This window comes from Chitinophaga barathri (genome assembly GCF_003807585.1).
GTDB classification, from domain to species: domain Bacteria; phylum Bacteroidota; class Bacteroidia; order Chitinophagales; family Chitinophagaceae; genus Chitinophaga; species Chitinophaga barathri.
Map to the genome: position 1 here is coordinate 173015 of NZ_RMBX01000001.1, position 57671 is coordinate 230685.

Below are 57671 nucleotides of genomic sequence, written 5' to 3' on the forward strand. Positions count from 1 at the left end.
CAGCACGATGTTCAGGATGCCGCTCATACCTTCCGCATCGTATTTGGCGGAGGGATTGGTCACCACTTCCACGTTCGCGATAGCGTCCGCGGGGATCTGGTCCAGCGTGAGGGTGCTGGGCCGGCCGTCTATAAAGATGGTGGGGCTGCCGTTGCGTACGGATACGTTGCCGTCTATGTCCACGTTCACGGAGGGCACCTGGCGCAGTACGTCGGTGGCGGTGCCGCCTATGCTGGCGAGGTTTTTTTCTACGTTAAACACGCGTTTGTCTATCGCCATGGTAAAAGCCGGCTTCTCTCCCACTACTTCCACTCCTTTGAGGGCGGTGGCGGTGGTTTTGAGGCGGATATTCCCCACGTCGGACCGGCCTTTTACGCTCACGGAGCGGAAAATGGTCTGATAACCGATAAAATATATTTTCAGGATATAAGTGCCGGGAGCAATGCTCTTAAAATCGAAATCACCGTTGCCTTTGGAGAGCATACCGGTGATGACGGTGCTGTCTTTTGCTTTCAGGAGAGCCACTGAAGCATATTCCACGGGTTTTCCGCTCTGATCGTCCAATAATTTACCAAGGATCTCCGCCTGTGCGCCATTGTCCTGCGCCATTGTCTGTGTGTTCATACACAGAAATGTTGCCAATAAGAATAATAAACTTTTCCTCATGCTATGTTTGACGTCAAAAAATGACATATCATTTGTGGCCAAATTACATATTCCACCAGGAAGGATGGAATTAAATGGATGGATGGCAAACGATTACACATCAGCAATGACGGCCATTCCGGCCGAAATAGTGTTATAACGCGTTTTAGCGGGGATTAGCATAAGGACCGGGCTGCCGCTGATGAATACCTGAGCGGCAGAATAAATTGTTGAATGGACAGTTATTACCGGAATTCCGGTTGTTTGGTTTTTAGAAATACGGCGGAGATCAGCCGGCATTATTCACCGGTAAAGAAACTCTTAAACGGTTCGCCTTTATAGCGCAGATCCGTCACTTCTACGGTAAGTCCCTCACCTTTAGGCGATTGCGCATAAAATCCGATGCGAAGGCTGTCCGGGTTTGAAAGGGAGAACGTGCGGAGGAGGTTCCAGGTTTTACCGTCGGCAGAGCTGTAAAAACAATAGATCTTGCCGGAACGTACGGCTTTGAGGTATATTTCGCCGGTGGGCGCGCTGCGGTGGTAGTTGTCGTCCGTGACGCGGTTGCGCACTACGGAGGAGCCGATGCTCACGCTGCCGTCATCCATTTTTTCGAGGAGCAGTTTGGCCCAGTTGGAGGAATCGTTGTACAGGAGGATGGCGGCGCCGTCGTACAGTGCTTTGAACTGCGGTTTGATGCGGGCGGAGAAGATAAAAGCCGTATCCGGTTTGAAGAGCAGCATAGGCACCTGGTGGACGTAAAAACTGCCGTCCACGAAAGAATAGAGGTCGGTGCCTTTGGCGGCTTTCATGCTGAATGCGTTGGCTGAGCGGATGCTGACGCCTGCGGGTTGGGCATTCCAGCTGAGGGGATGCGGGATGGCTTTGAGGCGGAGGGAATCGGAGGCCTTGGTGATGAGGGTGGCGGTGAGGCAGAGTGCGAGTAAGGCTGCTGTCTTTTGGAACATGGTAGATTAGGTTAGATGATTTGAAGGAGACGTGTAAAGGTGGAAGAAGTACCATTCAGCTTACGTATTCTTTTTAGAGCTCGGCCAGAACAAGTGCTCCTTATCTAAAAAAACCACATAAAAAACATCGTCTTCAATATAACCAACTACTACTTCTTTACTATTGGACGTGATATGCATCACCGTCCACACTACACCGAAAATATGTTTAGGGCAGACAAACTCAGAATCAGGCGGGAAATCAACTTTGGTATATTGTTTTATATGTTTGTACTGAAGGGCCTGTTGTACAGTAAATTGACTGACAAATTGTTTCCTTTTCAGGAACATCCCTAACAATCCCTCCTTTTCCCATTCATCAATGGTTTGCCCTTGGGTCGTTACTAACTTTATAAGACTAAAGCTTATTTTCCTGGTTTTCCTTCCTCTTGCTTCTCTCTCACCTTGTTCCCTTACATAAGACGGATCTCTCCTTTCATTTTTTTTCGGGGCCATACAATAGATCAATAAGATTGTCTGTAATTTCCATGGTTTCGGCTGCGCCAAATTCGTTATTCAGATATTTCTTATCTATAGCTGAATTACCTCTTACTGTTTTAGAGCTAAATTCAGACAATGAAAACAATTCGGATGCGCCGAACTGATCTTTTTCAACAAACCATATCTGGTCTCTTCTCCAAAGATCTTTATCCAATAAATTTACGTCATTCCCTGTAAAAATGATCTGTGCATTGCGTTTATTAAACTTCTGAAAAAAGTCTATCAATTTTTTTGACAGATTAGGATGAAGTTTGCAATCAAATTCATCTATCAATAATACTCTTGAATTTCTTAATGTATCGTAGATCGGCCCGAGAATATTAATCAACTTCTTCGTTCCTTCCGATTCTTCCCAAGCGGTAAAAGGAACAGCCTCAATCAACAAATTATTTTCATCGTATTTATTATGATAGGTAATGACCTCTCCGTCTTTCTCTCCTGCTTCAATATTTGTAATCTCAAGATACTTAAGTGCCAGCGCCGCCCAATTCTTAAATCCTGGCTCATTTTTTAATATTTTGGCAGTTACTTTATCATGTTTCCATTCATGCAGGCCGCTAATTACGTTTAAATTAGAAAACCATGAGAAGATCAATTTAGAAACAGGTTGATTATTTTGTGCAAGATGACTTAATAAAAGAACATTGGCATTTACATCATCCATATATTTTTCCCCTTCAGAAAAAGATTCATGATTGATTTCAAACTCCTGGCGCTCTCTTGAAAATAGCAGAATTTCTCTTTCTACTTTTCGATACAACCATTCTCTCACAATTTCTTCAGCATTGAACTCATAACCATACCGGTAGATTGCCCCTCCGATCAGAAACGACAATTCAAATGTAGTGCTCGCATTTTCGGTTATGGTATTTAACTTAAATTGATTATCCCAGTACTCCTTATCCTCTTCTTTTTTTAGCGAATCACTGAATGAATAATGAACATAATATTTCATCCAGTCAAAAGCTGTAATGAAATTGCTTTTGCCGCTGCCATTAGATCCGTACACCGCTGCTGCTTTCAGAATGTCAAACCCCCGCTCCGTCTTAATAACATTGGTATCGATATGCTCTTTGAATGACTTTACATTTGTCATCAGGAACACTAATTCCTCCTTAAAGGATCGGTAATTTTTGGCACGAAACTCTATTAACATGCTACAAATGTACAGCTTATCCGGCTAAATTGCAGATTATTTGCAATTTTAATAAACAACGTCCCTACAACACCTTCTGCAAATGATAATAAAACCCTCCCGAAAAAGGCACCGTTTTCACCACCCCAAAGCCCAGCCGCTCATACAACCGCTGCGCACCGGGGTTCTCCGTGCTCACCAGCAGACCTGCAAAGTCCAGTCCCAGCTGTTTGCCCCTTTCCGCCGCGGCCAGTATCAACTGTTTCCCGATGCCTTTGCCCTGGCTGGCGGGAGATACGGCGATACTGTCCAGGTAATATTCTCCGGGGCCGGTTTCATCTTCCGGCTGAAAGCGGTAAGACAATGATTGTTCTATAAAATCCAGCACCGGTTTGCGCAGTTCGTCCAGCCGGCCGCCGTCGTAGGCGATGATGAGGCCACCGATACCCTCCGCATCCTCGTACAGCAGGGTATTTTCATAGCTGTACTGGTTGCCGGGGCGCCTGAAAAGCGCTTCGAATATGGGCATGGAAAGCCGCGGATTGTCAAGCCCGGTAAGCTTTACGGCCACTTCCCGCATGGCCAGGAACAATAAAGGAATACTTGCGGCTGCATCCCCGGGAACGGCGGGTCTTATCATAGTTTCAAAGATACCCCAAAAAATAAATTTGGAATTACTGAACACTGTTCAGTATATTTGTGTCGTAAACATTTTATCCTAAATGGGTATATCAGATAGAAAAGAAAGAGAGAAGCAGGAAATGAAGCGGCTGATCATCGATGCGGCCCTGCGTATGTTCGTGGAAGACGGGTATGAAAAGACCTCCATCCGGAACATCGCGGACAAGATCGAATACAGCCCGGGCACGATCTATCTTTATTATAAAGACAAGGACGAGCTGCTGTACGCCGTGCAGAAAGAAGCGTTTTCCAAAATGCTGGAAACCTTCCAGGCCGAGGCCACCAGCCGCAGCCCCTGGAAAAGACTGGAGCAGATCGCGTATTCGTATGTGAACTTCGGCATCAATCACCCGGACCTGTACGACCTGATGTTTATCATCCGTGCCCCCATGAACACCGCGGAGAAAAAGGGCGACTGGGAAAATGGTGACGACTGTTTTAAATACCTGACAGACACCATCGGGGACTGTATGGAAAAAGGACTGCTGCGGTACACAGACCCAAGGGTGGCGGCGCTCTCCATCTGGTCCATGGGCCATGGCCTCGTATCCCTCCAGGTACGCTGCCGCTTCAAAGTGATGCAGCTGGCGGATGAACAGATGAGCCAGATGATCAATCTTACGATCAGGGAGTTTTTGAGGACGATCAAAGCATAAGAAACCAGGGCTTAAAGACCCAATCATCAACATAAACAAACGCAATCCACGGATTGCTTTTTTTAAGGCACACTACTAAACACCGTTCATTATGTTACCAAAGGTCATAAACCTTATCGTGTTTACCGGCTTGTTGAGTACCAGCGTTTTAGCGCAGGATACAAAGCTGGATGCATACATCCGCGAGGGGTTCAACCGCAACCAGGCCATCGCCCGGCAGAATTTCCAGCTGGAACGCAGCATGATGGCCCTCCAGGAAGCCCGGGCCTATTTTATGCCCACCGCAAGCATGATGGGGATGTATACCAAAACCAGCGGCGGCCGCACCATAGACATTCCCATCGGGGACATGCTGAACCCTGTGTACTCCACGCTCAACCAGCTCACCCAGAGCCAGAAGTTCCCCCAGCTGGAAAACCAGTCCATCCAGCTGAACCCGGACAACTTCTACGACGCCAAAGTACGCGCCTCCCTCCCGCTCGTCAATACCGAGATATGGTACGCCAAAAAGATCCGGCAGGAAGACATTACCCGCCAGCAGGCTACCGTGAACGTGTACAAACGCCAGCTGGTAAAAGATATCAAAACGGCCTATTACCAGTACTTCCAGGCCACCCGCGCCGTAGACATTTACCGCAATGCCCTCCAACTGGTCATGGAAAACATCCGGGTGAATAAAAGCATGCTGGACAACGGCATCCGCAACAACACCGCCCTTACCCGCGCGCAGACCGAACAGCAGCGCGTGGAAGCTTCCATCGTACAGGCGCAGAACAACCAGCAGAATGCCAAAGCGTACTTTAATTTCCTGCTGAACCGCAGCCTGGAAGATTCCATCCTGCTGGACAGCACCATCATAGATATCAGCGCCCGGCTGCCCGCCGGCGCCCCGCAACAGCGGGAAGAACTCATCCAGCTGGAATCCGCCCATAAAATGGCGCTGCTCGTGGAAAAGAAAGAACGCTCCGGCTTCACGCCCAAGGTGAACACCTTCCTGGACCTCGGCTCACAGGGTTTTAACTTCGCTTTCAACAAAGACACCCGTTATTATCTCTGGGGCGTAAACCTCCAGTGGGACCTCTTTACCGGCGGCCAGCGCAAATACCGCATCAAACAGGCCAGCGCGGACGCCGCCATTGCGCAGACCGCCTACAACGAAACCCAACAGGGCATCCAGCTGGAGATGGACCGCTCCGCGAACAACCACCGCAGCGCCGCGGCCAACTTCGGCAGCGCACGTACCCAGCTCCAACTGGCGGAAAAATATTACCGGGACCAGTTTAAGGTCTACAAAGAAGGCCAGCTGCTCTACATAGAACTGCTGGACGCGCAGAACCAGCTCACCAATGCACGCCTCCAGCTGTTGCAGGCCTGGGCCCAGGTGCAGATCTCGCAGGCGGACATCGAGCGCGCGCAGGCGACTTATCCTTTGCAGCACAACTAAACCTAAACATCGCCACCAGGCACTGACTATATCAAAACGCACACAATCCGAACTCAAACGCACTTTATATGAAATCTTATCTCCTTCTCCTGTTAGCGGCCCCTGCCCTGTTCAGCGCTTGCGGCGGCCAATCCACCGCCTCCGGCATTCCCGCGCAGGACGCCGTGCCCGTGAAGCTGCTGACGCTTTCCGCACAGCCCGTGGCAGGCAACATCCCCGTATCCGGCACGTTCACCACGGACGATGAAGTATTGCTGTCTTTCAAAACGGGCGGCATCATCCAGCGCATCCTTATAAAAGAAGGCGATGCCATCCGCCAGGGACAGACCATCGCCACGCTGAACAGCACCGAGATAGACGCCGCCGTGCAACAGGCCCAGCTTGGCTTCGAAAAAGCCAGCCGTGACCATCAGCGCGCCACGAACCTGTACAACGACAGCGTGGCCACGCTGGAGCAATTACAAAACGCACAGACCGCCAAAGAAATAGCCGCGCAGCAATTGCGCACCGCACAGTTCAACCGCAGCCACAGCGTGATCACCGCCCCGAGGAACGGTTTTGTGCTCCGCAAGCTCGCCTCCGAAGGCCAGTTGGTACAGCCCGGCACGCCGGTAGTACAGACAAACGGCGCGGCTTCCGGCGCATGGCTGCTGCGCACCGGCGTCAGCAACCGCGAATGGGCGGCTATACAGCTGAATGATAAAGCTACCGTGGAAGTGGAATCCGTGCCTGGTAAAACCTTCAGCGGCGTGATAGCGCGCCGCAGCGAAGGCATAGACCCTTCCACCGGTTCCTTCCTGGTAGATATCCGGCTCACTGGTGAAAGACCGTCCAATATCGCATTCGGGATGTTTGGCAAAGCCAGCATCGCCACCAGCGGTAAAGGCGAAAGCAGCCCGTCCGGCTGGTCCATCCCCTACGACGCCCTGCTGGACGGCGACGGCAGCAACGGTTTTGTGTTCATCACCAACGATGGTAAAACCGCGCATAAAGTACCGGTGACCGTAGCGGCCATCGAAAAGGACCATGTGCTGATCAGCGCCGGTCTTGAAAACGCAAAACAACTCATCATCTCCGGCAGCGCATACCTGACGAACAGCAGCATCATCCGCATCATCCCATAAACCGCCGTCATGAAAATATCAGATTACGCCGTAAAGAACTACCAGTTCACCCTGGTGATCTTTATCATGATCATAGCACTGGGCATCACCACGATCCTGAACATGCCCCGCTCCGAAGACCCGGAGATGCACGCCCCCACGTATTCCGTGGTGGTGGTATACCCCGGCACCAGTCCTAAAGACATGGAAGAGCTGATCGTGGACCCGCTGGAAAAAGAACTCAGCGCCATGGAAAACGTACTGCGCATCCGCACCACCATGCGCGACGGCCTTGCCGTGTTCCGCATCGAATACAAATACAGCAGCAACGTAGAAGACAAATACCAGGAAGTAGTGCGCGTGGTGAACAACAAACGCCGCGACCTCCCGCAGGACAACCTGTTTATAGAAGTGGAAAAGTTCCAGCCCTCGGACGTAAACGTGATGCAGCTGGCCCTCATCTCTGAAAACGCGCCCCGCGACAGGCTTAAATTCTACGCGGATAAACTACAGGAGCAACTGGAAAGGATCACGCAGTTAAAAAACGTGGAGATCTTCGGCCTGCCCGAACAGCAGGTGCGCGCCGAACTCGACCTGGAGAAAATGGCGCAGATGAACCTGCCGGTGAACAATGTGATCTCCAGCCTGCAAAACGAAACGCTCAGCATCCCCGGCGGCGCCATTGAAGCCGGCAATAGAACATTCAACATCAAGACCAGCGGCAACTTCCACAGCCTGGACGAGATCAAAAACACCATCGTATACGCTTCCGCAGGCAGGAACATTTTCCTGAAAGACATTGCGAAAGTATACTACGGTTATGCAGACGAAAACTACCAGACCCGCCTGAACGGCTACCGCTGTGTGTTTGTAGCCGCCGCGCAGAAAGAAGGTGAAAACATCACTAAAACGCAGGAGCTCTACAAACCAGTGCTGGACCAGTTCAAAAAAACACTGCCCGCGAACATAGACATGATCCAGCACTTTGACCAGGCGGACAACGTGAACCGCAGGCTGGGCAGCCTGGGCATGGACTTTATCTTCGCCATCGGGCTGGTGGCCATCACGCTGCTGCCGCTGGGTTACCGGCAGGCCTTCATCGTGATGATCTCCATCCCACTGAGCCTTTCCATCGGTATTATCCTCCTGCAATTATTCGGCTACAACCTGAACCAGCTCAGCATCGTGGGCCTGGTGGTGGCGCTCGGCCTGCTGGTAGACGATAGCATTGTAGTAGTGGAAAACATCGAGCGCTGGATGCTGGAAGGCCACAGCGCCATGGAAGCCACGCTGAAAGCCACCAAACAGATCGGCATGGCGGTAGTGGGTTGCACCGTGACATTGATCATTGCATTTATGCCGCTGGTATTTATGCCTGAAGGCGCGGGGGATTTTATCCGCAGCCTGCCGCTGGCCGTGATCTTCTGCGTGCTGGCGAGCATGGTGGTATCGCTGACTATCATTCCCTTTATGACCAGCAAAATACTGAAACACCATACCGGCCACCCGGACGGAAATATCTTTATGCGCGCGCTGAAAAAGCTGATCCATGGCAGTTATTCCCGCCTGCTGGACAAAGCGCTGCAACGCCCGGTGCTCACCATTGTATTGACCGTGATCATATTCGGGGCGTCCATTGTCGTGTTCCAGATGATCGGGTTCAGCCTGTTCCCGAATTCCGAGAAACCGCAATTCCTGGTGAACGTGGAAGCGCCGCCACAGTCGAAGGTCGGGTACACGAATGGCATCGTCAGGGAAATAGAAAAAAGGCTGAAGCAGGAAAAGGACGTGAAATATTTCTCCAGCAACGTAGGCAAGGGTAACCCGCGGATCTATTACAACGTGATCCCGAGGAATGAACAAAGCGAGTTCGCCCAGGTGTTTGTACAGCTGGATGAACATACGAACCCGAAAAGGAAAGGCGAGATCATGGAAAGCCTCCGCAAAGCCTGGACGCCTTTCCCCGGCGCCAAGGTGGAAGTAAAAGACTTCGAACAGGGCCCACCGGTAGCCGCTCCCGTGGAAGTACGCCTCTTCGGCGACGACCTGGACACTCTCCGCCAGCTGGCTGCAAACGTGGAATCCATGCTGCGCAAAACCGGCGGCACCATGTACGTGGACAACCCGGTGGACCTGAACAAAAGCGACATCCGCGTAAACATCATCCCGGAGAAAGCGCAGCAGCTGGGCATCCCCTTCGTGCAGATAGACCGCACGGTACGCCTGGCCGTAGCCGGTCTTACGTTGGGCAAATACACCGACAAAAACAGCAATGAATACAATATCCTGCTAACCCGCGCGCGTGAAGGGAGGCCTACGCTGGACGTATTTCGCAACCTCTACATCAACAACCTCCAGGGCAAGGCCATTCCTCTTTCACAAGTGGCGGAACTGAAGATGGAAACCTCCCCGGTGAACATCAACCACCAGGAGAAACGCCGCGTAGTGGCTGTAAAGGCTTTCGTACAGCAGGGTTTCCTGGCGGACAGGGTGATCAATGACGTAATCGGCAAAATGGACGCGATGAAGCTCCCATTGGGTTACAATTACGAGATGGGTGGCGAGGTAGAGTCCAGGAAACAATCGTTCGGCGGCTTCCAGAATATCATCATCGTGACGGTATTCCTATTCATTGCCGTGCTGATCCTGGAGTTTAAGACCTTCAAAAGCACGCTGATCATTCTCTCCGTGATCCCGCTGGGTATCGTGGGCGCGGCGCTGGCACTGTGGTTTACGGGCAATTCATTGTCGTTCGTGGCTATTATCGGCCTGATAGCATTGGCCGGGATAGAGGTGAAAAATACCATCCTGCTGGTGGACTTTACGAACCAGTTGCGGGAGCAGGGGCGTACGTTGGATGAGGCGATACGGGAAGCTGGTGAGGTACGGTTCCTGCCCATCGTACTGACTTCTCTGACAGCCATTGGGGGGTTGACGCCGATTGCGATTTCGAATAATCCCTTGATTGCGCCGCTGGCGATTGTGTTGATCGGGGGGTTGATCAGTTCGACTTTGTTGTCGAGGATTGTGACGCCGGTGGTGTATAAGTTGATGCCGCCGAAGGTGGTGGGGAGGTAATTAGCAGGACAATAAGTGTGCTTCAAAACAAAACAGCCCACGCGATCTGCATGGGCTGTTTGTTTTTAGTCAGCTTTTATTTAATTGTTAGATTTAACTAAAGCGGATAATCACATTTCCAAGGATAAGTAAACTTTCCCAAGTCAATATTTAACGATTCCAAAAGGCTAAAAAGCCCTTCTTCTGTTTTTGCATAATATCTCCTTTCATTAATCAAATCCTCACCTGAAAAATAATCATCCATTTTAGTTTTCTCTATCTCAAAATCAAGAACACTATAAACATGCGCGGGAACGCAATCTCTTATGGGTTCATGCTTAGGTTGATAAATCGCCAACCATCTTCTATATCCATCTAATGTCGGCTCCAATTCAGTGGCAATAATATCTCCATTCTTAAACCTATTGTAAATAGCGGTATCTAATTTATTGCGCCTCAGACCTGCGCCAGCTGGGCAGCTCTTTATATGGCTTTGTCTATCAACAAAATATGGGAATCACCTTAATTATCCTCTATTCCCCATCCCCAAACACTTACTTCGTATTTAGAATACTCAATATCACCCTCATATTCTTTAAAGAAATCAATATAAATGCCTTTTTCTTTGTCAAGAGAAGTAATGCACAAAGAATCTCCATCTAGTTCAATCAGCGCAATATATTTTCTTAACGCAGTCTGTATATTAATTAAACATACGCCGCAAATTTCGCTCTTACTCGTAATAAGATATCCATCATTATCAACTATTTGTTCGCCAATAATATTTACATCTCTTTCAAGATCAGACTTACATTCTTCTTTGTATTTTTTTACAATTATATTTTCATGTGTTCTATATGCATTAAAGAAATTTGAGATAATCATATCCGAATCTTCCAAATCAAGGAAATCGGCGTCCTCAAAACTTTTACCAAAAATCAACGATAAGTCTTGTTTATACTTAACAATTTCCTGCTTTCGGCGATTTTTTCTTATTAAATATTCCATCTTATTCATTGTAAAATGATTTTGATTTGCCGTTTTTCAACCTGTTTCGTCCTAATGGATCTACTTGGCCTCCAGGTTTAGGGGTACCTGCTTCCCAATGTGGCCCATGATTTCTATCGGATAATTGTTGCTGGACCTCCTTGTGTTGCGAACCTCCTCCCGGTTTGGGTAAAACATAGTCAAATACTGTTCCTGCCGGAGTCTTTTTTTGAGAAGAAGGTTGCTGGCTTGTAGGTATTCCTTCCTGCCTCATCGCATCTTTCCTGGCGGCACTAGATGTTGAATGTGGATTATTTTCGCTACCAGCCTTATTAGCCGCATTGTTACTATTACCACCTTCAACATTCACTCTGCCATTCTGTGAAACTAAATTAGCTGCCCCATTATTCATTACAAAAACTCCATGGACTGCCATTCCTGCTCCAACTAAACCAGTCACCACTGTTACAGGGGCAGTTGTTCCACCGGATCCTGCCAACACTACAACAGAACCTGCCGCTGCTCCCCTTCCTGCATTAGATTCAATTGCACCTCCTACCATGCTTCCCGCGTCTGCAACGTCCAATCCTATATTCCATCCTGCAGCTATCGCATCATCCCCCGCGCTGCTGATGACAGGGGCTGCCGTTCCTCTGATATTCGTCCCAAAAAAATTATCTGCAGCACCTATTGCAGTTCCAGCTACCCCGGCTCCCATCACTTTAGCGGCTCTTTTTACATCACTCCATGATGGCCAATCCGGCCACATACCATCCGGATCAATAAACCGGATCGGATTATCAAAAGCATAAACATACGGTGACCATCTTCTGCCTTTTTCACCAAGCGGATCCGCTGCATGCCATTTTCCAATCTGCTGATCATACATCCTTGCCCCATAGTCATACCATTCCAATCCACTTCCGCCATTACCCGCAAACTCCTTGTTCTGCAACTCCTTGCCGTTATACTGGAACTTATTCTCTCCACGATACAACGCCTTATAACTGATCTGGTCCATGGTGAGCCCAAATGGATAATAATTACCGCCTTCCCCGCACTGTTAGCAACTTTTTCAAAGAACCGGTTTTAAAGATATAGGTTTTTATTTTCAATTGAAAAAAACAAAAGGGAGGGGCAAAAAACACATCCATAGCGGGTGAAGGCGGCATTGGAGGCGTTGAACAGGAAGCGCCTTGCGCCGCCTTCGCCCGCTATGGATGCGCCAAGACTGCACTGCCGCCGATCAGGGAACTACCGCCCCCGTTCGCGGCAGGTCGTGTTCTTCCGCTCGTCCCTGATCTACCGCCCCTCCGCTGCATTTTCATCCGCTCTGATCCATCCGCTTCCGCCACCACCACCGCCATGCGGCGCAGGGTCCGGGGGCGGGAGTGTGAGCGAAGCGAATACGGAGCCACCGGTCACCCTGCGCCGCCGGCAGGTGGCGGACAGATATGAGGCAGAGGAGGGATTTGCGCGCTTCGCGCAAAGACCGGGAGCTGCCCGAACGAAGGGCATGGGAAGGGCGGCCACAAGGGAACGCAGCCGGTAACAGGGAACCTTCGCTCCAGTACACCCGCGCCCTTCCCATGCCCGCAGTGAGACCGCTTTTCCTGGCCTTGTGATGAGGGAACCTTGCGGGTTAACAGGGATTTTTGCCCATGCTCTTTGTGCCGGGAGAACGTGGTGAGTTATAGGGATTTGACAGCTTGCTGTGATGTCGTGGGATCGTCGCCGTGAGTGCGAGGCCGATCTCAATAGGATGATGCTGTTCCAGCTGCGCCTGAAGATCTTCGAGGCCGGTGAGCTGGTACCGCTGCGTGCTGCTGGCGTATTTATGACCAGCCATGTACTGCACCTGCCGCACGTTGTAGCAATGCAACCATTCCGTAATCACGCTGCCCCTGATCTGCTGCACGCTTTTGATGGCAGGATGTAGTTTTTTAAGCGCCCGCAACAACTTGCTGACTTCCCCGCTCAGGTAATGCCCGTTCAGCAGCCGCATGCCCCGCATCGCTGGTTTGGATAACTCTCCGTGCGCCCGCACACAACGCTCCAGCTGCCGCATCTGCACCGCTTCCAGCTTCAGCCGCCGCCCATTGTAAGCGCGCCCGCTCCGCACCTGCAGCATCCCTTCCCGTAACTGTACGTCCGTGATCTCCAGCCGCCGTATCTCCCGAACGGTCAAGCCCTGGAACACCAGCAGCCCGAGTATCACCCGTCCGCACAGCGTAGAGCCGTACTGCTCACAATAATCACGGTACAGCGCCTGCAAGGTGTCCATTTCCAGCATGCCCGCCGGCAACCGTCGCGGGATGCCCTTGATGTACACGCCGGCCGCAGGATTATGGCCGCCAACGCCAGCCGCGATCCGCCAGTCAAAAAAATGCCGCAGCACACCTAATACCGCCTTCACCGTTGCCCGGCTACAACCTTTGGCTTGCAGCCACCGCATACAATCCAGCAGCTCCGTATAGGTCACCGCATCCGGGTGCAGAAGTTCCTGCCCCAGCCAGTCTATAAAAACCTGTAGATATTTCTCGTACGTGCAGATCGTGGCTGCACTATAACCATTTCGTTGTAAGTAATCCTTAAAACTCATAACGATGTATTTACAAGGTGCGTGTATAATTGTGTACTATCGAGGCTTTCATGACCCAGGAACAGTTGTATCTTTTCCAGCGGCACGCCGTTCTGCAAAAGATGCGTAGCGATCGAGTGCCGCAGCGTATGCGTACCGATATTTTTGATAATACCGGCCGTTTTTGCCAGTTGCTTGACCCGGACATACAAAGATTGCCCCGTAAGCCCTTTACCCGTATTTGCGCCTAAAAACAGGCTTTCCGTGGAACGCTGCAATAACTGCGGGCGGCTTTCGGTAAGATAGGTTTGCAGGTGATAAAGATTCTGCTGCGTCAGTGGTACATATCGTTCCTTGTAACCCTTGCCCTTTCTAACGTACAGCAGGCGGCGGTCGGTGATAATGTCCGATACGGCTAGACTTGCGCCTTCGCTGAGCCGCAACCCGCAGCCATAGAACACCGCCAGCATGGCACGGTCACGTAGGCCTAAGATCGTTTGCCCGGTAACATGGTAGAGCTGCCGAACCTGCGCCACCGTCAGCCACACCGGCAGCCGCTGACCACCGGCCAGCCGCGGCAAACAAAAACCTTCGCCGCTGCCGCCCGTCAGCCGCAGGTAACGGCTCAGCAGCGCCAGCGCCTGTACGTATTTATTGATATGCCCCGCACTGTGGCCGCGTCCCGTGCGGATACCCGTTTGCAATTGCAGGTGACCGATAAAAGCCGTCGCGGAAGCAGCCGTCAGCACATCCGGCGTAACATGCCCTTGTTGTTGCAGCCAGTACAGGTACTCTGCTGCGTGCCGCGGCAGGTTGTACACCGTAGTGGAGGCATAGCCCAACGTTTGCAACCACTGTTTAAAACTTTCGCACAATAGCCCGTAGCTACTGCCTTGCAGTAAATAGGTTGATGCCATTATTGGTAGTTTGATAAGGTGATAATGAGAGGAAGGGTAAACAATAACCGTATAGTTATCTTTTTTGGTGAACCACCGGGCCACTGGCGTATTTTCCTTTGCTGTGGCCGCTTTCAGTGGCTCACTGCTGCAAGTGGTCCACTAGTGAGCTACTGAACCACTGAACGGCCTGATCGCTCTTTTATCTTCACAAGGATGGCCTGCAACTGGCTGTCAATACTGCTTTTCAGCACCTCGTATTCATCCGCCCGTGCAATGGTGTATTCATAATGCCGGTAGCGGTTGCCGCTGCCTTTCAGGTAACCATAACGTTCCAGCTCCGACAGATAACGCTTCAGCGTAGCAGGCGCGATACGCAACTGCTGGCGGATTTCACGGGCGGTAAAACTGTCCTTTCCCTCCACCGCCAGCAGCGCCTTTAGCTGCTCCAAAAAGTTCCGCGTGGCTTTGGCCAGTTCGTCGCCTTTGCTGAACAGCACTTCCTTTAACAGGTGGAACGCCGCCGTAATATCCGCCGGAGTGGTTTCAATATAAGGTTGGCCGCTGCCATCTTTCTTTTGCGCCCGCTGGTACTGGTGATAGAACGTCACCGCCTCGATAAAGGCCAGCAACAGCGTCATCGTCCGCCGCGGCTTGAAGATCTCCGAAGGCAGCGTAATGTGCTGCGCATAAGGATTCACTACCCGTACCGGCTGCAGCACTTGCTGCACGCTACGTAAAAGAGATTTGATGGCCTGCTCCTTGCCGTGATCGACCTGCCCGGCGGATAATTTCGTTTGATAGGCCATGATCCGCCCGTCCTGCTCGGCCGAGCCATCCACGTACAGCAGCAGGCAGCGGTTGGCATTATCTTCATACAGCTTCTCCCGCGTGGTGCAGCCGCTCACGCTCACCGGGCCTTCCACCACCACTGTGATCGTTTTCAGGTTCCCCTTCGTGTCCTTGATCGTCACTGTCTTGGATATGCGCTTCTTGCTTTGCAGCTCCCGCAAGGGATATAAAGCACTCTCCGCGCCGTCCAGGTCTTCGATCAGCAGCAGCTTGTGCTTCAGCTCGTCCTGCCGGAAGTAATAAAAAGCGTTCTCCGTCACCTGCGTGATCTCGATCTTTTCTTCAGCAGGGATCAGTTCGCTGACCTTCTCTTGTAAATACGTTTTGCCGCTGCCGCTCGCGCCGAGGAACATCACATGCAGCGGCGTGGCCTGCCTCCGGCTGCTGTACACCAGGTACGCGATCAGCCGGTTCATTTCTTCCCCTACGATGCCTGACTGGCCGATGTCTTCGCTGGTTCTTCTTAGCAGGTGCGGTTGTTGCAGGTACTGGATGGCGGCTTGCCGTTGCGCGGGCGTGAGCGCGGGTTTGCTCTCCGGCTTGGCTTGCAGCCGCTCCAGACGCTGCGCACGGTAGCTTTCCAGCGCACCCGTCAGCTGCGCCACCAGCGTCACCACCGCCTGCCCGTTCATATCAAAGGTCTCCGTGACCAGGCTCACCAGTTGCTGCACCTGCCCGTGATTGTACAGGTCAAGGCTGTGCCGCACCGGCAAAAACATGCCCTGCCGGTGTTCCACTTTCAGCGTCACCCGCAACCGGTCCAGTCCCGTCAGCCGTACACCACCCAACACGGTGACCTGTAGCAGTACACCATCATACACCAGCAACTCCGGGTTGGCCGTGTTCAGCCGCTCATTAGTTTGTAAAACAGGTATAGGGATAACAGAAGGTGTTTTACTTTCAATTGAAAAAGAAAAATGTAATGGCTGCCGCTGCGCTATCAGATCGGCCAACACTTGCGGATCATCGTGGCTTTGCAAGACACTGTTTACATCCTCGCCATCAGGAAGCGGTACATGCGTGAACTGCACGTTCGGCAGCAGGCCGGATAAAGTTTGTGCGTGCTTGATCGTCGCGGCTTTGCCTGCTTCGTCTGCGTCTAGCATGAAGATCATCTCATCTAACGCCGCAAGGGTAATAATCGCCTGCTGATGTTCATCGGTGAGCCCGTTCGTGCCGTACAACGCCAGCACACTGTATTGCGCGGCAATGGCCGGTTGCTGCAACAAGCTCGCCGCATCGATGATACTTTCCGTCAGGATCAGCTTTGTAGTAGCCGGTGCAGGATAGCCGGGATACAATCCCGTCCTGCCCGTCATATAAAAATGCCGCTGGTCGCTGTTATTAAAAATGCTGCGACCGTACAGGCTCACGATCTTGTGTTGCACATCTTTTAACGGGAAGATCACGCAATCCTTTGCCCATACGCTGTAACCACCGGCTGCACGGGGTTTGAGCAGACCGTATGTAACCATGCTGGTGACAAGATGATGGTTCTTGCTCTCCACATGCAGCCCGCCGCTGTTGTACCCGCACTCGTGTTGTTTGTAATCCAGCCCGCGTCCTTGCAGATAGTCCACCGCTTTGCGGGAGGCTGGCAATGCTTTCTTAAAAGAACTGAACACCTTGTTTAACACGGCTTCCCGTTCCAATGGATCTGTTGGTGGTTGAGCAGGAGCGGCTGGAACGGCCGGTTGTGGAAGCGCTCCGCCGATCAGGGATTTCGCCTTTATAATCGCCTCGTGTGTGCTGCACTTGTCCATCAGTTCTATGAACCGGATCACATCACCCGTACCCGCGTGACAGTTCGTGGAGAAGCAACAAAATGTATCCGTCTTCGGGTACAGTTGCAACGAAGGCGTTTTATCGTCATGGAACGGGCATAACAATCGCTGATGTTTATCCGGCCGCAGCCCATAATGGGCAACCACTTCCGCAAGAGAGAGCCGCGCCTTAAGCTCTTTGATCTCCATTGGTAGAGAGGTTTTTGATCTCCAGGTAACCATCGCTTACGGTGATCTCTAGCTGGTCGCCGATAGCAAAACCGGCCTGCGCCAGCCAAACCCCGCTCAGGTTCAGCCACGGTAAATATTTATCGCCCCTGTCACGAGGATGCGCTTTTGCACCTACCTTTATCAGGCGCATATTGTTAACCTTGCGTACCATGTGGAAAAATATTTGATTAGAACTTATCCGTTTCAAAGATAACGGATACTTTCTAATCAACAAAATTATTCCGTTTTGTTAACAACAATTATGTTCCATAATTTCGGCCTGCGACCGGTTTGGCCGTTTTAATCAGTACGTATGAGTTTTGGTAAACGTTTGTTAGAAGCCCGTAAAAAGAAAGGTATCAGCCAGGAAGAGATGGCCTCTCACCTCGGCACCAAAGGGCCGGCTATCGGTAGATATGAGCGGGATGAGATGAAGCCGTCCATTGATGCAGCGACTAAAATGGCGAAGGTGTTGGGCGTGTCGCTAGACTGGCTTGTCGGCATCACCGATATGGAACTGGATGCCGCTACCCTCGGCAGGATACAGGATATCAATAAACTCTCCTTAAAAGACAAAGAACTCGTCTTCGAGTTCCTCGATTCATTTATCGCTAACAGGAAAATTAAAAATGTTCTGCAATAAATGCTTATATGGGAATAAAAGAATTGGATAAACTAAAAGATTGGGATTTTCACAAACAAGCGGCCTTCGCTTACCTCACCTGTGTACGACTTTATCCCAACTATGTATATTTCTCTCTAAATTATGGATTCGGTAATCCTTCAATACTTAGAGAAGCGATAGAATATATTTACGACAATCTCTTTGAACAAAATACAGATAAAAATAAAATACAGGCTATAGTTCAAAAAGTAGAAGAAAATACACCAGATACGGGAGATTTCAGTGTGATATTCGTTTCTTCTGCCCTGGATGCCTGTACCGCCATTTTGGATAGCTTAGATTTTTTAATCCATAAAGACTTTTCAAAAATACAGTCCATATCTACCTATGGAACAGATACCGTCGATATGTATATTCAAGAATTAGAAAATCTTGATTTTAATACCGACAAAGACTTCCAGAATAAAATAGACAATCATCCTTTAATGAAGAAAGAAATTGCTATCCAAATAGGCATCATTGGTTTCTTAAACAATAGCAAAACATTGGATTATGGAGATATACAAACATTACTTAAACTTCAAGAAAATGAAAAAAGAGGTAGCTTAAATTTATAAAACTACCTCTTTTAAAGTAAGCTAAAAGGTCATTGACCAGGTATTATTGGCTTCTTCACAAATGTAGCGTCAACCGGCTGCGGTGGCGGCACTACCTTCAATGGACTCGCAGGAACCGCGCCTGCATTATTTATCGCAACTGCACAACCAGGGCAAATAGGCCTGCTCGCCGCAACTGCACTTACCGTCATACTATTTGCCTGTGCATAATTTAACACCGTTACTTCCGCATGACCCTGTCCCGATACAGCAATCTCTCCAGGATTGAGCGCAGCTCTCTGGGCTGGTCTTAATCGAGCCTCACTAGAACCAACTAAAGTTACAGAATTCCCTTCTGCTGTTGTCGCAGATGCCACTGCGGTAGTAGTCCTGGATTGCGTTGCCGCAGGTAAAGTACCGTGTATTTCTGTTGCTCTCGCCGCAAGACTAACCTCCCCAACTTCAACTGAAGCAGAAACCGTACGGCCAATACTTCGAGTTCCGACGGTCATCAGACTTCCTGAACCCATCCCCTCTGTCATTACTCCCGCTAAATATAAGACGGTAAATTGTCCCAACATGAGACCAGCTCCCTTATATACTTCAGGGTTTTTAGCAGCCTCGCCCATGTCTTGTGCAAATTCCTTCCCGCTATAACTTTTGGTGATCCCCGTACTGCCTAAAAGCTTTGCTTTGAAAAATTCTGCATTTATACTTAGACCTTCCAATCCTTCCAGTTCCACATGCGCAGTAACCTTATTCTCGGAAAATGCGTATGTTGAGTTATGAACATACTTTTCTGAAAGAGGATCAACCTGTATAAACCTTCCTATCTGCGGATCATGGTTCCTCCATTTAAAACCATACCAGTTAAGTCCCAAATCATCATCCAAAGGCTGCCCCTGGAATAGCTGGTTCTTATTGATGGGATTGTATATCGCTCTACTTGATATCCCCGCCATGGTCAACCCGAATGGATAATAATTACCGCCTTCCCCGCACTGTTAGCAACTTTTTCAAAGAACCGGTTTTAAAGATATAGGTTTTTATTTTCAATTGAAAAAAACAAAAGGGAGGGGCAAAAAACACATCCATAGCGGGTGAAGGCGGCATTGGAGGCGTTGAACAGGAAGCGCCTTGCGCCGCCTTCGCCCGCTATGGATGCGCCAAGACTGCACTGCCGCCGATCAGGGAACTACCGCCCCCGTTCGCGGCAGGTCGTGTTCTTCCGCTCGTCCCTGATCTACCGCCCCTCCGCTGCATTTTCATCCGCTCTGATCCATCCGCTTCCGCCACCACCACCGCCATGCGGCGCAGGGTCCGGGGGCGGGAGTGTGAGCGAAGCGAATACGGAGCCACCGGTCACCCTGCGCCGCCGGCAGGTGGCGGACAGATATGAGGCAGAGGAGGGATTTGCGCGCTTCGCGCAAAGACCGGGAGCTGCCCGAACGAAGGGCATGGGAAGGGCGGCCACAAGGGAACGCAGCCGGTAACAGGGAACCTTCGCTCCAGTACACCCGCGCCCTTCCCATGCCCGCAGTGAGACCGCTTTTCCTGGCCTTGTGATGAGGGAACCTTGCGGGTTAACAGGGATTTTTGCCCATGCTCTTTGTGCCGGGAGAACGTGGTGAGTTATAGGGATTTTAATGTTTGTTGTTATTTCGTGTGATCGTCGCCGTGAGTGCGGAGGCCGATCTCAATAGGATGATGCTGTTCCAGCTGCGCCTGAAGATCTTCGAGGCCGGTGAGCTGGTACCGCTGCGTGCTGCTGGCGTATTTATGACCAGCCATGTACTGCACCTGCCGCACGTTGTAGCAATGCAACCATTCCGTAATCACGCTGCCCCTGATCTGCTGCACGCTTTTGATGGCAGGATGTAGTTTTTTAAGCGCCCGCAACAACTTGCTGACTTCCCCGCTCAGGTAATGCCCGTTCAGCAGCCGCATGCCCCGCATCGCTGGTTTGGATAACTCTCCGTGCGCCCGCACACAACGCTCCAGCTGCCGCATCTGCACCGCTTCCAGCTTCAGCCGCCGCCCATTGTAAGCGCGCCCGCTCCGCACCTGCAGCATCCCTTCCCGTAACTGTACGTCCGTGATCTCCAGCCGCCGTATCTCCCGAACGGTCAAGCCCTGGAACACCAGCAGCCCGAGTATCACCCGTCCGCACAGCGTAGAGCCGTACTGCTCACAATAATCACGGTACAGCGCCTGCAAGGTGTCCATTTCCAGCATGCCCGCCGGCAACCGTCGCGGGATGCCCTTGATGTACACGCCGGCCGCAGGATTATGGCCGCCAACGCCAGCCGCGATCCGCCAGTCAAAAAAATGCCGCAGCACACCTAATACCGCCTTCACCGTTGCCCGGCTACAACCTTTGGCTTGCAGCCACCGCATACAATCCAGCAGCTCCGTATAGGTCACCGCATCCGGGTGCAGAAGTTCCTGCCCCAGCCAGTCTATAAAAACCTGTAGATATTTCTCGTACGTGCAGATCGTGGCTGCACTATAACCATTTCGTTGTAAGTAATCCTTAAAACTCATAACGATGTATTTACAAGGTGCGTGTATAATTGTGTACTATCGAGGCTTTCATGACCCAGGAACAGTTGTATCTTTTCCAGCGGCACGCCGTTCTGCAAAAGATGCGTAGCGATCGAGTGCCGCAGCGTATGCGTACCGATATTTTTGATAATACCGGCCGTTTTTGCCAGTTGCTTGACCCGGACATACAAAGATTGCCCCGTAAGCCCTTTACCCGTATTTGCGCCTAAAAACAGGCTTTCCGTGGAACGCTGCAATAACTGCGGGCGGCTTTCGGTAAGATAGGTTTGCAGGTGATAAAGATTCTGCTGCGTCAGTGGTACATATCGTTCCTTGTAACCCTTGCCCTTTCTAACGTACAGCAGGCGGCGGTCGGTGATAATGTCCGATACGGCTAGACTTGCGCCTTCGCTGAGCCGCAACCCGCAGCCATAGAACACCGCCAGCATGGCACGGTCACGTAGGCCTAAGATCGTTTGCCCGGTAACATGGTAGAGCTGCCGAACCTGCGCCACCGTCAGCCACACCGGCAGCCGCTGACCACCGGCCAGCCGCGGCAAACAAAAACCTTCGCCGCTGCCGCCCGTCAGCCGCAGGTAACGGCTCAGCAGCGCCAGCGCCTGTACGTATTTATTGATATGCCCCGCACTGTGGCCGCGTCCCGTGCGGATACCCGTTTGCAATTGCAGGTGACCGATAAAAGCCGTCGCGGAAGCAGCCGTCAGCACATCCGGCGTAACATGCCCTTGTTGTTGCAGCCAGTACAGGTACTCTGCTGCGTGCCGCGGCAGGTTGTACACCGTAGTGGAGGCATAGCCCAACGTTTGCAACCACTGTTTAAAACTTTCGCACAATAGCCCGTAGCTACTGCCTTGCAGTAAATAGGTTGATGCCATTATTGGTAGTTTGATAAGGTGATAATGAGAGGAAGGGTAAACAATAACCGTATAGTTATCTTTTTTGGTGAACCACCGGGCCACTGGCGTATTTTCCTTTGCTGTGGCCGCTTTCAGTGGCTCACTGCTGCAAGTGGTCCACTAGTGAGCTACTGAACCACTGAACGGCCTGATCGCTCTTTTATCTTCACAAGGATGGCCTGCAACTGGCTGTCAATACTGCTTTTCAGCACCTCGTATTCATCCGCCCGTGCAATGGTGTATTCATAATGCCGGTAGCGGTTGCCGCTGCCTTTCAGGTAACCATAACGTTCCAGCTCCGACAGATAACGCTTCAGCGTAGCAGGCGCGATACGCAACTGCTGGCGGATTTCACGGGCGGTAAAACTGTCCTTTCCCTCCACCGCCAGCAGCGCCTTTAGCTGCTCCAAAAAGTTCCGCGTGGCTTTGGCCAGTTCGTCGCCTTTGCTGAACAGCACTTCCTTTAACAGGTGGAACGCCGCCGTAATATCCGCCGGAGTGGTTTCAATATAAGGTTGGCCGCTGCCATCTTTCTTTTGCGCCCGCTGGTACTGGTGATAGAACGTCACCGCCTCGATAAAGGCCAGCAACAGCGTCATCGTCCGCCGCGGCTTGAAGATCTCCGAAGGCAGCGTAATGTGCTGCGCATAAGGATTCACTACCCGTACCGGCTGCAGCACTTGCTGCACGCTACGTAAAAGAGATTTGATGGCCTGCTCCTTGCCGTGATCGACCTGCCCGGCGGATAATTTCGTTTGATAGGCCATGATCCGCCCGTCCTGCTCGGCCGAGCCATCCACGTACAGCAGCAGGCAGCGGTTGGCATTATCTTCATACAGCTTCTCCCGCGTGGTGCAGCCGCTCACGCTCACCGGGCCTTCCACCACCACTGTGATCGTTTTCAGGTTCCCCTTCGTGTCCTTGATCGTCACTGTCTTGGATATGCGCTTCTTGCTTTGCAGCTCCCGCAAGGGATATAAAGCACTCTCCGCGCCGTCCAGGTCTTCGATCAGCAGCAGCTTGTGCTTCAGCTCGTCCTGCCGGAAGTAATAAAAAGCGTTCTCCGTCACCTGCGTGATCTCGATCTTTTCTTCAGCAGGGATCAGTTCGCTGACCTTCTCTTGTAAATACGTTTTGCCGCTGCCGCTCGCGCCGAGGAACATCACATGCAGCGGCGTGGCCTGCCTCCGGCTGCTGTACACCAGGTACGCGATCAGCCGGTTCATTTCTTCCCCTACGATGCCTGACTGGCCGATGTCTTCGCTGGTTCTTCTTAGCAGGTGCGGTTGTTGCAGGTACTGGATGGCGGCTTGCCGTTGCGCGGGCGTGAGCGCGGGTTTGCTCTCCGGCTTGGCTTGCAGCCGCTCCAGACGCTGCGCACGGTAGCTTTCCAGCGCACCCGTCAGCTGCGCCACCAGCGTCACCACCGCCTGCCCGTTCATATCAAAGGTCTCCGTGACCAGGCTCACCAGTTGCTGCACCTGCCCGTGATTGTACAGGTCAAGGCTGTGCCGCACCGGCAAAAACATGCCCTGCCGGTGTTCCACTTTCAGCGTCACCCGCAACCGGTCCAGTCCCGTCAGCCGTACACCACCCAACACGGTGACCTGTAGCAGTACACCATCATACACCAGCAACTCCGGGTTGGCCGTGTTCAGCCGCTCATTAGTTTGTAAAACAGGTATAGGGATAACAGAAGGTGTTTTACTTTCAATTGAAAAAGAAAAATGTAATGGCTGCCGCTGCGCTATCAGATCGGCCAACACTTGCGGATCATCGTGGCTTTGCAAGACACTGTTTACATCCTCGCCATCAGGAAGCGGTACATGCGTGAACTGCACGTTCGGCAGCAGGCCGGATAAAGTTTGTGCGTGCTTGATCGTCGCGGCTTTGCCTGCTTCGTCTGCGTCTAGCATGAAGATCATCTCATCTAACGCCGCAAGGGTAATAATCGCCTGCTGATGTTCATCGGTGAGCCCGTTCGTGCCGTACAACGCCAGCACACTGTATTGCGCGGCAATGGCCGGTTGCTGCAACAAGCTCGCCGCATCGATGATACTTTCCGTCAGGATCAGCTTTGTAGTAGCCGGTGCAGGATAGCCGGGATACAATCCCGTCCTGCCCGTCATATAAAAATGCCGCTGGTCGCTGTTATTAAAAATGCTGCGACCGTACAGGCTCACGATCTTGTGTTGCACATCTTTTAACGGGAAGATCACGCAATCCTTTGCCCATACGCTGTAACCACCGGCTGCACGGGGTTTGAGCAGACCGTATGTAACCATGCTGGTGACAAGATGATGGTTCTTGCTCTCCACATGCAGCCCGCCGCTGTTGTACCCGCACTCGTGTTGTTTGTAATCCAGCCCGCGTCCTTGCAGATAGTCCACCGCTTTGCGGGAGGCTGGCAATGCTTTCTTAAAAGAACTGAACACCTTGTTTAACACGGCTTCCCGTTCCAATGGATCTGTTGGTGGTTGAGCAGGAGCGGCTGGAACGGCCGGTTGTGGAAGCGCTCCGCCGATCAGGGATTTCGCCTTTATAATCGCCTCGTGTGTGCTGCACTTGTCCATCAGTTCTATGAACCGGATCACATCACCCGTACCCGCGTGACAGTTCGTGGAGAAGCAACAAAATGTATCCGTCTTCGGGTACAGTTGCAACGAAGGCGTTTTATCGTCATGGAACGGGCATAACAATCGCTGATGTTTATCCGGCCGCAGCCCATAATGGGCAACCACTTCCGCAAGAGAGAGCCGCGCCTTAAGCTCTTTGATCTCCATTGGTAGAGAGGTTTTTGATCTCCAGGTAACCATCGCTTACGGTGATCTCTAGCTGGTCGCCGATAGCAAAACCGGCCTGCGCCAGCCAAACCCCGCTCAGGTTCAGCCACGGTAAATATTTATCGCCCCTGTCACGAGGATGCGCTTTTGCACCTACCTTTATCAGGCGCATATTGTTAACCTTGCGTACCATGTGGAAAAATATTTGATTAGAACTTATCCGTTTCAAAGATAACGGATACTTTCTAATCAACAAAATTATTCCGTTTTGTTAACAACAATTATGTTCCATAATTTCGGCCTGCGACCGGTTTGGCCGTTTTAATCAGTACGTATGAGTTTTGGTAAACGTTTGTTAGAAGCCCGTAAAAAGAAAGGTATCAGCCAGGAAGAGATGGCCTCTCACCTCGGCACCAAAGGGCCGGCTATCGGTAGATATGAGCGGGATGAGATGAAGCCGTCCATTGATGCAGCGACTAAAATGGCGAAGGTGTTGGGCGTGTCGCTAGACTGGCTTGTCGGCATCACCGATATGGAACTGGATGCCGCTACCCTCGGCAGGATACAGGATATCAATAAACTCTCCTTAAAAGACAAAGAACTCGTCTTCGAGTTCCTCGATTCATTTATCGCTAACAGGAAAATTAAAAATGTTCTGCAATAAATGCTTATATGGGAATAAAAGAATTGGATAAACTAAAAGATTGGGATTTTCACAAACAAGCGGCCTTCGCTTACCTCACCTGTGTACGACTTTATCCCAACTATGTATATTTCTCTCTAAATTATGGATTCGGTAATCCTTCAATACTTAGAGAAGCGATAGAATATATTTACGACAATCTCTTTGAACAAAATACAGATAAAAATAAAATACAGGCTATAGTTCAAAAAGTAGAAGAAAATACACCAGATACGGGAGATTTCAGTGTGATATTCGTTTCTTCTGCCCTGGATGCCTGTACCGCCATTTTGGATAGCTTAGATTTTTTAATCCATAAAGACTTTTCAAAAATACAGTCCATATCTACCTATGGAACAGATACCGTCGATATGTATATTCAAGAATTAGAAAATCTTGATTTTAATACCGACAAAGACTTCCAGAATAAAATAGACAATCATCCTTTAATGAAGAAAGAAATTGCTATCCAAATAGGCATCATTGGTTTCTTAAACAATAGCAAAACATTGGATTATGGAGATATACAAACATTACTTAAACTTCAAGAAAATGAAAAAAGAGGTAGCTTAAATTTATAAAACTACCTCTTTTAAAGTAAGCTAAAAGGTCATTGACCAGGTATTATTGGCTTCTTCACAAATGTAGCGTCAACCGGCTGCGGTGGCGGCACTACCTTCAATGGACTCGCAGGAACCGCGCCTGCATTATTTATCGCAACTGCACAACCAGGGCAAATAGGCCTGCTCGCCGCAACTGCACTTACCGTCATACTATTTGCCTGTGCATAATTTAACACCGTTACTTCCGCATGACCCTGTCCCGATACAGCAATCTCTCCAGGATTGAGCGCAGCTCTCTGGGCTGGTCTTAATCGAGCCTCACTAGAACCAACTAAAGTTACAGAATTCCCTTCTGCTGTTGTCGCAGATGCCACTGCGGTAGTAGTCCTGGATTGCGTTGCCGCAGGTAAAGTACCGTGTATTTCTGTTGCTCTCGCCGCAAGACTAACCTCCCCAACTTCAACTGAAGCAGAAACCGTACGGCCAATACTTCGAGTTCCGACGGTCATCAGACTTCCTGAACCCATCCCCTCTGTCATTACTCCCGCTAAATATAAGACGGTAAATTGTCCCAACATGAGACCAGCTCCCTTATATACTTCAGGGTTTTTAGCAGCCTCGCCCATGTCTTGTGCAAATTCCTTCCCGCTATAACTTTTGGTGATCCCCGTACTGCCTAAAAGCTTTGCTTTGAAAAATTCTGCATTTATACTTAGACCTTCCAATCCTTCCAGTTCCACATGCGCAGTAACCTTATTCTCGGAAAATGCGTATGTTGAGTTATGAACATACTTTTCTGAAAGAGGATCAACCTGTATAAACCTTCCTATCTGCGGATCATGGTTCCTCCATTTAAAACCATACCAGTTAAGTCCCAAATCATCATCCAAAGGCTGCCCCTGGAATAGCTGGTTCTTATTGATGGGATTGTATATCGCTCTACTTGATATCCCCGCCATGGTCAACCCGAATGGATAATAATGCGTCTCCTCCAGCACCGGCCCAGGGTTCGTAATGACCACCAGATTATCAAACAGCACATCCTGCGGGCTTTCATTGCTGGTATACACATACAAAAATCCGCTCTTCTTCATCACCGTCTTATCCTGCGCCAGCGTCTGCAGTTCATCCGGAGTAGCCTGCACTTGTTTTACTCCGCTGTTGTCCTCCACCAAATTAAACTGTTCGTCGAACAATACAAAATTCAGATAGGCCTTCGGCCGTTGCGGATTGGCCGCTTCAGGATCTTTGTCTTTTAACCGCTGATAGGTATTGTTGAAGTCATTGTTGAATGGCGTATTGTTCACAGCGGTGGCTGTGGCGGCGTGACCCGGCTCCGCCGGCGATTGCCCCTGGCCAAAAGCAGCGATCAATGCATTCAGCATCTCCTGTGCCGGGGCTGCCTTTTTGTTTTGCGGCGTTGGGCCTGATTTATAGAATGCCTTCGCCCCAATCTGGATCGTATCACCCGCCATCACTTTCAACACCAGGCTTGGCCCGATCTTTTTGTCCGGGTTATCACCGTTTAGTTTCGAGACAAAGCTGTTTTCCTCTGTGGTGGCATCCTCTGGGTACCCTGACGGTTTGGAAGCGCGGGTAGCATCGATATTGCTGAATAGGGCGTTTTCTTTGGCAGCACTCTCCGGCTCCATACTGGCCAGGTAGGTGGTAAAATCCTGCTGATCGGTAAGTACCGTGCGGACGTTGCCCAGGTGATCTTTCAGGAAATAATCGTAATAATACGCCACCGGCTGCCCCGTTTTGTAGCCCGTGCGGATGCGGCCCTCTTCATGGGAGACGAACCGCAGGCTGTCCTGCTCGTATACAAAACCGCCAACGTAGTCAGTTGTGGTTACTTTCACCGGGTTCACCGTACTGTCTGTTACCGTTTTACGGTGTTTGATACCAGCTGCATCGTATTGATAGGCTATATTGCCTTTGCCGTTGATATGGATATGCTCCGGCAGGTTCAGGTGGTTGTACCGGATCGTATCGATGAGTTTGTTATTGTCTTTGAACATGTTGCCATCCACGTCGTAGGCGTAGTCAGTGGCCTGGGCAGGAGTAGCTTCCTTAAAGTCACCCAGCGTGGTGGCCGGGTCTACTACCGCGTCCGTCACTGCTTTCAGTTTATTGGATACACCGTTGTAGCTGTAGGTCAGGTTGTCGATCAGCTGGCTGCCGGCACCTTTGCGGCCGTATTGCTGCATTTTCAGGATGTTGCCGTTAGCATCATAGGCGGATGTAGCTGTTGCTCCATCTCCCATCAGTACGGTATAATTATACCCGGCGGAAATGTCCCAGTTAGCAGAAGTACCTACCTGCTGGTTAAAGTCTGCCTTCAGCAGCCTGTTGGCTTTGTCATAAGCAAAACCATAGGCGCGTGCCACCGGATCGTTGTATCCTCTCCATTTTGTGCCCGCGATATTGCCGTTCAATTCCCGGTTCTGGAAACCATAGTCGTAGTTCAGCTCCTGACCAAAAAAGTGACCGCCACTTGCGTTGGCAACATAGTCCTTATTGATCGAACGCAGCCAGCCACGGATATTGTATTCATATTGAAGCGACTCCAGGTCTGTGCCGGTACCGGTTTTAAATGTTTTATTGGTCAGCTGGCCCAGTTCGTCGTAAGTATTTTTTGCGATCGTGTACTCAGTGCCTTCGTTCAGCTTTTTCCGTACCTCTTTCACCCTGCCGCCGTGATCATACTCCATCCGGGTGATCAGCCGCGAGTTAGGCGTTACGCTGCTGCGCTGGTTAAAGTGATGCAGAGCATTCACCAGCAGCTTGCCGTTGAAGTCGTACATATTCGAAACAGCGTCCGTTCCGCCGCTGATATTATCAGCCAGCACCTGCTGCACCCGGCCTTTGTCGTTATAGTAGGTGGTCGTCACCAGCCATTGTTCCGTATCCAGCACCCGTACCTTCGTGCCGGTCACCAGCCCCCTCGTCATACCGGAGAATACAACCGGGCGTTCACCAACGGCCGTACCCAGCGGAACCGGTAATTCGGTGGTCGTATAATAAGCCGGCTTTTCAGCTTTTTTCCCTTCGTAGTTATAATCGTCGTAATGCGTGTAAGTGAGTGCGTACAGTTTGGAAGTGTCCAGCGTTGGCAGGGGATTGTTGGCGATGATAGTCTCTGTGCGGAGTTCCGCCGTGGCATCTATCTCCAGCACGGTTTCACCTGCCTGTACGTCAAAACCGGGCAACGCCGTAACAGTTGCGCGGCCTTTGTAAGCCGCACGGCCATCATGGGAATTCACCACCAGGTCATCTTCCGCCGGGATATCCTTGATAATGGTCTGAGATGCAGTAACGGCATTCAACTGGCCGCGGAGCGTTCCCACAGGCGTGGTGGTGGTGTACAAGGCGGTCATGACCGGCCGGTTCAACCCGTCGTACAACGTGGTCAGCCATTGATTGGCCGTCCGCAGTTTCCCGTCCTGGCTGAAAACCAGCCGGTCGCGGATATCGTACACCATCAGCACAGGCTCAGTGCCCGGTACCTGTTTGAGCACCATCCTGCCCTGGGGATCGTATTCGTAACGGAAACACAATTCCTTCCGGAGTGAGGGGTCCGCAAGGCTCCAGGCCGTACCCATCAGCGTTTCCACTGCTTTAGGCGGAAGTACGTATCGCAGGCGGTTCAGATCATCATATACGTAATAGGTATTCAGCCAGCCAATATGGGCGGTGCCCGGGCTGGCGGACAGTTGCACCCTTTTGAGCACAACCTGGCCCGATTTATCCTTGTATTCAGCTATTTTATTGCCCGCTTCATCTGTTGTGACGTTTTTGTATAACTCTTCGGCCGGGTAATTGCCATTGCTCGTCGGAAAGCTGCCATCAGCGGCCGCGATCGTCCAGATCCGTACTGAATCGGTGGAGATATTTACCAGGTACTGCTGGCTTACGCCCACGTTCGACCCCGTCCAGGCATTGCCGGGCGCTGTCGTTTTCAACACACGGTTCATCGGCGAAGCTTCAAACTGCGTCTGGCTGTAAAACATTTGCTCACCGGGATAAGGCGCTGTACCGGAAATGGGGGCGTAGAAATTTCTCTGATCGGTGAAGGGGTTGAGCTTAAAAGCTCCGGTCGCATCTGTGGAAACGTAAGGCAGATATTGGAATTGCTCACGGCCCAGGATATCGTACACCACCGGCGCCACCAGGTCTTTCTGCGCTGGCGAACCCCTGCGGGTCACCGTTTGCAGCGGCCGGCCAAGACCATCGAGATACTGCATGGTCTGGCGGACTTTATTCACATCTATTTCACCAGACACGACAGCAGGGTTGGTGAGCGGCAGTGCCGGCTCCAAAGTACGCACGAAGTTCACTTTCACTCCCGAGGTATATCCGGGAGGAAGTGGATTAATCGTTTGCGTCGGTGCGGCAGGCAGCGTCTGCGTGTTCGGTTTTTGCGCGGAAAGGCCACCGGCGAGGAGAACCAGACCGAGAAGAAAATATATAGATTTCACCGGGTTAATATTCATAAGTAAGAAATAAGGTCGTTGAATAAATGGATGCCCGGAATTAATAAGAAGGGTGCTGATACCTGTATTCGTTCTGCTTCAGTATCTCCCCATATCCATTCCTGATAATGCTTAACCTTCCAAGCCTGTCATATTCATAATTCACAATGTTTCCGGTTGCATCGCATTGGCTGCTTACGCCCACCAGCGGGATATAGGTGAATGTTTTCATGGCGGCTCCTTCCGGATACAGGCGCAATTCATCTATCAGGCCCATACCGCTTACTTTCACCTGCGTAACATTTTTCACGCGGTGCTCGAAGAAAGTCCAGCCATTTATCACCGCACCCTTCTTAATTTCCACGGAACCGGGAATGGTATGAGCCGCAGGGTACTTCGTCCAGTAGGTTACAATATATGCCTTCGCGGCTGTAAGCCCGGACTTTACGACACCGGTACTTCCGGCAAGGTCAAGGCTGAATGATGTTTTACCTGTAATCGCGAAAAGCGTGCTCCTTGTGGCGGAAGGAATTACCCAGTTGCCGTCGTTATTGTCCTCAAAACTGGAATAAGCGATCTCATCATAAGCCGCATTATCGGCAGCAGCGATCACCTGGGACTGTCCATATCCCCATATATAGCTGTAAAACTGGCTTTTCACATTTGCCTCCAGCACATTCCCATAGGAATCGAATTTCGTTTTCTCGGACAGGTTGCCGATGCCGCGGTTTGGATATTGCTCATCCACCCTAAAGTCGCTGATGATGCTGTTGGGAAGGGATTTGTAAGCTACCAGCACCCGTTTGGTAAGGGCCGTATCCGTAAATGCGGATGATGATATCACACTGAGCTTGTTTTGTGCCAGCATAGGCGTATACATCGGGTTGGTTGTTTCGTCGAAAATGTATTTTGTTTCGCTGTATTCCGTTTTCCCTTTACTATTTGATGAAAGCGTTTTTCTTAACAGGTTATACGGATTGCCCGTATACTCATGTATAACGTCTTGAATAAGCCTGCCTGCCGGGTTAAAAACAGAATCGGTCTGGCTGACCAGCTGCACCTCCTGGTAATAAATGGGATAAGCCATTACGTTAAACGCTTCGGATTCCGCCTCGGTTACGATAGTACCGCTTCCGCCGCAGGGGGAAGTATATACCTGGGTTGCATTGAAGTTTTCCGCCAGTAGTTTTTCAATCATATTATACCTCCTCACGGTCGTGTTGAATGTTATTTGCTGGCCGGTAAGACGGTTGTAGGCGTAATTGGATGTTTTGCGCTCTCCCATGAGGAAATCGGGCAGGATACCGAAGGGGGTGCCGGGAATGAAGGAACCATGGTCCACCCTGCCTACGATCAGCGTTTTAAAATCATATACATGTTCTGTGGAGCGGTCGATAGAATCGGCCCCTGTTACTGTTTCGATCACGGATGCATGATAAAAGCTGCTGCTTCCCATTACGGATTGCGGCAGGATTTGCGACCCGCCGTGCACCAGGTAACTACAAAATGCAAGCCCCACGCAATCGGCTACCCTGTCGCAGTTCATAAACATCTTCACCATCCTGGGGTATACATAACCTTCAATTTCGTTGAACTCATTTTCGTTGATGCGGAAGGTAGAATACTGGCTGCTGTCACGGTATCTGTAAGAATATTTTTTTACCTGCCGGATGCCCGCCACCGGGTCGTGACTGATGATCCCGGCTACGCTTACGCCGCCGATGGGATCATCTATTGTTAAGGTGTCCGGCACACCCTCATAATACAAAAAAGACTCCGCGCACACGTTTTTAGTCATAGTGCTGGTTATCAAATAGTAATCCCCCCCACTCAGATCCTTTGTAAATTGCTTAGACCCAAGATCGATATTGGTCGTCAAAGTACCTTCCTGGTAATTATTGGCAACCTTCACGATTCTTGCCCGGACGTTATCATGAACATACCAAACAAGGTCCCTCGGTTCCGCTCGTATGTCAAACCGCACTTCTACTCCCCCAGGGCGGCTGGCAACGGTAAACAAAAGGGTATCGATTTCTCCGCCAACAGGCGGCGCATCTGAACATACGTTCATAAATTCCTGGTAAAAATTTCGTTTTTCCTTCTGTACCGTTCTCAGGTTGGGCGTATAAACGATAGAATCGCTGCCGCCCGTGGGATATACAACCCTGTTCAACAAACCGGCGGTCATAAAATCCGGCTTGATCGACCTGTCTGTAAAACGCCGCTGGGTGGGCGATACCTGGCTGTAATAATCCAGGTTGGGGAACGCCTCCTGTACATAAGGATCTTCCTCAACATTTGTTAGAAAGTATTTAGCCGTATTTCCATTTCCGTTTGGCAACCCGTACATGTCCTGCTTTGTAGACATGCGGCCGGGTAGCCTATTTTCATTTAAATAGGAAAATTCATACCGGTGTTCATTTTCAAAAGATTTCGAGCCGCCCACCTGGACAGACCGCAGGAAAAGGCGGTAACGTAGCGTGGTGTCCAATATGTCAAACCCGGTACCCCGTCTTTCGCCATAGTCCGTAATGAGCCTTACGTATTTTAATGTATCCTGAAGATTTTTCAGCGTAATGCTTTTCATTACTTTACCTCCTTCCATGTCCACCCGGCCGTCCGTATATTCAAAATTGAGGCTGCCGTTGGTAAATACGATCTGGCTGAGCACATTACCGTCTACTGTTTGTTTGTTCTGGCAAACCGTATACTGGCTCACCCATAGCGGGCAAGCTCCTGTAGGCTCCGCGTCTGCGCAACCGCCAATGCCGGAGGTAACGCAGATAGATTCGTTCTCGTTCACGTCCGCCAGGTAACTGTAATGATTATTGATATAGTTAAAATAAACCGTATCCTGGCTGGGTTTTATAATTTTGCTTAAATGCCATGTATTGTAAACAGGCCTGTTCCGCTCTCCGCCGTCACCGCACTCACCGCGGTCGTAATAAGAAGTGTCCATCACCGTAAAAAGGAAAACCATGCCCTGTTCGTCGATGATCTTGAACCCATCCCGGATAGTGGTTGACAGCAAAGCGATCTTGTAATTCCGGCCATCCAGCATCTGGGGCACACGGTTTTGATCGAGGATAAATTTGCCGCTGATAAAGCCGCTTACGGAGAAGTTGAAGATATCCGATTCCCGGTCGTAGGGATACAACAGGTAATTCATCGCCGTGCGTTTCATGGGATTGATATCTGCGGAAGTGACCGTAAAATTGTCCGGACCGCCAACCGACCGGAGCTCATCGGGCAGTCCCAGGGTGGTCCTGGTAATATTTCCCCCGCAATTCAGGCTCCAACCGAGCCCCGTATTAGCGGCAAGCTCGTTTACCTGCACACCGTTTGAGGCATAATTGAGCGATACTGGAAATTGTATCCCCCTCGACCTGACGTCCGCAACGGGAATATTTACGCCCGGCGAGCCTACTGCCAGGTTCACCTGCACATCACCTCCTTTATTAAGAGCGGCTGCCTCCACCGGCGGCGGAAGCACAGATTGCGGTCGGAAATTCAGGTCACCGGTTTGCCCGGGAGGAGTCCTTAACTGGGTCTGGGCTAACAAATCATAGGCGGGCATCGAACAACAGATCGCCAGCACAAGCGCTTTAAAAAATCTCATAAGTATGGATAATCAATTTTACTAATATTATATAGATTCGTTGGCTTTAAAGATGTTCCTGGATTCCATTTTACAAAGTGGGCCAGAGAAAATCTTCCAACGGAATGCCCGGGTATATATACCACGGGTTGTATTCCGGCCGAATCTGGCTGTAAAATATGCCGGCAAAGGGATATTCTTCATAAGTACCATGGGCCATCAAAATCAACAATTGATCTCCGGAAAAGCAAGACAAAGGTTAAACACAATTTATATCCTGAATATAGATTAGTCTGCTTTACGCTCACCGGGGATGTGAGAGCAAACTTACAATTAAAAATCAAAAACCCAAATAGCAGGCAAATCTATTGAGTTACAACATATTATTAATCCATGATAAACCTTCCGGTCATTCAAACGAACGCTAACCTGGCAGGAGAAATATTTGAATATCCTATCAGATTAGGGCAGCAGGGTCATGACTTACATTATTTCTTGGTAAAGAGCCGCCCGGTAATTATTTCACAGGTTTAAAAAAAACCGGCCCTTCAGGCCGGCTGTATTTTAAATAAAATCCTTCTATTTATAAATCTCCTCCACCACATCCCTATACTTCTCCAATATCGCCTTCCGCTTCAAACTCAGCTTCGGGGTCATCTCCCCTGTATCCACACCCCATTCATGCGGCATCAGCCTGATTTTTTTCACCTGTTCCACATGGTTGAAACCCGCATTGTACCGCTCGGCGATCTTTTCATACATCGCGATCACCTGCGCGTTTTTGCAGGCATCTTCGTTGGACGTAAACGGAATGTTGTTCTGCGACATCCATTTTTTGAGGATATTAAAGGACGGCACCACCAGCGCGCTCACAAACTTACGTTCGTTGCCTACCACCATGATCTGCTCGATGAAGGGGCTTTCTTTCATTTTGTTTTCGATGGGCTGAGGGGCCACATATTTGCCGCCGCTGGTTTTGAACAGCTCTTTTTTACGGTCCGTGATCTTGAGGAACTTACCCTCCACCATCGTACCGATGTCCCCCGTGTGCAGCCAGCCGTCTATGATCGTTTCCGCGGTAAGGTCCGGGCGTTTGTAATACCCATGCATCATGCTGGGGCCTTTCACGATGATCTCGCCTTCTTCGGTGAACTTCATCTCCACGCCGTTCAATAACGGGCCGGTGGTACCGAATACCGTATTGCCGGCCGGGTAACGGCGGTTTACACTGATCACCGGGCTGTTTTCCGTAGGGCCGTAACCCTCGTATACCGGTATCTTGGCGGCGGTGAAGATACGCAGCAGGTTCTCCTGGCAGGCTGCGCCGCCGGTCACCACAAAAGATATCCTTCCGCCCAGCGCATCGCGCCATTTGGAAAAGATCAGTTTATTGGCAATGGCCAGCTGGATATTGTACCAGGGGCCGCCGCTGATGTTGTTATCGTATCTTTTACCCAGCGCCACCGCCCAGAAGAAAAGACCTCGTTTGATGCCGGTCAGCTCGTTGCCTTTGCTCATGATCTTCTCATACACTTTTTCCAGGAGGCGGGGCACGGTGGTGAAACCATCGGGTTTTATCTCGCGCAGGTTATCCGCGATCTTGTCCATACTCTCCGCGTAATAAACGCTGATGCCACTGAAAAGATAGATATAGGTCACCATCTTCTCAAAAATGTGGTTCAGCGGCAGGAAACTCAGCACTTTACACGCCGGATCGTCCGGGAAAGGGAAACTTTCCTTGCAGAAAAATACATTGCTCGCAATGTTCCTGTGAGAGAGCATCACGCCTTTGGGCGTGCCGGTGGTGCCTGAGGTGTAGATCAGCGTAGCCAGGTGTTCTTCACTGATGGTGGGGCGGATCGCCTCCACTTTTGCCAGCAGCTCGTCCGTGGAAGCATCCAGTATCTTGCTCCAGTGCGCCGCGCCGGGCACCTCTTCGAAAGAATAGATGTTTTGCAGGGTGGGCACCTCTCCCATCAGTTCCCTGATCTTGTCGTACATCTCTTTATCGCTTACAAAAATGTACTTCGCGCCCGCATCGTTGAGGATAAATTTGATCTCGAGCGGGTTGGTAGTGGGATATAAAGGTACCAGGATAGCGCCGGTCTGCTGTACCGCAAGGTCAGTGATCACCCATTCAGGGCGGTTATTGCTGATAATGGCAATTTTGTCCGCATTTTCGGGGGTAAAATCATTCCCGCTCACGCCAAGGCTGAGAAGGCCCGCGGAAAGCCGGTTCACGGTTTCCTGCACCTGTGCGGTGCTCCAGGGCTTCCATTCGCCGTTCACTTTGGAAACAAGCATGTCTTTTTTCGGGAATTTCTCCTGCTGGGTAGCGACCGCGTCAAATAATCGTTTTGGTTGTATCATCATGACCAAGTTAGTAAAAATATTCAGCAGTACAAGTGCCTAATAGTCACCTTTTTCGCCAAGTTGTCACCTTTTCGCGCCTCCTTTTTTCGTACCTTTGTGGTCCCTATCAGGACCCGATACCCCTCGTATCACTCATTGACAATCACGGCATTATCATACAGCCAACGGCTTTGATGCCTTATTCTATCACTAAATAAACAAGCATGATTTTAGCAACAGACCTGGACGGCACTTTTTTAGGCGGAAGCGAACAGCATAAGGAACATTTATACAGAACCATCAGGGAAAACGAAGATTTCCGGCTCATATTCGTCACGGGCCGCGGCATGGAAAGCGTGATCCCCCTGCTCAGCGATCCGGTGATCCCCAGGCCTGACTACATCATCTGCGACGTGGGCGCCACCGTGCTGGACGGGCGCACGCTCCGTCCTGTCCAACCCATTCAGAACAATATCGAACTGAAATGGCCCGGCAAAAGGGCCGTGATGGACGCGCTCAAAGACGTAAAAGGCATCCGCATACAGGCAGTGCCCCAGCAGCGCCGTTGTTCCTTTTATTTTGACGATGAGCTCGTAAAATCACAGGTGACACAACTGGAAGCCAAACTGGGCTGCGACATCATCCTCTCCGCAGGCAAATACCTGGACGTATTGCCCGCCTCCGTCAACAAAGGCAGCACTTTACGTCACCTGGTGGACCATTTGCAGGTGCCGCAGGAAAAAGTACTGGTAGCAGGCGATACCTTAAACGATCTTTCTTTATACGGCCGCGGCTTCAGGGGCGTGATCGTGGGAGATGCCGAACAGGCCCTCACCCATGCCGCCGGGGAGCTGAAAGACGTGTATGTTTCCGATACAGCGGGCGCGGGAGGCATCCTGGAAGCCCTGGATCATTTTGAGCCATTCAGGCCTTTTTATAAAAAAATGCCGGTGACCAAAACGCCAGCAAAGGAATCCAGCCAGCTGGTGATGCTGTATCACCGGTTCCCCTTCGAAACCGTGGAAGAAAACGGCCGTAAAGTACGCCGCGCGCCCAAAAGCCCGAACGGGATACTGCCCACCCTCACGAACTTCTTCAAGACCGGCAGGCCCGGCCTCTGGATCGCCTGGCAGGAAGCGCAGGAAGGACAAGCTGATACGGGCAATTTTTACATCGATAAAAAAACATATCCCCGGCTGCAGGCCAGTCCTGTAACGCTGGAGAAATCGGACATCGATATCTTTTATAAACTCTTTTCAAAAGAAGCCTTCTGGCCCGCCATCTTTTCCTTTATCGAAAAGGTGCAGTTCAATCATAAACACTGGGAACATTACCTGAAGGTGAACCGCATCTTCGCGGAAAAAGCCGCCGCCGAAGCCGAGCCCAACGCCATGGTATGGATCCATGACTACAACCTCTGGATGGTGCCGGGTTACCTGCGCCAGCTGCGCCCCGATCTGAAGATCGGTTTCTTCCATCACACAGCTTTCCCCGCCGCAAATACGTTCAACATCATTCCCTGGCGGAGCGAGATCATCCACAGCCTGCTGCAATGCGATTATGTGAGTTTTCATATCCCGCGTTACGTGGAAAACTTCGTGGACGTCGTAAAAAGCCTGATGCCGGTGAAGATCACGGAACAGGTGAACGCCGCCCCGCGTTTCCTTACCTACAGCTGCGCCATGGGCACAGGCACCATGACCCGGGAAATAGACACCGGCCGCCGGAAGATACGCCTCGGCGCCAATCCCGTAGGCGTACACGTGGATTATATCCGCGAGCTCACGGAAAAACCTGCCGTGCAGGACATGATCACACAGCTGAAGAAACCCACCAAAGGCAAAAAGACCATCCTCAGCATAGAAAGGCTGGATTATGTGAAAGGCCCGCTGGAAAAACTCAAAGCTTTCCACCAGTTCCTGGAAGAACATCCTAATATGCACGGAAAGGTAGAACTGATCAATATCTGCACTCCGCCGGCCAGCGGCATGAAAATATACGAACAGGTACAACAGGAAATGGAACAGCTCATCGGCAAGATCAACGGGCAGTATTCCACCATGGACTGGGTGCCCATTCATTTCTTTTTCCGCTCCTTTACTTTTGAAGAAGTGCTGGCTTATTACGCCATTGCGGACGTAGCCTGGATCACCCCGCTCCGCGACGGATTGAACCTCGTGGCAAAAGAATACGTAGCCGTGCAGGGCCTGAACCCTGACTCCGCGGGCGTACTGGTATTGTCCGAGTTCGCCGGCGCCAGCGTGGAGCTGCCCAATGCGTTGCTCACCAATCCCTACGACAATGTATCCATGATCAATTCCCTGCTGGAAGCCATTTCCATGAACCGCGCGGAACGCCAGATCAGGATGAAGCGGCTGTACCAGATCGTCAGCCATTACAATATCGAATACTGGGCGGATGAGTTCATGCAGGAACTGAGCGGCATGAACCAGGAGAAAAAGATCCCCGTGGAAGCATTGGTGGAAGCTTAAAAAATATACTGCATAAAAAAAGCCGGTACTGTCGCAGTACCGGCTTTTTAATGTTCAATGACTCATATTTTAAAGGCGTACACATTTCCCGCAAAATCAGCCAGGTATATCCTGTCTCCTTCTCTTGTAACCGGCCCGAATACAGGGCTTCCCAGCGCGTAATGTTTTAGTACTTTACCGGTAGCCGCATCCAGCACATATACATTCCCGTCCAACGCGGCCGCATATATCTTTCCATCGTGGTACAAAGGCGTGCTTTCTATCGTGGCGCTGGAAGGTTTGGAATAAGGGGCGGAATAAAACAGCGCTTCGCCCGGCTTGAACTGCCATGCAGGCTGGAGCGTATTCCGGTGGAAGGCAAACAGCCCTTTCTCCGCACCGCTTACGATGATCAGCTTGTCCGTGATCACCGGCGCCGCCATGGTCTTCAGCCCGTCCGGCACCAGGATGCTGTCCGTAGTGCGGCCCGTGGCAGGATCAATGATATGCAGGATATTGATGCCGCACACATACAGGCGGCCGTCCGCAAATACAGGCGGGCTGCTGCGGAAGCGGATACCGCCGTCGCTGCGTTTCCAGAGGAGCTTGCCGGTGGCGGCCTGGTGCATGAACAAGGCATTCCAGTTGGAAGAAACAGCCAGCAGCGTATCCTGTATGGCCATCACGGCCGTGGTGCCTTCTCCCCCGCCCCAGGCGGTATTGCGCCACAAAGGTTTACCGGTATTGACGTTGAGCGCTTCGAGGAACTTCGCCGCGCCGGTATAATAAGTATCGCCGCTGATAATGCCGCCCGAGATATAAGCCGGCAATGACGTCATCGGCCCTTCGTGTTTCCAGCGGAGTTTGCCGGTGGCGGCTTCCAGCGCATAAGTAACACCCTCTGCATCGGTGCCTATTACCAGGCCGTTTTTATACGCAAGGATATTTTTGATGGAGTTGCCGGTCGGATATTGCCATAAAAGTTTGCCCGTCGCCGCATCCAGCGCGGAGATGGAAGAATGATGATTGTATTCATCGTCTATGGAACCGATGAATATTTTTCCTTCCGCCAGCAAAGGCGTACTGCGCCAGATGTTCCCCTTTACGTTCGTAGTCCATTGCAGCGTGGTATTTTGCAATGTATCCCGTTTGAAGATCACCTCTCCGCCGCGAAGACGCGCTTCGGTGGTGAGCGTAAAATCTTTAGCCCCGGCGGGCAGTTCGCCACGCCAGTTCCAGTCGGTGACAGGTTTCAGGGCAAGTGATTGCAGCTGGTTCCCCTGTTTGTCAAACACGCGCGCCGTCACCTGCTCCACCGTGCCCGCGGCATGATAAGCATTCACGCTCAGCGAACGTTTGCCGCCCTGTACCGTTTGCCGGGTAACCAGGTTGCGATGAACGTACGTGTATTTTTTATGAATGTTCGTAATGCCGGACTGATCCGTCTGGAACACTTCGAAGTTACAGGCTGAATTGTCGATGCCGCCATCCGCCGCCGGTGCGGTACAGATGGACAGGACGCCGTTGTTACCATGTTTCCTTGCATAGTTGATGTGCCAGTGGCCGTAGATCCATGCTTTCAGGCGGTGTTCGTTCAGGTTCAGATCTTTGTACATGAAGAGGCTGTCGTACGTCAGCAGATCGTGGCTGAAGATCATCACCGGCTTTGAAGGGTCCGCCTTGGCAAGGTCGTTTTTCAGCCACTGGTATACATCGTCCGCGGTGTAGGAAGGTTTGTAATCACCATGCAGCATGGGCGTTACGATATAGTGTACTTTCCCCGCGTCGAAGGAATAAAATACGGGGCCGAAAAGCGATTCATACAAAGCCTCTCCGTACGGGCCTTTCACGAGATCATGATTGCCGATGCAATAATAAGTGGGCAGGCCCATGGTGGAAGTGTTCACCTGGTCCGCATGAAAGGCCATGCCTTTTTCATAACAGATATCGCCGGTGTGCACCAGGAAGTCCGCGCCTTCGGTCTGTACATATTCTTTCAGGTCCGTCACCCATGCGTCGTAACGCCAGGTCTCCGTATCGGTGATGCGGAGGAACTTGCCAGTCTGTACCATGGGGCGAAGCGTGAAATCATATTCCTTCCGGGTGGAATCTACCCGTTGCCAGAAAGTCTCCGTTGTTCTGAACCCGGCCGGGGTGGTGATAAACACAAAACGTTGTTTGGGATGGCCGGGCAATATGTAACGGCCCTGTGCGTCCGTAAGCGTCACATTCAGGCCGTCGCTTACGCGGACGGAGGCCATGCCCTGCTGCGTGCCTTCAATCAAAATACGGCCTTTAAACTGGGCTTTGGCGGGCATCCACAGGACGGCCGCCAGTAATAATATCCATGCTCTTATCATACAAATCAGGTTTACATGCGGAAGAATGTTCCCGCTGTGTTGCCATTCGGACAAAAATACAAGGGCTGTCGCTTTTTGCAGCAACAGCCCCCGGATTTAATGATCATTTATTTACGATTCCCATCCGAAGATCTGTTTCAGGTTGCTGTTCAGCAGCAGCTGATCCTGGGGAATGGGGCGGTAATAATATTTCGGTTCTATGAATACACGCGGCTGATCCCGGTCGCGGATGAAAAAGATATGGCCGGAGTTTCCGTTTTTCAGGTAGAAGTTATTGTCTTTCCCGGTTGCATCTTTCAGGTAAAACTTCGCAAGGTTCTTTTTGATGTTCTCCGGCAGGCCCGCGATGGGTGATTCATCGTTGGGGGAAGCGAGGATGGCGATATCCTGGATACCGTCTCCGCTCACGTCCAGCGCGCCGAGTGCGGGCACGTACATGCCTGCCTGCGCGTCTTCCAGACGTTTACCCGCTTTCCAGCGCATCAGGTCGGAAAAACGGAGGCCTTCGCAAGCCATTTCCACGCGGCGTTCACGGCGTATTTCCAGCAGCAGGCCTTTGTTTGCGCCCGAAACATCAGGGTATTGCAATGCCAGCGCGTTGTCCGGCTGTGCGTTTGCGGCGGCGATGTTCATAACCGGCATCAGCACGCGGCTGCGCAGCAGGTTGATGGTCTTGTCGATGTCCGCCTGTGTAATGGTACCCAGTTCCGCTTTTGCTTCAGCATAGGCCAGCAGTGCTTCCGCGTAGCGGAATACGGGCAGCGCGGAGTAGTTCAGCACCCAGCCCTGGCGTTGTGAAGGATTACGGGGATAAAACTTCACCTGGTCATAACCGCCCAGGTTAGGTTTGGCGATGTAAGGTTTGCCGTCCAGGTTCGGTGAGAAGCCGGGAGGGGCGATGGTTTCAGCCATACGCGGGTCGCGGTTGGCAAAGATGTTCACAAAGTCTTTGGTAGCATAACCGGGCTGCGCGGTGAACGGTGTGCCGTCTTTCATCAGGTAGGTTTCCGCGAGGCTGTGGCTCAATGACCAGGTCCAGCCGAGCACGGTATGCGTATTGTTGCCCACGCCCAGCGCCTGCTGGTAGTCCACCCACTGGATGGCTTCCTTGTTGCCGCTCAGGGTGGGGCTCACGAACAGCGCACGGTAGTCCTCCCCTCCTTTGCCGGTATTGTTGATTGAAAAACGGCCGCTGGTCATCAGCTGATCTGCCGCCCAAGCCGCTCTTTCGAGGAAACGGGCGTGGTCGCCGCCGAGGTTCAGCTCCGCGTGATATTTGCGCCAGGTGCCTTCGTTCAGGCCAAAACGGGCCAGCAATGCCAGCGCGCTCCATTTGGATACGCGGGTGCGGTTGCCTTCGTCCGGTTTGATATTTTCTACCGCGTAGTTCAGGTCGTTCAGGATAGAATCCGCCACCAGGGCACGCGTATCACGGGCCTTGTACAGGGATTCGTCATTCGTGGCCAGCGCGGTATTGTACCAGGGCACGTCTGAATAACGTTCCAGCTTGCCCATATAGAACCGTGCGCGGAAAAAACGCGCGATACCAATGTAATGCCTGATGGCAACGGGATCGCCGGTGGTCTTGCCTACGTTGTCCAGCATATAGTTGAAGCGGCGCAAAGGAGCCCAGGCATCTTTGTTCCAGCCGCCCCAGGAGGATACGTTGGTTTGGTTGATAGTGCCGCGCACCAGTACATCCACTTCCCCGCTGCCGCTATAGCTGCTGATGTTGTCCGAATTGATATCGTCCCATCCCGGGCCCATATACTCATAGAAAGTATTGGTGTACGTTTCAAGGTCCTGCGGCGTGTTGAAGAATGTTTCCTTCGTTACGTCCGTTTGCGGGAAGCGGTCCAGGAATTCCTTTTTACAGGAAACGGCGGTGGCCGCAAACATGCCGATATATATTAAGCGATGGATCTTTTTCATGTGGTTTGATTTCATGCAGGATTAAAAGTTCAGGTTAATGCCGCCGGAATAAGTTTGCTGGAAGGGATATACGCTGCCGCCCAGCCCTTCAGGATCGATGCGCGCTTTCAGGTGCGATCTGGTGAAGATGTTCTCCGCGCCAAAGTAGATCCTCAGCCTTTCGATATGCGCTTTCCGGGTGAAGGACGATGGCAGGGTGTACCCTACGGTTACATTCTTCAGCCTCAGGTATGCTGCGTTCTGCAAATATTTCGTCTGCGGCGCGCCCAGCTCCGATGCGTCTTCCGCAATGTATGCCTTCACGCGGGGGAAATAGGCGTCGGGGTGTTCGGGCGTCCAGCTGTCCAGGTTGTGCGTCTGTACGTTCGTCCATGGCTGCGCGAATACGCCCCAGAAATAGTGATTGCTGGCGTTCGGGTACCAGTCGCGTTTGCCTACGCCCTGGAAAAACACGCTCGCGTCAATTCCTTTCCAGTCGGCATTCAGCATGACGCTGTAAGGCAGGCGGATGGCAGAGTTACCGATAATGACGCGGTCGCCCGGATCGGATACGGTGTTTTTGCCGTAATTCACTTTTTTGTCGCCGTTCAGGTCTTTAAACTTCAGGTCACCCACATAAAATTTATAACCCTGGTCATCGGAACCCACGCCGCTTTGATCGGGCCAGTTCCTCAGTTCGTCTTCCGACTGGAAAAATCCGTCGTTCACCAGGCCCCAGATCTCTCCTATTTCCCTGCCTACATAATAATCGCTGAGGAGGCCGGCGGGGTTGTCATACTTCGTGATATAAGCCCTGCTGTCAGCAAGAATAAAACGCACGCCATAGTTCAGCGGCGAGCCGCCTACCTGTACCGCGTCGCTCCATTTCAGGCTCAGCTCCCAGCCTTTTACTTTCAGGTCTGCCGCATTTTCCTGCGGTTCGCCGGTGCCGAATACAGCGGGAAGGGTTTTGCTTTTCACCAGCATGTCTTTGGTGCGGCGGGTATAAATGTCCGCATCCAGGCTCAGGCGGTTGTTCAGCCAGGCCATAGACACACCGTAGTTCATCGTCTGCACTTTTTCCCATGTGAGCGTGGGTGATACCGCGCCGGGCTGTTTTACGCCGATGGGCCTTGTGCCGTCCAGTATCTGGCCAATCTGGCCGGTGGGCATGGTGGGGATGTAAGGATAATAACTGGTCGTCACCTGGTTGCCCAATGCACCGTAAGAAGCGCGGAACTTCAGTACATCCAGTTTGATGCTGCTTGCGATCGGTTTGAAAAATTCTTCACCCGTTACTACCCAGGCAGCAGAGGCTGAAGGGAAGAAACCCCAGCGGTCGCCGTCAGGGAAGCGGGACGTACCGTCGTAACGGCCGTTGAATTCCACGATGTATTTATCGTTGTAGATATAGTTGAGGCGGTAAAAAAGACCACGCACGGCATAGTCTTCCACACGGCCGGTCTGCGACAGCGTGCCGGTAGTGAGCAGCGGGTCCGGCAGGGAACTGCTGATGAGGTTCTGGCGGGTGGTGGTGTTTGTGCTGTAATTGCGGTATTCCTGGTTAAAACCGGCCAGCGCCTGCACAAAATGTTTTTTGGCGAAAGTGCGGTGGAAGTCCGTGTACACATTGTATACATTGTAACGCGTAGCGTCTGAGGTGTTGCGGCCATAAGAAGGATTGGAACCGGCATAAGCAAATGGCTGGTTCGGCCCGGTCCTGTAGGGGATAGATATGTCGTAAGACTTACCGTTGCCCGATCCACGGCGGAAGGTCATATCGCCTTTCAGGTCCCAGATGCCTTTGATGATGGCCAGTTCGCCGTTCAGGGTGGCCTGGTATTCGTTCAGGTAACTTTTGGTACGGCCGCCTTCCTGGAGCGCACCGAAGAGCGCGGCCCCGTCTGAAGTCCAGGTGCCATCCGGGTTGCGGGGAACGGACAGGGAAGGCGTCCGGTTCAGGTTGTGGAAGAAGTTGCCGTCCAGGAACACAGGCGCGTTGTAGTCGCTGGAAGTGAATACGGTGTTCACGCCGAATTTCAGGCGGTCGTTCACGTCGTAGGTCGCTTTGGCGCGCAGGTTGTAACGGTTGTAAATATCGTTGCCGTATTTCAGCTGGCCGTCGTAGCGGTAGTATTCACCGGATACATAAAAGGCCAGTTTATCGGTCTTCTGGGAGATGCTGAAGTTCGTGTTGGAAGAAGGCGCTGTCTGGCGGTAAGCTTCTTCCAGCCAGTTGGTGGTGCCGTAATAGGCCCAGGCGTTGGGATTGGTGGGATCCACGATCACCGCGGGCAGTGAGGGATCGGCGGAGCGTTTTTTGGCGTATTCACGCACGGCGTCCGGGTACAGGTTGTACAGCGGGGTGGCGGCGCGGTGTTTGAAGTCCATCACCGTGTAAGGATCGGTGGTTATTTCAGGTACGCGGCCGAGCGTGCGCAGTGCGTAGTTGCTGTTAACACTGATGGATACGCGTTTGGAATAACCTGTTTTGGTGGTGATGAGCAGTACGCCATAAGCCGCCCTGGCGCCGTAGATAGCGGCGGATGCCGCGTCTTTCAGCAGGGTCACGCCTTCGATGTCCGCGGGGTTCAGGCGGGAAAGTTCTTCTTTGGTAGCGGGAACGTTGTCGATGAGAATGAATGGATCTACGTCCACCTGCTGATTGCTGCTATTGAGATTACCAATGGAGGTAAAGCCCCTGATATTGAGCGAGGGCGCGGAAGAAATACGGCCGTTGGAGACACCGATATTCAGGTTGGGCAGAAGGCCCTGCAAACCCGTGCTTACGTTTGTAATAGGCCTGTTCTGCAAGGCTTTACCAGAGATCGCGTCCACAGCGCCGCTCAGGTTGATCCTTCTTTGAGTGCCGTACCCTACTACGATCACTTCGGAAAGACCGCTGGCACCGGCTTTCATCACGATGTCCTGGCGGGCGGCATTGCCTTTTAAAGGCACTTCCTGTGACTCATGGCCGATGTAGGAGAATACCAGCACGGCGTTTTCAGGCACTTCCAGCGAATAATCGCCGTTGGCATCGGTCTGGGCGCCTTTGGTGGTGCCTTTTACGATCACCGTTACGCCAATGAGCGGCTGGCCGTCTGCGTCCGTTACTTTGCCGGTAATGGTACGCGCGTTTATTTTATCACCGGCGGGGATGATCACGATGAGTTTACCACCGAGTTCTTTATAAGAAAGATCAGTACCGGCAAGGGTTTCATCGAGAATGCGGAGCACATGAACGTCCTTTACGCGGATACTCACGTTTTTATCGGGAATGGTTACATTCCGGTAAAGAAAGGTGTAATCACTTTTTTTGCTGACGAGGCTGAGCAGTTTCTTGATATTGATATTACTGTAGTCCAGCGAAATTCTTTCCTGCGAATACCCCTTTGCGCTAACCTGCAAAAAAGCGGCCAGCATCAGGATGGCTACTAATTTCATACGCAGTATTATTTTGAAAATGAACGCTTCAGATATAGGAAATGTGCATGAAAGTATTTTTTTCATATTTTTGAATTGTCGGTTGAATAAATGAGCCATCCCCTGTTTCGCGACAGACGGCAAAAGTTTCTCAGCCAGATATAAGGGAGGTGTTGCCGCACTTCCCTTTTTTCATGGCCTTTCATACATGAGTATTTTCCTGCTACATAGGCATTTATTTGAAAGGTGAATAATTACCAGATCTCCACCTGGTGCTGTGATTCGTTAATGTTATAGGTGAATTGTAATGTGTAACGCAATGCCTGCAGGATGTCAGGCAGCGGCTTCTGATTAAAGCTGCCGGTAAATCTTTCTTTCCGCAGCTGCTCATTTCTAATGTCGATCTTTATGTTATAACGGCGCTCCAGGTCGTTGGCTAATTGCTCAAATGTTACGTCCTCAAATTCAAGCCTGCCCTGCATCCAGCCGGGAGCGGCAATGGAATCGGTTTGCAGTTCTTCGGCTTTCGGCGTCACCAGGCGTACTATATCTTTCACTTGTTTGTCCGGCGCGGCGGCGGATACCTGCTCCAGGGCCGGGAGATTGATCACCAGGCGTTCTTTCGGATGCAACACCACGGCTTTGTCTTTGTTCAAATGCTTATAGGTCACTTCCACTTTACCGGTGTACAGGTAGGTTTCCACCTGTTTGTCACCCGGGTAGGCTTTCAGGTTGAAGGTGGTGCCCAGTACTTTGATATCTACTTTTCCTGTTTTAATGATAAAAGGATGCTGCGGGTCGGCTTTTACGTTAAAGAACCCTTCCCCTTCCAGGCTCACTTCCCTGGTACCGGCCAGCAATGCGGCGGAATCGTAGCGCAGGCGGCTGCCGGCATTCAGCGTCACGACGGTGCCATCCGGCAGGCGTACTTCGGTTTTGCTGTTGCCATGCGCGGTTTCCACCAGCCCGGAGGGTGTATTTGTATTCCTTTTTGCGATCAGTACCCCAATACCCGCCAGCAGGATGGCCGAGGCCGCCACAGCCCACACGGGCAGGCGGAAGATGCGCCGGGGTTGGTTTTGCAATGGATTGTAATCGTTCATCGCCGGCTCTTCTTTGCTCAGCAGTTCATCCAGCTTGTGTTGCCCCCGTGTTTTGCGGGCCAGCTCATCCGCCGTGGCGGGGCTTTCCGGGCGCGGCAGCGGGGCCAGCTCGGAAGTCATGCTGAAAGTGTACTGTAATCCGGGATGTTGGGTCAACAAGGTTTCCAGCTCTGCCAGTTCCTTCGCCGAGATCTCCCCGGCAACCTTCCTGGCCATTAATATGTATACGCGTTCAAGCTGTTCTTTCATCAGAATAATTCCATTTACTGGAGAGAGGACGAGGTCAGCCTCAAAAAACCCCCAAAGGCAGGAATATTTTTTTCATATCGGCTTTTTGTTAACTTTAGCGTAATCTACGTATGATAAATTGCAGCCGGTATGATAGACACTGCATCCTTGTTCAGGAAAATGACAGAAGAAGGGGATCAAATTGCTTTCCGGCAGTTCTACGATCATTTCTTCGTGATATTGTTCCGGTATACATCCACGCTACTCAGAGATAAGGAAGTTGCCGAAGAAATTACGCACGACGTATTTGTGCATTGCTGGCAGAAAAGAATATCGCTGCGCGAAGTACGCAACCCGCAGGTGTTCCTTTTTGTAGCCGCGCGTAACCGCGCGGTGGACTATATGCGCCGCAAAAACAGGAACGTTCCCCTTGAAGAAAGCGATGAATACGATGTACAGCTCATGCCCGACCCCGAGCAGCTGATGATCACCACGGAAATGATGGGCAGGCTGGAAGAAGCCATCCGCGAGCTTCCGCCCAAATGCAGGGAAGTTTTTATCCTCGTCAAACAATACGGATTACGATATAAAGAAGTAGCGGACATCATGCAGCTCTCCGCCAAAACGGTAGAGAACCAGTTGGCTATCGCCATGCGGAAACTTACGCTGGCGGTCAGTTTCAGGCTGGAGATGGAAGTGGTCCGGAAAACGCATTAAACAAAAAGCCCCGCAATATGCGGGGCTTTTTTGTATTTGTCGAATATCATTAAATCAGGCATTAGCGGTGGCAAGCATAACACTTCCAATTATTGCAAAAACGATACCGAGTGCAATAAACGACAACATAATAATCGTCAGCACACCTACAAACTTAAATAAAGACTTAAGGCTCGCAAATGAGGATATCAGTATATCCTGGTCAGAAGACTGCAATGCCAGCTTCGCCCTGTTGGAAAATTTCAGCAAATAGACATAAGGGAAAATGCAAACAATACCGAAAACAAGATAAAACACAATCCCTATCGTTTTCCCGATGGCCTGGCTGGTGTTGTAAGTCTCGCTAATCTGGTCGGGCACCGCAGGGCTTTGACCAAAACCATAAGGTGAAAACGGCACAAAGTTAAGAATAAAGGAAATTAAGATCATAAAGCCGCAGGTTATGAAGCCACAAATGGCCAGGAACTTCCCCCATCGGGCGGTTTCTGACAGGTAACCGGATATTTCCGTGTCCACAGTCAGGTCGAATAAATTTGATTTCTCCATTGGTATTTCAGGTTTAGGAATTAATGTGTTGTGGGACTCATCACCCTGATATCCGCTTCAAAATACCCTCTCATCTCCTGGAATACATCCAGCAAGGCACGATGATCTACGGCCAGTTCCGGCCTTTCCGCATCCCTGAACTTCTCTCCCTGTTGCAATCTCGGCCAGAAAATGTACTGGTAATAATGCGCAATGAACGTTTCGATCACAGGGTGTTCGCGGAATACCTGCAAATGGTCGGTGGTTGTAAGAGAATTGGCGTAGTCGCCAAAGAGGTCGATGAAATTGGACAAGGCGTCCATTACTTTCAGGCTGAGTTTTTTCCTGCGCAGTGCGTTGCAGATATAATCCATATCATACACATTGCTCACGGAAGGCTCCAGCCCCTGTACCTGTTTCAGCCAACGGGCGGTTTTATCGGTATGTTGAAGGGAAGAAAGCCGGGCCTCAGCCTCAGCGGTGATGGTAGCAAGGTCTCCTGTAACGAAAATGCCCGCATTCCGGTACATCAGCAGCCTGTCCCCCGTGGAGTTGTCCGTATACCAAACGAGGTAATACGGCTGCGGGAAGGCGGAAGAGCGGTATGCTATGATCCATGTATCACAGGCTATACAGCTGGTTTCGAACCGCTTTATGACAGATTGTTCAGGCATATTCCGGCGCTAAATAAGCAATTTTCATCACTAATATATATTAAATTTTTATTACTTCATAATTTATGTTGGAATAATGCCTTACAAGGGAAATAACAATGCCGGGCCAGGAAATCCCGGCCCGGCATTGTATACATGGCTAAGTAGTTAGTACTTAATGATCGGGCTGATCTTAACCGCTTATTCAAACCGTATCTCCCTCAGCCGGTAACCGCCGGTTTCAGCCATCACCCGCAAAGGCAATGCGCCTTTCTTTACAGACACGCCCGGTATTTCCAGCACCTGCCAGCCATTGGTAACGGCCAGCGGTTTTGCGGGTGCCAGCGCTTTTCCGCCATCTCCCAGCAACTGGATGCTTCCGCCATCCGCGTCCGCCGCTACCAGCAGTTTTACGGTATAGGTCGCATTTTTTGGTACATCCACGGTGTATTGCAGCCACTCTCCTTTCACGATGTTGATCACGGCATAACCGGTATCGTCGCGGCGGATGTCCACCCCGTCGTTGCGGAACGCGCCGCCACGGTTGCCGCCGGTATGGTTCGCATTGGATACGCGGTAGTTCGCGGTGTCGGTATCGTAATACGCATAACCGTTTGCCCCGAAATCATATTCCACGGCGGATATCACGGTGCCGGTCTTCAGCGCCGTTTTGGCGAAAGGCATGGCCTTCGGGTTTGCCGGCTGGCGCAGCATCGCATCCAGTACGTCTTTGTGGATCACGTTGTTGCGGAAGTTCGTAGCGTTCGCCAGTTCCATGAGGCCCTGGTATACCGCATCCGCGGCGGGGCGGGGTTTCGTGGTATCCTGCCAGTACGCCAGCATCTGCTGGTAACTGGCGTTGTTTTTTACCTCCAGCGGGTTGTTGATGCCGATCTTTTTCAGCGGCCACCAGGCCCAGCCGATGTTATTGTTTTCCATCAGGCGGATAGCTTCGGTGAACCATACGTTGGAGTTCTCACCGGTTTCGCCTACCCACACGGGCACATTGTTTTCCTGCCTGTAGCGGAGAATGTGCGCGATGGATTTTTCATCGTTGTAGTTCCAGTATTTGTGGAAACTCATCACCATGTTTTTGTCCCAAAGCGGCAATACGCCGTTGTAGTTATTACCCCATCCGTTGCCTTCGATGATCACGATGTGTTTCTGATCCACTTCACGGATAGCGGCGGTGATGTCCACCATCAGTTTGCGGAGGCGGGCGTTGTCTTTTTCTTTCGTACCGTTTTTGTCGTTCACGGGATCCGTGAAGCCGAAGTTCGGCTCGTTGATGATGTCGTACGCACCTATCCAGGGCTCGTTTTTGTACCGCTCGGCCAGTTTGCGCCAGAGGGCTACGGTTTTGCGCTGGTGCGCTTCATCTTCCCAGAGCGAAGGTTTGGAACCGTCGCGGTCCGAGATGTTGAGGTCATTGCCCTGGCCGCCGGGCGCCGCGTGCAGGTCCAGGATGAGGTACAGGCCGTTGTCCTTACACCAGGCCAGCAGGCTGTCCGTCATCGTAAAACCTTTTTCGATCCAGGTGTCTTTGCCCGCTACCGGTTCTTTATCCGCCGGCAGGGTGTAAAGATTAAAATGCATGGGCAGGCGCACGGAGTTGAAGCCCCATTGTTTCATGGCTTCAATGTCCGCCCGGGTGGTGTGGTTCGCAAGCCAGGCGTCGTAAAACTCCTGCGTTTTTTCCGCCCCGATCATAGCGGCGATCCGTTCTTTGATGCGGTACTGCTGCCCTTCGCGCGGAACGCGCAGCATGTACCCTTCCTGGAGCATCCAGCCGCCCAGGCCGATACCACGGAGTAAAACGTTTTCACCTTTTTCGTTGACGATCTGCTGCCCGGAGGCTTTGAGGTAACCCTGCGCGAATATGCCGGTAGAAGGCATGAGGAAAAGCAATGCGCAGAGCATAGTTTTCAAAACTGTGTACATGGAATTTTAAAATTTAAGTAATGATGCCCTCAAAATAATATATTCCCGCCAACGTTCGCAGAATTCCGGCTTGTCTGGCCAGAAAATTACCCCGCTACCTGTTTCCGATACCGGAAAGTTTGTCCGTTATCGGACAACTTTCGCCCGCCACTTTTTCATAACAATCTGATTATCCATTACTTAATCCTGGCACTTTCATTGAAATACCAGGGCGGATAAATTTTAAAACCGCCCATGGACAAAGAGTTACCTGCCGCCTATGTTGCACAACGCAAAAGGAAACGCCTCCTGCTATTGCTGGCCTGCGCCGGCGCGCTGGCCGCGGGAGTGATCCTCCTCCGCATCCTGCTGCACCCTTCCATCAAACGGTCCGCCATTACCACCGCCACGGTGGAAACCGGCCGGATCGAAAATACGCTGAACGCCGCCGGGGAAATACTCCCTGAATTTGAAGCCGTGATCACCAGCCCCGTGAGCGCGTCCATCCAGGAAGTGCTGGCGGATGCGGGCAGTAATATCAAAGCGGGCCAGAGCCTGCTGCGGCTGGACAAGTCCGGTATTGAAGGGGAATATGAAAAAGGGAAATTCCAGCTGGAGTCCAGGCAGAACGAACTGCGCAAGCTGAAGCTGGCGCTGGACAAAAGTTATTTCGACCTCCAAAGCAGTAATGAGATCAAGCAGCTGCGCATCAATGCCCTGCAGGCGGACGTGGAAAACAGCAAACGCCTTTTTAAAGCCGGGGGCGGCACCCGTGAAGATGTGGAACAGGCGGAGATGAACCTGAAAGTGGCCCGGCTGGAAAAAACACAGCTGGAAAACGAGATCCGCAACAAACAACAATCCATGAAGCTCGAAATGCGCGAGTCCGAGATATCTTCCGCCATACAGGCGCAGGAACTGAAAGAATTAAAACGGAAACTGGACCAGGCCAGCGTCACTGCCAGCCGCAGCGGCGTTGTCACCTGGATCAATAAAAACATCGGCACGGTGGTGCGGGAAGGAGAATCCCTGGCGCGTATCGCGGACCTGGCGAGCTTCAAAGCCACTGGCACGATCGCGGACAGTTACCTCGGGCAGCTTTCCAACGGTATGCCGGTGATCATCCGCATACAGGATACGGATATCAGGGGCAGCATACAAACTGTGTATCCTGCCGTGCAAAACAGCGCCGCCACCTTCGACATCAGGCTGGAGGAGCCGCATCACAAAGCATTGCGGCCCAACCTGAAGGTGGAAGTGTATCTCGTAACGGCTACCGGAAACAATATCATGCGGATCAAAAACGGCCCGGCCTTCAAAGGCGCTTCCGGCCAGCCGGTGTTTGTAGTGCAGGGCAACAAGGCCGTGCGGCGCATGGTACACACCGGTATGAGCAATTTTGATTACGTGGAGCTGAAAGACAATGTGCGCCCCGGGGAAGTGATCATCACTTCAGACATGAGTGAATTTAAGAACGCCCGCGAAATCAAGCTGAAATGAAAAGGATACTGATCATATTGTTGTGGGTTTCGGCAGGCGTTTCAGCACAGGAAAAGACCCTGACGTTCACTTCACCGGGTGTAAATTCCGCGCGGGACACGCTCCTGCTCAGCCTCCCGCAGGTGGTGACCATGGCGCGGGCGGGCTCCATCGCATCCAAACAGGCCAGCACCGTCCGGAAAACTAAGTACTGGGAATGGCGCACCTACCGCTCCAACTACCAGCCGCAGCTGGCGCTTACTGGCACCCTGCCCGGTTTTATGAAAACCACCACGCCCGTTACCCAGCCGAACGGTACGGTGAAATTCGAGCCCATCCACAACAACAACTCCACCCTGAACCTCGCCTTCAGCCAGAGCATCACCGCCACCGGCGGGCGCATCTACGGGGCCACGGAGCTACAGCGATTTGATGACTTCGACCGTAATACCACCCTCTATAACGCCATCCCCTACACGATCGGGTTCAGCCAGCCGCTGTTCCAGTTCAACCAGCTGAAGTGGGACAAACGCATTGAACCGCTCCGCTACCAGGAAAGCCGCCAGCAGTATATTGCGGACATGGAGCTGATCGCCGTAAAAGCCAGCGGTTACTTTTTTGACCTGCTGCTGGCGCAGGTGAACCACCAGATAGCCGAAGCCAATCTCCGGAACACCCGGCAGATACAACGGATTGCCGATGAAAAATTTGCGCTGGGGAAGATTTCCCGCAATGAAATACTACAATTGCAGCTGGAATCGCTGAAAGCCGAAAAATCCGTCGGCTCCGCCAAACGTGATATGGAGATCGCCAGCATGAACCTGCGCGCCTACACTGGCCTGCAAAACGCCGGAAAGATAGCGCTGGAGCTGCCCCCGGCCGTAATCGACATGACCGTGCAGGCAGAACGGGTGCTGGAAGAAGCATTTGCGAACAACGCGGAATCCATCGGTTATATGCGCCGGATACAGGAAGCCAGGAGGGACGTAGCCAAAGCACGCGGTGAAACCGGCCTGAACGCCACGCTGAACGCGAACCTGGGTTATACGAACACCGCGCCCGATGTGTCTAAAGTCTACCGCAACCCGCAGAACCAGCAATTGGTGGAAATCGGATTCTCCATCCCTATCCTGGACTGGGGCCGCTCGCGCTCCCGCACCAAAACCGCGGAAGCCAACCTGGAGTTTTCGCAATACGAAGTGGAGCAGGATAAACAAAATTTCATGCAGGCCGTTACAACACAGGTAACCCTGTTTGACATGATGAAAGGCCAGGTGACCCTGAGCGCGCACGCGGACAGCATTGCGTCGGAGAAATACGATATTGCGCAGAACCGCTACGTGCTGGGTGATCTGAGCATTACAGACCTCAGCATCGCCTTCTCGGAAAAAGACCAGGCCAAACGGGACTTTGTGCTGGCCCTCCGCGGCTTCTGGGGCGCTTATTATGAATTGCGTTATTTATCCCTATACGATTTTGAACAAAATAAAAAGATCACGTATGATACATTTACAGAACATTGAAAAAGTATACCGCACCGATACGGTAGAAACCCAGGCGCTCAACGCCATTAACCTGGAGGTGGCCAAAGGCGAATTCCTGTCCATCATGGGCCCTTCAGGCTGCGGCAAAAGCACGTTGCTGAATATCATGGGCCTGCTGGACGAACCTACCAGCGGCAGCATCCGCATTGCAGACAGCACGGCGGACCGGCTTTCGGACAAACAGCTGGCGCATTTCCGGAATCGCACCATCGGTTTCATTTTTCAAAGTTATCACCTCATCAACGATCTGCGGGTGCTGGACAATGTGGAGCTGCCCCTGCTCTACCGCAAGAGCACGGCCAAAGAAAGGAAAGAACTGGCGCTGGAAGCGCTGGAAAAAGTAGGCCTCAGCAACCGGACCAAACACTTTCCCACCCAGCTTTCCGGCGGGCAGAAACAACGTGTGGCGATTGCCCGCGCGATTGTGGGGAAACCTAATATCATCCTCGCGGATGAACCGACAGGCAACCTGGACAGCGCCATGGGAAACGATGTGATGGATATTCTCGTACGCCTCAACAAAGACGAAGGCACCACCATCGTGATGGTGACGCACGACGAAAACATGGCCCGTAAAACGCACCGCCTCGTGCGTTTGTTCGACGGATCGCAGGTGCAATAAACCCATTAAACTTTTCCCATGTTAAAGAACTATTTCAAAATAGCGATAGCCGTACTGAAGCGAAGAAAATTCTTCACTTTCATCAGCCTTTTCGGCATCAGCTTTTCCCTTACCATCATCATGGTACTGACAGCTTTCGCGGAGCACCTGGTGAATTCCTCCTATCCCGATACCAACAGGGACCGCAGCCTGTACATAAGCCTGGTAACGCTTTCGCAGGAGAAAACCGGCAACCGGCAAAATGGCCCCGCCAGCTACTATTACATGGACAAGTACGTAAAAACCATGAAAACGCCGGAAAAGATCGCCATCGCATCTTTTTTTGAAGCGTCCAATACGTACAGCAACGACAAAAAAGTCGTGATCGACCTGAAATACACCAATGCCACTTTCTGGGAGGTACTGGAATACAAATTCCTGGAAGGCAAACCTTACACGCAGCAGCAAATCGACAATAGGGAAAGAGTGGCTGTGATCACCGAAAGCGTACGCAGGCAGTATTTCGGCGATGGACAGGAAGCGACCGGGAAATACATTGAACTGGACCACTTGCTGTACCGTGTATCAGGCGTGGTAAAGAACGTCCCTATCACACAATTCGCCGCCTACGCCAATATGTTCGTACCTCACACCCTGGCCAAAAGAGACCCGCTGGACAAAGGCCTCAACGGAGAATATTTCGCTATCCTGCTTGGAAAAAACAAAGCTTCGCTGCCCGCCATCGCAGCGGAATACGATGATGTGGTGAGAAAAGTACAGGTAGACACCTCCCGCTTCGATCGTATTTCCAGCAAGGCAGACCCTTACCTGACCAGCTTTTCACGCATCGTACTGGGCAACGAGAATGATTCGGGCGTCACCGGGTTATTGCTCGCCATAGGCGCCGTGCTGTTGTTTTTCCTCCTGCTGCCTACCCTCAACCTTGTGAACATCAACATCAGCAGGATCATGGAACGCTCCTCGGAAATAGCCGTACGAAAGGCTTTCGGCGCATCATCCGGTACGCTGGCCGTCCAGTTCATCGTGGAAAACCTTATCCTGACCGTGATAGGCGGACTGATAGGTGTTGTGCTGTCTTTTATCATCCTCACCGTCTGGAACGCTTCCGGTGCGCTGGACGATGTGTACCTGTACCTGAATTACAGGGTGCTGGCCATCAGCCTGCTGGTATGCCTGGTGTTCGGTTTTATGTCCGGCGTATACCCTGCCTGGCGCATGAGCCGGCTGCATGTGGTGGCTGCTTTAAAAACTTATTAAAACGACTTGTATGCTGATGCATTTATTTACGCTGATCTGGAATAAAAAGAAACAGCATTCGCTGGTGATACTGGAAATGATCATTTCATTCATGGTGCTGTTTGCCGTGTTCACGCTCATCGTTTATTATTTCACCAATTACCGCAAGCCGATGGGTTTCCGGTACGACAATGTGCTGTCTGTTTCCATCTCCCTCCCTCCCGGCAGCACTGCCAACAAAGATTCCGCCGCCCAGGTGATGCAAACGCTGAAACGGACCGTACTGGCCCTGCCGGAAGTAAAAGGTATGAGCTACGTGAGCAGCAACAGCCCTTTTTCGATGAATACGTCCAACAATGTCATCAATCATAATAACCAGGAAGTGATGGCCATGTATTATACGGTAGACGATGCCTACCCGCAGGTGCTGGGCGTGAAAATGCTGGAAGGCCGCTGGTTCAACGCTACCGACGCACATGCCAAAGAGCCGCCGGTAGTGATCAATGAAACATTAAAAGAAAATTTTTTTCCCGGGGAAAACGCCGTTGGGAAAATATTAAAAATGGGTGATGAACCGCACCGTATAACAGGCGTGGTACAAACCCTGAAAGACAAAGGGGATTATGTGGCATCGAAGGCCGGCACCTATAAACGCGCGGGAGATGACGCGCCGCTGTGGCTATCGCGCATACTGATCTCCTACGACCTGAATACGGACGCGGGCTTTGAAGGACGGCTGTTCAAAACGTTCAGCAGTGTACTGAAAACCTCCTCTATCGAAATAGAATACCTGACCAAAAAACGT

General features: G+C 51.4%; 42 protein-coding genes and 2 pseudogenes (2 of these 44 running past the window's edge). 17 read left to right on the forward strand and 27 right to left on the reverse strand.

Translation table 11 applies throughout. The features are described from left to right. From EG028_RS00600 to EG028_RS00620, 5 genes are all read right to left on the reverse strand, one after another. A protein-coding gene (locus tag EG028_RS00600; protein WP_162946176.1) for a TonB-dependent receptor domain-containing protein crosses the window boundary here: on the reverse strand, nt 1–624 show its beginning. 1779 nt of this gene lie to the left of the window's left edge; the window shows 624 of its 2403 coding nt (coding positions 1–624); the start codon lies at nt 622–624; the stop codon falls past the left edge of the window. 320 nt (nt 625–944) lie between these two features. Next, nucleotides 945–1613 (reverse strand): DUF1349 domain-containing protein, encoded by a 669-nt coding sequence (locus EG028_RS00605; RefSeq protein ID WP_120514117.1) that lies wholly within the window; start codon nt 1611–1613, stop codon nt 945–947. A 60-nt stretch (nt 1614–1673) separates the two neighbouring features. Beyond that, nucleotides 1674–2108 (reverse strand): hypothetical protein, encoded by a 435-nt coding sequence (locus tag EG028_RS00610; protein WP_120514118.1) that lies wholly within the window; start codon nt 2106–2108, stop codon nt 1674–1676. Beyond that, a complete protein-coding gene (locus EG028_RS00615; RefSeq protein ID WP_206614323.1) occupies nt 2089–3249 on the reverse strand; it encodes an AAA family ATPase in 1161 nt (386 codons plus the stop codon). Before EG028_RS00615 ends, EG028_RS00610 begins: the two co-directional genes overlap by 20 nt. 124 nt (nt 3250–3373) lie before the next feature. Next, nucleotides 3374–3928 carry a GNAT family N-acetyltransferase gene (locus tag EG028_RS00620; RefSeq protein WP_120514120.1) on the reverse strand — a complete coding sequence of 185 codons (555 nt, stop codon included), beginning with the start codon at nt 3926–3928 and terminating at the stop codon, nt 3374–3376. Nucleotides 3929–4010: 82 nt separating this feature from the next. On the opposite strand from EG028_RS00620, the gene EG028_RS00625 reads away from it, so the two are divergent. The 4 genes from EG028_RS00625 (at nt 4011) to EG028_RS00640 (ending at nt 10250) form a co-directional block, all read left to right on the forward strand. Further along, a complete protein-coding gene (locus EG028_RS00625) occupies nt 4011–4625 on the forward strand; it encodes a TetR/AcrR family transcriptional regulator (RefSeq protein WP_120514121.1) in 615 nt (204 codons plus the stop codon). A gap of 91 nt (nt 4626–4716) precedes the next feature. After that, nucleotides 4717–6069 carry a TolC family protein gene (locus EG028_RS00630; RefSeq protein ID WP_120514122.1) on the forward strand — a complete coding sequence of 451 codons (1353 nt, stop codon included), beginning with the start codon at nt 4717–4719 and terminating at the stop codon, nt 6067–6069. Nucleotides 6070–6137: 68 nt separating this feature from the next. Beyond that, nucleotides 6138–7193, forward strand: a complete 1056-nt coding sequence (locus tag EG028_RS00635) for an efflux RND transporter periplasmic adaptor subunit (RefSeq protein ID WP_120514123.1) — start codon at nt 6138–6140, stop codon at nt 7191–7193. 9 nt (nt 7194–7202) lie between these two features. Continuing rightward, complete coding sequence (locus tag EG028_RS00640; protein WP_120514124.1) at nt 7203–10250, forward strand: efflux RND transporter permease subunit; 3048 nt, start codon at nt 7203–7205, stop codon at nt 10248–10250. Between the two features lie 97 nt (nt 10251–10347). Here the strand turns inward: EG028_RS00640 and EG028_RS00645 are convergent, their stop codons facing one another. The 3 genes and pseudogenes from EG028_RS00645 to EG028_RS00655 form a co-directional block, all read right to left on the reverse strand. Next, nucleotides 10348–10620: a hypothetical protein gene (locus tag EG028_RS00645; protein WP_123864489.1), complete on the reverse strand. Its 273-nt coding sequence runs from the start codon at nt 10618–10620 to the stop codon at nt 10348–10350. A gap of 131 nt (nt 10621–10751) precedes the next feature. Then, a complete protein-coding gene (locus EG028_RS00650; RefSeq protein ID WP_120514125.1) occupies nt 10752–11246 on the reverse strand; it encodes a hypothetical protein in 495 nt (164 codons plus the stop codon). Then, nucleotides 11239–12246: pseudogene (locus EG028_RS00655) on the reverse strand (RHS repeat-associated core domain-containing protein); the annotation flags it as partial. The pseudogene EG028_RS00655 and the gene EG028_RS00650, both read right to left, overlap by 8 nt. Nucleotides 12247–12670: 424 nt before the next feature. On the opposite strand from EG028_RS00655, the gene EG028_RS27585 reads away from it, so the two are divergent. After that, nucleotides 12671–12841: a hypothetical protein gene (locus tag EG028_RS27585; protein WP_185096806.1), complete on the forward strand. Its 171-nt coding sequence runs from the start codon at nt 12671–12673 to the stop codon at nt 12839–12841. Between the two features lie 17 nt (nt 12842–12858). On the opposite strand, the gene EG028_RS00660 is transcribed toward EG028_RS27585, so the two are convergent. From EG028_RS00660 to EG028_RS00675, 4 genes are all read right to left on the reverse strand, one after another. Next, complete coding sequence (locus EG028_RS00660) at nt 12859–13818, reverse strand: tyrosine-type recombinase/integrase (protein ID WP_123864490.1); 960 nt, start codon at nt 13816–13818, stop codon at nt 12859–12861. Then, nucleotides 13815–14714, reverse strand: coding sequence for a tyrosine-type recombinase/integrase (locus EG028_RS00665; RefSeq protein ID WP_120514128.1), 900 nt, complete (start codon nt 14712–14714; stop codon nt 13815–13817). The genes EG028_RS00660 and EG028_RS00665 overlap by 4 nt, the downstream gene beginning before the upstream one ends. A 149-nt stretch (nt 14715–14863) precedes the next feature. Further along, a complete protein-coding gene (locus EG028_RS00670; protein ID WP_162946177.1) occupies nt 14864–17518 on the reverse strand; it encodes a CHC2 zinc finger domain-containing protein in 2655 nt (884 codons plus the stop codon). Continuing rightward, nucleotides 17499–17711 (reverse strand): SymE family type I addiction module toxin, encoded by a 213-nt coding sequence (locus EG028_RS00675; RefSeq protein WP_120514130.1) that lies wholly within the window; start codon nt 17709–17711, stop codon nt 17499–17501. The genes EG028_RS00670 and EG028_RS00675 overlap by 20 nt, the downstream gene beginning before the upstream one ends. Before the next feature lie 141 nt (nt 17712–17852). Between EG028_RS00675 and EG028_RS00680 the strand changes: the two genes are divergently transcribed. Next, nucleotides 17853–18182 carry a helix-turn-helix domain-containing protein gene (locus tag EG028_RS00680; protein ID WP_120514131.1) on the forward strand — a complete coding sequence of 110 codons (330 nt, stop codon included), beginning with the start codon at nt 17853–17855 and terminating at the stop codon, nt 18180–18182. 8 nt (nt 18183–18190) lie between these two features. Further along, entirely contained in the window at nt 18191–18781 is a 591-nt protein-coding gene (locus EG028_RS00685; RefSeq protein WP_120514132.1) for a DUF416 family protein, read from the forward strand. Between the two features lie 29 nt (nt 18782–18810). Here EG028_RS00685 and EG028_RS00690 read toward each other — a convergent pair. Continuing rightward, nucleotides 18811–19731, reverse strand: a pseudogene (locus EG028_RS00690) (RHS repeat-associated core domain-containing protein); the annotation flags it as partial. A gap of 424 nt (nt 19732–20155) precedes the next feature. Here EG028_RS00690 and EG028_RS27590 point away from each other — a divergent pair. Continuing rightward, nucleotides 20156–20326, forward strand: coding sequence for a hypothetical protein (locus tag EG028_RS27590; protein WP_185096806.1), 171 nt, complete (start codon nt 20156–20158; stop codon nt 20324–20326). A gap of 90 nt (nt 20327–20416) precedes the next feature. Here the strand turns inward: EG028_RS27590 and EG028_RS00695 are convergent, their stop codons facing one another. From EG028_RS00695 to EG028_RS00710, 4 genes are all read right to left on the reverse strand, one after another. Next, complete coding sequence (locus EG028_RS00695) at nt 20417–21304, reverse strand: tyrosine-type recombinase/integrase (RefSeq protein WP_120514127.1); 888 nt, start codon at nt 21302–21304, stop codon at nt 20417–20419. Next, nucleotides 21301–22200, reverse strand: coding sequence for a tyrosine-type recombinase/integrase (locus tag EG028_RS00700; RefSeq protein ID WP_120514128.1), 900 nt, complete (start codon nt 22198–22200; stop codon nt 21301–21303). Before EG028_RS00700 ends, EG028_RS00695 begins: the two co-directional genes overlap by 4 nt. Before the next feature lie 149 nt (nt 22201–22349). Beyond that, entirely contained in the window at nt 22350–25004 is a 2655-nt protein-coding gene (locus EG028_RS00705) for a CHC2 zinc finger domain-containing protein (protein ID WP_162946177.1), read from the reverse strand. Then, the gene (locus EG028_RS00710; protein WP_120514130.1) at nt 24985–25197 is read right to left on the reverse strand and encodes a SymE family type I addiction module toxin; all 213 of its coding nucleotides are present in this window, start codon (nt 25195–25197) and stop codon (nt 24985–24987) included. The genes EG028_RS00705 and EG028_RS00710 overlap by 20 nt, the downstream gene beginning before the upstream one ends. Nucleotides 25198–25338: 141 nt before the next feature. Between EG028_RS00710 and EG028_RS00715 the strand changes: the two genes are divergently transcribed. Then, entirely contained in the window at nt 25339–25668 is a 330-nt protein-coding gene (locus EG028_RS00715; RefSeq protein ID WP_120514131.1) for a helix-turn-helix domain-containing protein, read from the forward strand. Between the two features lie 8 nt (nt 25669–25676). Then, the gene (locus tag EG028_RS00720; RefSeq protein WP_120514132.1) at nt 25677–26267 is read left to right on the forward strand and encodes a DUF416 family protein; all 591 of its coding nucleotides are present in this window, start codon (nt 25677–25679) and stop codon (nt 26265–26267) included. A gap of 29 nt (nt 26268–26296) precedes the next feature. On the opposite strand, the gene EG028_RS00725 is transcribed toward EG028_RS00720, so the two are convergent. The 3 genes from EG028_RS00725 to EG028_RS00735 form a co-directional block, all read right to left on the reverse strand. Beyond that, nucleotides 26297–30730: a DUF6443 domain-containing protein gene (locus tag EG028_RS00725; protein ID WP_162946178.1), complete on the reverse strand. Its 4434-nt coding sequence runs from the start codon at nt 30728–30730 to the stop codon at nt 26297–26299. 55 nt (nt 30731–30785) lie between these two features. After that, nucleotides 30786–34343, reverse strand: coding sequence for a hypothetical protein (locus EG028_RS00730; protein ID WP_123864491.1), 3558 nt, complete (start codon nt 34341–34343; stop codon nt 30786–30788). Between the two features lie 558 nt (nt 34344–34901). After that, on the reverse strand, nt 34902–36695 hold the full coding sequence (locus tag EG028_RS00735) for an AMP-dependent synthetase/ligase (RefSeq protein ID WP_241559030.1): 1794 nt from the start codon (nt 36693–36695) through the stop codon (nt 34902–34904). 203 nt (nt 36696–36898) lie between these two features. Here EG028_RS00735 and ggpS point away from each other — a divergent pair, with 203 nt between their 5' ends. After that, a complete protein-coding gene (gene ggpS / locus EG028_RS00740; RefSeq protein WP_120514136.1) occupies nt 36899–39166 on the forward strand; it encodes a glucosylglycerol-phosphate synthase in 2268 nt (755 codons plus the stop codon). A gap of 62 nt (nt 39167–39228) precedes the next feature. Here ggpS and EG028_RS00745 read toward each other — a convergent pair whose 3' ends face one another. The 4 genes from EG028_RS00745 to EG028_RS00760 form a co-directional block, all read right to left on the reverse strand. Next, nucleotides 39229–41505, reverse strand: a complete 2277-nt coding sequence (locus tag EG028_RS00745) for an outer membrane protein assembly factor BamB family protein (protein ID WP_120514137.1) — start codon at nt 41503–41505, stop codon at nt 39229–39231. A 111-nt stretch (nt 41506–41616) separates the two neighbouring features. Continuing rightward, nucleotides 41617–43437 carry a RagB/SusD family nutrient uptake outer membrane protein gene (locus EG028_RS00750; protein ID WP_120514588.1) on the reverse strand — a complete coding sequence of 607 codons (1821 nt, stop codon included), beginning with the start codon at nt 43435–43437 and terminating at the stop codon, nt 41617–41619. Nucleotides 43438–43458: 21 nt separating this feature from the next. Next, nucleotides 43459–46860 carry a SusC/RagA family TonB-linked outer membrane protein gene (locus tag EG028_RS00755; protein WP_206614324.1) on the reverse strand — a complete coding sequence of 1134 codons (3402 nt, stop codon included), beginning with the start codon at nt 46858–46860 and terminating at the stop codon, nt 43459–43461. A gap of 233 nt (nt 46861–47093) precedes the next feature. Beyond that, the gene (locus EG028_RS00760) at nt 47094–48191 is read right to left on the reverse strand and encodes a FecR family protein (RefSeq protein WP_120514138.1); all 1098 of its coding nucleotides are present in this window, start codon (nt 48189–48191) and stop codon (nt 47094–47096) included. A gap of 129 nt (nt 48192–48320) precedes the next feature. On the opposite strand from EG028_RS00760, the gene EG028_RS00765 reads away from it, so the two are divergent. After that, on the forward strand, nt 48321–48887 hold the full coding sequence (locus EG028_RS00765) for an RNA polymerase sigma-70 factor (RefSeq protein ID WP_120514139.1): 567 nt from the start codon (nt 48321–48323) through the stop codon (nt 48885–48887). Between the two features lie 54 nt (nt 48888–48941). Here EG028_RS00765 and EG028_RS00770 read toward each other — a convergent pair whose 3' ends face one another. From EG028_RS00770 to EG028_RS00780, 3 genes are all read right to left on the reverse strand, one after another. Further along, complete coding sequence (locus EG028_RS00770; protein WP_120514140.1) at nt 48942–49433, reverse strand: hypothetical protein; 492 nt, start codon at nt 49431–49433, stop codon at nt 48942–48944. A gap of 20 nt (nt 49434–49453) precedes the next feature. Then, nucleotides 49454–50086: a hypothetical protein gene (locus EG028_RS00775; RefSeq protein ID WP_120514141.1), complete on the reverse strand. Its 633-nt coding sequence runs from the start codon at nt 50084–50086 to the stop codon at nt 49454–49456. 180 nt (nt 50087–50266) lie between these two features. Continuing rightward, nucleotides 50267–52006: a cellulase family glycosylhydrolase gene (locus tag EG028_RS00780; protein WP_206614325.1), complete on the reverse strand. Its 1740-nt coding sequence runs from the start codon at nt 52004–52006 to the stop codon at nt 50267–50269. Between the two features lie 234 nt (nt 52007–52240). Here EG028_RS00780 and EG028_RS00785 point away from each other — a divergent pair, with 234 nt between their 5' ends. The 5 genes in view from EG028_RS00785 to EG028_RS00805 are tightly spaced (at most 18 nt apart) and all read left to right on the forward strand, a layout consistent with a single transcriptional unit that may run on beyond the window. Continuing rightward, nucleotides 52241–53485 carry an efflux RND transporter periplasmic adaptor subunit gene (locus tag EG028_RS00785; protein WP_120514143.1) on the forward strand — a complete coding sequence of 415 codons (1245 nt, stop codon included), beginning with the start codon at nt 52241–52243 and terminating at the stop codon, nt 53483–53485. Continuing rightward, complete coding sequence (locus EG028_RS00790; RefSeq protein ID WP_120514144.1) at nt 53482–54987, forward strand: TolC family protein; 1506 nt, start codon at nt 53482–53484, stop codon at nt 54985–54987. The genes EG028_RS00785 and EG028_RS00790 overlap by 4 nt, the downstream gene beginning before the upstream one ends. After that, entirely contained in the window at nt 54965–55630 is a 666-nt protein-coding gene (locus tag EG028_RS00795) for an ABC transporter ATP-binding protein (RefSeq protein ID WP_120514145.1), read from the forward strand. The genes EG028_RS00790 and EG028_RS00795 overlap by 23 nt, the downstream gene beginning before the upstream one ends. 18 nt (nt 55631–55648) lie before the next feature. Then, nucleotides 55649–56887, forward strand: coding sequence for an ABC transporter permease (locus EG028_RS00800; RefSeq protein ID WP_120514146.1), 1239 nt, complete (start codon nt 55649–55651; stop codon nt 56885–56887). Nucleotides 56888–56897: 10 nt separating this feature from the next. Further along, nucleotides 56898–57671 carry the 5' portion of an ABC transporter permease gene (locus tag EG028_RS00805; RefSeq protein WP_120514147.1) on the forward strand. It continues 405 nt past the right edge of the window, so the window shows 774 of its 1179 coding nt (coding positions 1–774); its start codon is at nt 56898–56900; its stop codon lies beyond the right edge, outside the window.

Coding starts and splice junctions, on each gene's coding strand:
- EG028_RS00785 (WP_120514143.1), top strand. CDS start 52,241: ATGGACAAAGAGTTACCTGCCGCCTATGTTGCACAACGCAAAAGGAAA.
- EG028_RS00745 (WP_120514137.1), bottom strand. CDS start 41,505: ATGATAAGAGCATGGATATTATTACTGGCGGCCGTCCTGTGGATGCCC.
- EG028_RS00615 (WP_206614323.1), bottom strand. CDS start 3,249: ATGACAAATGTAAAGTCATTCAAAGAGCATATCGATACCAATGTTATT.
- ggpS (WP_120514136.1), top strand. CDS start 36,899: ATGATTTTAGCAACAGACCTGGACGGCACTTTTTTAGGCGGAAGCGAA.
- EG028_RS00730 (WP_123864491.1), bottom strand. CDS start 34,343: ATGAGATTTTTTAAAGCGCTTGTGCTGGCGATCTGTTGTTCGATGCCC.
- EG028_RS00685 (WP_120514132.1), top strand. CDS start 18,191: ATGGGAATAAAAGAATTGGATAAACTAAAAGATTGGGATTTTCACAAA.
- EG028_RS00760 (WP_120514138.1), bottom strand. CDS start 48,191: ATGAAAGAACAGCTTGAACGCGTATACATATTAATGGCCAGGAAGGTT.
- EG028_RS00620 (WP_120514120.1), bottom strand. CDS start 3,928: ATGATAAGACCCGCCGTTCCCGGGGATGCAGCCGCAAGTATTCCTTTA.
- EG028_RS27590 (WP_185096806.1), top strand. CDS start 20,156: ATGAGGCAGAGGAGGGATTTGCGCGCTTCGCGCAAAGACCGGGAGCTG.
- EG028_RS00610 (WP_120514118.1), bottom strand. CDS start 2,108: ATGGCCCCGAAAAAAAATGAAAGGAGAGATCCGTCTTATGTAAGGGAA.
- EG028_RS00665 (WP_120514128.1), bottom strand. CDS start 14,714: ATGGCATCAACCTATTTACTGCAAGGCAGTAGCTACGGGCTATTGTGC.
- EG028_RS00625 (WP_120514121.1), top strand. CDS start 4,011: ATGGGTATATCAGATAGAAAAGAAAGAGAGAAGCAGGAAATGAAGCGG.
- EG028_RS00720 (WP_120514132.1), top strand. CDS start 25,677: ATGGGAATAAAAGAATTGGATAAACTAAAAGATTGGGATTTTCACAAA.
- EG028_RS00775 (WP_120514141.1), bottom strand. CDS start 50,086: ATGCCTGAACAATCTGTCATAAAGCGGTTCGAAACCAGCTGTATAGCC.
- EG028_RS00735 (WP_241559030.1), bottom strand. CDS start 36,695: ATGATGATACAACCAAAACGATTATTTGACGCGGTCGCTACCCAGCAG.
- EG028_RS00715 (WP_120514131.1), top strand. CDS start 25,339: ATGAGTTTTGGTAAACGTTTGTTAGAAGCCCGTAAAAAGAAAGGTATC.
- EG028_RS00700 (WP_120514128.1), bottom strand. CDS start 22,200: ATGGCATCAACCTATTTACTGCAAGGCAGTAGCTACGGGCTATTGTGC.
- EG028_RS00635 (WP_120514123.1), top strand. CDS start 6,138: ATGAAATCTTATCTCCTTCTCCTGTTAGCGGCCCCTGCCCTGTTCAGC.
- EG028_RS00630 (WP_120514122.1), top strand. CDS start 4,717: ATGTTACCAAAGGTCATAAACCTTATCGTGTTTACCGGCTTGTTGAGT.
- EG028_RS00660 (WP_123864490.1), bottom strand. CDS start 13,818: ATGAGTTTTAAGGATTACTTACAACGAAATGGTTATAGTGCAGCCACG.
- EG028_RS00765 (WP_120514139.1), top strand. CDS start 48,321: ATGATAGACACTGCATCCTTGTTCAGGAAAATGACAGAAGAAGGGGAT.
- EG028_RS00670 (WP_162946177.1), bottom strand. CDS start 17,518: ATGGAGATCAAAGAGCTTAAGGCGCGGCTCTCTCTTGCGGAAGTGGTT.
- EG028_RS00695 (WP_120514127.1), bottom strand. CDS start 21,304: ATGAGTTTTAAGGATTACTTACAACGAAATGGTTATAGTGCAGCCACG.
- EG028_RS00680 (WP_120514131.1), top strand. CDS start 17,853: ATGAGTTTTGGTAAACGTTTGTTAGAAGCCCGTAAAAAGAAAGGTATC.
- EG028_RS27585 (WP_185096806.1), top strand. CDS start 12,671: ATGAGGCAGAGGAGGGATTTGCGCGCTTCGCGCAAAGACCGGGAGCTG.
- EG028_RS00780 (WP_206614325.1), bottom strand. CDS start 52,006: ATGTACACAGTTTTGAAAACTATGCTCTGCGCATTGCTTTTCCTCATG.
- EG028_RS00750 (WP_120514588.1), bottom strand. CDS start 43,437: ATGAAAAAGATCCATCGCTTAATATATATCGGCATGTTTGCGGCCACC.
- EG028_RS00795 (WP_120514145.1), top strand. CDS start 54,965: ATGATACATTTACAGAACATTGAAAAAGTATACCGCACCGATACGGTA.
- EG028_RS00675 (WP_120514130.1), bottom strand. CDS start 17,711: ATGGTACGCAAGGTTAACAATATGCGCCTGATAAAGGTAGGTGCAAAA.
- EG028_RS00605 (WP_120514117.1), bottom strand. CDS start 1,613: ATGTTCCAAAAGACAGCAGCCTTACTCGCACTCTGCCTCACCGCCACC.
- EG028_RS00755 (WP_206614324.1), bottom strand. CDS start 46,860: ATGAAATTAGTAGCCATCCTGATGCTGGCCGCTTTTTTGCAGGTTAGC.
- EG028_RS00790 (WP_120514144.1), top strand. CDS start 53,482: ATGAAAAGGATACTGATCATATTGTTGTGGGTTTCGGCAGGCGTTTCA.
- EG028_RS00770 (WP_120514140.1), bottom strand. CDS start 49,433: ATGGAGAAATCAAATTTATTCGACCTGACTGTGGACACGGAAATATCC.
- EG028_RS00640 (WP_120514124.1), top strand. CDS start 7,203: ATGAAAATATCAGATTACGCCGTAAAGAACTACCAGTTCACCCTGGTG.
- EG028_RS00705 (WP_162946177.1), bottom strand. CDS start 25,004: ATGGAGATCAAAGAGCTTAAGGCGCGGCTCTCTCTTGCGGAAGTGGTT.
- EG028_RS00650 (WP_120514125.1), bottom strand. CDS start 11,246: ATGAATAAGATGGAATATTTAATAAGAAAAAATCGCCGAAAGCAGGAA.
- EG028_RS00710 (WP_120514130.1), bottom strand. CDS start 25,197: ATGGTACGCAAGGTTAACAATATGCGCCTGATAAAGGTAGGTGCAAAA.
- EG028_RS00800 (WP_120514146.1), top strand. CDS start 55,649: ATGTTAAAGAACTATTTCAAAATAGCGATAGCCGTACTGAAGCGAAGA.